General features: G+C 38.1%; 52 protein-coding genes. 47 read left to right on the forward strand and 5 right to left on the reverse strand.

Annotated elements, in window-relative coordinates; all coding sequences use genetic code 11:
- The first annotated feature begins 83 nt into the window (after positions 1-83).
- Entirely contained in the window at positions 84-557 is a 474-nt protein-coding gene (locus tag HF876_RS02760; RefSeq protein WP_169358529.1) for a phosphate-starvation-inducible protein PsiE, read from the forward strand.
- A 314-nt stretch (positions 558-871) separates the two neighbouring features.
- Here the strand turns inward: HF876_RS02760 and HF876_RS02765 are convergent, their stop codons facing one another.
- Positions 872-2,581 carry a transglutaminase domain-containing protein gene (locus HF876_RS02765; protein ID WP_169358530.1) on the reverse strand — a complete coding sequence of 570 codons (1,710 nt, stop codon included), beginning with the start codon at positions 2,579-2,581 and terminating at the stop codon, positions 872-874.
- Between the two features lie 766 nt (positions 2,582-3,347).
- On the opposite strand from HF876_RS02765, the gene HF876_RS02770 reads away from it, so the two are divergent.
- The 12 genes from HF876_RS02770 to HF876_RS02825 all read left to right on the forward strand — a co-directional run bounded on the left by HF876_RS02770 (position 3,348) and on the right by HF876_RS02825 (position 19,496).
- Positions 3,348-4,805 (forward strand): DASS family sodium-coupled anion symporter, encoded by a 1,458-nt coding sequence (locus HF876_RS02770; RefSeq protein ID WP_169358531.1) that lies wholly within the window; start codon positions 3,348-3,350, stop codon positions 4,803-4,805.
- 402 nt (positions 4,806-5,207) lie between these two features.
- A complete protein-coding gene (locus HF876_RS02775; protein ID WP_169358532.1) occupies positions 5,208-8,003 on the forward strand; it encodes a 2-oxoglutarate dehydrogenase E1 component in 2,796 nt (931 codons plus the stop codon).
- 28 nt (positions 8,004-8,031) lie between these two features.
- Entirely contained in the window at positions 8,032-9,255 is a 1,224-nt protein-coding gene (gene odhB / locus HF876_RS02780; protein WP_169358533.1) for a 2-oxoglutarate dehydrogenase complex dihydrolipoyllysine-residue succinyltransferase, read from the forward strand.
- 173 nt (positions 9,256-9,428) lie between these two features.
- Positions 9,429-10,178, forward strand: coding sequence for a class I SAM-dependent methyltransferase (locus tag HF876_RS02785; protein ID WP_169358534.1), 750 nt, complete (start codon positions 9,429-9,431; stop codon positions 10,176-10,178).
- A gap of 328 nt (positions 10,179-10,506) precedes the next feature.
- Positions 10,507-12,063, forward strand: a complete 1,557-nt coding sequence (locus tag HF876_RS02790) for a glycoside hydrolase family 68 protein (RefSeq protein ID WP_169358535.1) — start codon at positions 10,507-10,509, stop codon at positions 12,061-12,063.
- 122 nt (positions 12,064-12,185) lie between these two features.
- Positions 12,186-14,108, forward strand: coding sequence for a glycoside hydrolase family 68 protein (locus HF876_RS02795; protein ID WP_169358536.1), 1,923 nt, complete (start codon positions 12,186-12,188; stop codon positions 14,106-14,108).
- Between the two features lie 100 nt (positions 14,109-14,208).
- Positions 14,209-14,358, forward strand: a complete 150-nt coding sequence (locus HF876_RS02800) for a hypothetical protein (RefSeq protein WP_169358537.1) — start codon at positions 14,209-14,211, stop codon at positions 14,356-14,358.
- A gap of 186 nt (positions 14,359-14,544) precedes the next feature.
- Positions 14,545-15,813: an ammonium transporter gene (locus HF876_RS02805; protein ID WP_169358538.1), complete on the forward strand. Its 1,269-nt coding sequence runs from the start codon at positions 14,545-14,547 to the stop codon at positions 15,811-15,813.
- A 65-nt stretch (positions 15,814-15,878) separates the two neighbouring features.
- On the forward strand, positions 15,879-16,829 hold the full coding sequence (locus HF876_RS02810) for a DUF294 nucleotidyltransferase-like domain-containing protein (RefSeq protein WP_169358539.1): 951 nt from the start codon (positions 15,879-15,881) through the stop codon (positions 16,827-16,829).
- A 16-nt stretch (positions 16,830-16,845) separates the two neighbouring features.
- Positions 16,846-17,568 carry an exonuclease domain-containing protein gene (locus tag HF876_RS02815; RefSeq protein WP_169358540.1) on the forward strand — a complete coding sequence of 241 codons (723 nt, stop codon included), beginning with the start codon at positions 16,846-16,848 and terminating at the stop codon, positions 17,566-17,568.
- Between the two features lie 121 nt (positions 17,569-17,689).
- Positions 17,690-18,556, forward strand: coding sequence for an alpha/beta fold hydrolase (locus HF876_RS02820; RefSeq protein ID WP_169358541.1), 867 nt, complete (start codon positions 17,690-17,692; stop codon positions 18,554-18,556).
- A 1-nt stretch (position 18,557) separates the two neighbouring features.
- Complete coding sequence (locus HF876_RS02825) at positions 18,558-19,496, forward strand: Gfo/Idh/MocA family protein (RefSeq protein ID WP_169358542.1); 939 nt, start codon at positions 18,558-18,560, stop codon at positions 19,494-19,496.
- Between the two features lie 297 nt (positions 19,497-19,793).
- On the opposite strand, the gene HF876_RS02830 is transcribed toward HF876_RS02825, so the two are convergent.
- From HF876_RS02830 to HF876_RS02840, 3 genes are all read right to left on the reverse strand, one after another.
- Entirely contained in the window at positions 19,794-20,984 is a 1,191-nt protein-coding gene (locus tag HF876_RS02830) for a M14 family metallopeptidase (RefSeq protein ID WP_169358543.1), read from the reverse strand.
- A gap of 106 nt (positions 20,985-21,090) precedes the next feature.
- On the reverse strand, positions 21,091-21,573 hold the full coding sequence (gene rraA / locus HF876_RS02835; RefSeq protein WP_169358544.1) for a ribonuclease E activity regulator RraA: 483 nt from the start codon (positions 21,571-21,573) through the stop codon (positions 21,091-21,093).
- Positions 21,574-21,707: 134 nt separating this feature from the next.
- Positions 21,708-23,402, reverse strand: a complete 1,695-nt coding sequence (locus HF876_RS02840) for an Rqc2 family fibronectin-binding protein (protein ID WP_169358545.1) — start codon at positions 23,400-23,402, stop codon at positions 21,708-21,710.
- 379 nt (positions 23,403-23,781) lie between these two features.
- Here HF876_RS02840 and gmk point away from each other — a divergent pair, with 379 nt between their 5' ends.
- The 13 genes from gmk to spoVM all read left to right on the forward strand — a co-directional run bounded on the left by gmk (position 23,782) and on the right by spoVM (position 36,306).
- Positions 23,782-24,402 (forward strand): guanylate kinase, encoded by a 621-nt coding sequence (gene gmk, locus HF876_RS02845; protein WP_169358546.1) that lies wholly within the window; start codon positions 23,782-23,784, stop codon positions 24,400-24,402.
- A 1-nt stretch (position 24,403) separates the two neighbouring features.
- The gene (gene rpoZ / locus HF876_RS02850) at positions 24,404-24,628 is read left to right on the forward strand and encodes a DNA-directed RNA polymerase subunit omega (protein ID WP_169358547.1); all 225 of its coding nucleotides are present in this window, start codon (positions 24,404-24,406) and stop codon (positions 24,626-24,628) included.
- Between the two features lie 157 nt (positions 24,629-24,785).
- Complete coding sequence (gene coaBC / locus HF876_RS02855; protein WP_169358548.1) at positions 24,786-25,994, forward strand: bifunctional phosphopantothenoylcysteine decarboxylase/phosphopantothenate--cysteine ligase CoaBC; 1,209 nt, start codon at positions 24,786-24,788, stop codon at positions 25,992-25,994.
- Positions 25,991-28,402, forward strand: a complete 2,412-nt coding sequence (gene priA / locus HF876_RS02860; RefSeq protein WP_169358549.1) for a primosomal protein N' — start codon at positions 25,991-25,993, stop codon at positions 28,400-28,402. The genes coaBC and priA overlap by 4 nt, the downstream gene beginning before the upstream one ends.
- A gap of 25 nt (positions 28,403-28,427) precedes the next feature.
- Positions 28,428-28,919, forward strand: coding sequence for a peptide deformylase (def, locus tag HF876_RS02865; RefSeq protein ID WP_169358550.1), 492 nt, complete (start codon positions 28,428-28,430; stop codon positions 28,917-28,919).
- Positions 28,916-29,857, forward strand: coding sequence for a methionyl-tRNA formyltransferase (gene fmt / locus HF876_RS02870; protein ID WP_169358551.1), 942 nt, complete (start codon positions 28,916-28,918; stop codon positions 29,855-29,857). Before def ends, fmt begins: the two co-directional genes overlap by 4 nt.
- The gene (rsmB, locus tag HF876_RS02875; protein WP_169358552.1) at positions 29,854-31,206 is read left to right on the forward strand and encodes a 16S rRNA (cytosine(967)-C(5))-methyltransferase RsmB; all 1,353 of its coding nucleotides are present in this window, start codon (positions 29,854-29,856) and stop codon (positions 31,204-31,206) included. The genes fmt and rsmB overlap by 4 nt, the downstream gene beginning before the upstream one ends.
- A gap of 38 nt (positions 31,207-31,244) precedes the next feature.
- Positions 31,245-31,982: a Stp1/IreP family PP2C-type Ser/Thr phosphatase gene (locus HF876_RS02880; RefSeq protein WP_169358553.1), complete on the forward strand. Its 738-nt coding sequence runs from the start codon at positions 31,245-31,247 to the stop codon at positions 31,980-31,982.
- 2 nt (positions 31,983-31,984) lie between these two features.
- Positions 31,985-33,979 (forward strand): Stk1 family PASTA domain-containing Ser/Thr kinase, encoded by a 1,995-nt coding sequence (pknB, locus tag HF876_RS02885; RefSeq protein WP_169358554.1) that lies wholly within the window; start codon positions 31,985-31,987, stop codon positions 33,977-33,979.
- 11 nt (positions 33,980-33,990) lie between these two features.
- A complete protein-coding gene (rsgA, locus tag HF876_RS02890; RefSeq protein WP_169358555.1) occupies positions 33,991-34,872 on the forward strand; it encodes a ribosome small subunit-dependent GTPase A in 882 nt (293 codons plus the stop codon).
- A gap of 3 nt (positions 34,873-34,875) precedes the next feature.
- Positions 34,876-35,544 (forward strand): ribulose-phosphate 3-epimerase, encoded by a 669-nt coding sequence (gene rpe / locus HF876_RS02895; protein ID WP_169358556.1) that lies wholly within the window; start codon positions 34,876-34,878, stop codon positions 35,542-35,544.
- Positions 35,541-36,197 (forward strand): thiamine diphosphokinase, encoded by a 657-nt coding sequence (locus HF876_RS02900; RefSeq protein WP_169358557.1) that lies wholly within the window; start codon positions 35,541-35,543, stop codon positions 36,195-36,197. The genes rpe and HF876_RS02900 overlap by 4 nt, the downstream gene beginning before the upstream one ends.
- 16 nt (positions 36,198-36,213) lie before the next feature.
- Entirely contained in the window at positions 36,214-36,306 is a 93-nt protein-coding gene (spoVM, locus tag HF876_RS18840; RefSeq protein ID WP_169358558.1) for a stage V sporulation protein SpoVM, read from the forward strand.
- A gap of 61 nt (positions 36,307-36,367) precedes the next feature.
- On the opposite strand, the gene rpmB is transcribed toward spoVM, so the two are convergent.
- On the reverse strand, positions 36,368-36,556 hold the full coding sequence (rpmB, locus tag HF876_RS02910) for a 50S ribosomal protein L28 (protein ID WP_142605779.1): 189 nt from the start codon (positions 36,554-36,556) through the stop codon (positions 36,368-36,370).
- Positions 36,557-37,146: 590 nt separating this feature from the next.
- On the opposite strand from rpmB, the gene HF876_RS02915 reads away from it, so the two are divergent.
- The 21 genes from HF876_RS02915 to lepB all read left to right on the forward strand — a co-directional run bounded on the left by HF876_RS02915 (position 37,147) and on the right by lepB (position 57,605).
- Positions 37,147-37,509 carry an Asp23/Gls24 family envelope stress response protein gene (locus HF876_RS02915; protein ID WP_169358559.1) on the forward strand — a complete coding sequence of 121 codons (363 nt, stop codon included), beginning with the start codon at positions 37,147-37,149 and terminating at the stop codon, positions 37,507-37,509.
- A 16-nt stretch (positions 37,510-37,525) separates the two neighbouring features.
- A complete protein-coding gene (locus tag HF876_RS02920; RefSeq protein WP_169358560.1) occupies positions 37,526-39,178 on the forward strand; it encodes a DAK2 domain-containing protein in 1,653 nt (550 codons plus the stop codon).
- Positions 39,179-39,328: 150 nt separating this feature from the next.
- The gene (gene sdaAB, locus HF876_RS02925) at positions 39,329-39,991 is read left to right on the forward strand and encodes an L-serine ammonia-lyase, iron-sulfur-dependent subunit beta (protein WP_169358561.1); all 663 of its coding nucleotides are present in this window, start codon (positions 39,329-39,331) and stop codon (positions 39,989-39,991) included.
- A gap of 11 nt (positions 39,992-40,002) precedes the next feature.
- Positions 40,003-40,902: an L-serine ammonia-lyase, iron-sulfur-dependent, subunit alpha gene (gene sdaAA / locus HF876_RS02930; protein ID WP_169358562.1), complete on the forward strand. Its 900-nt coding sequence runs from the start codon at positions 40,003-40,005 to the stop codon at positions 40,900-40,902.
- On the forward strand, positions 40,892-42,940 hold the full coding sequence (gene recG / locus HF876_RS02935) for an ATP-dependent DNA helicase RecG (protein WP_169358563.1): 2,049 nt from the start codon (positions 40,892-40,894) through the stop codon (positions 42,938-42,940). Before sdaAA ends, recG begins: the two co-directional genes overlap by 11 nt.
- A 96-nt stretch (positions 42,941-43,036) precedes the next feature.
- Positions 43,037-43,603 (forward strand): transcription factor FapR, encoded by a 567-nt coding sequence (fapR, locus tag HF876_RS02940; protein WP_169358564.1) that lies wholly within the window; start codon positions 43,037-43,039, stop codon positions 43,601-43,603.
- A 14-nt stretch (positions 43,604-43,617) separates the two neighbouring features.
- The gene (plsX, locus tag HF876_RS02945) at positions 43,618-44,613 is read left to right on the forward strand and encodes a phosphate acyltransferase PlsX (protein ID WP_169358565.1); all 996 of its coding nucleotides are present in this window, start codon (positions 43,618-43,620) and stop codon (positions 44,611-44,613) included.
- On the forward strand, positions 44,606-45,556 hold the full coding sequence (fabD, locus tag HF876_RS02950) for an ACP S-malonyltransferase (RefSeq protein ID WP_169358566.1): 951 nt from the start codon (positions 44,606-44,608) through the stop codon (positions 45,554-45,556). The genes plsX and fabD overlap by 8 nt, the downstream gene beginning before the upstream one ends.
- Complete coding sequence (gene fabG / locus HF876_RS02955) at positions 45,549-46,295, forward strand: 3-oxoacyl-[acyl-carrier-protein] reductase (protein WP_169358567.1); 747 nt, start codon at positions 45,549-45,551, stop codon at positions 46,293-46,295. The genes fabD and fabG overlap by 8 nt, the downstream gene beginning before the upstream one ends.
- 113 nt (positions 46,296-46,408) lie before the next feature.
- Entirely contained in the window at positions 46,409-46,645 is a 237-nt protein-coding gene (gene acpP / locus HF876_RS02960) for an acyl carrier protein (RefSeq protein ID WP_169358568.1), read from the forward strand.
- Between the two features lie 180 nt (positions 46,646-46,825).
- Entirely contained in the window at positions 46,826-47,584 is a 759-nt protein-coding gene (gene rnc / locus HF876_RS02965; RefSeq protein ID WP_169358569.1) for a ribonuclease III, read from the forward strand.
- A 3-nt stretch (positions 47,585-47,587) separates the two neighbouring features.
- Positions 47,588-51,142 (forward strand): chromosome segregation protein SMC, encoded by a 3,555-nt coding sequence (gene smc / locus HF876_RS02970; RefSeq protein ID WP_169358570.1) that lies wholly within the window; start codon positions 47,588-47,590, stop codon positions 51,140-51,142.
- A gap of 15 nt (positions 51,143-51,157) precedes the next feature.
- Positions 51,158-52,177: a signal recognition particle-docking protein FtsY gene (ftsY, locus tag HF876_RS02975; RefSeq protein ID WP_169358571.1), complete on the forward strand. Its 1,020-nt coding sequence runs from the start codon at positions 51,158-51,160 to the stop codon at positions 52,175-52,177.
- Between the two features lie 70 nt (positions 52,178-52,247).
- Entirely contained in the window at positions 52,248-52,574 is a 327-nt protein-coding gene (locus HF876_RS02980) for a putative DNA-binding protein (RefSeq protein WP_169358572.1), read from the forward strand.
- A 13-nt stretch (positions 52,575-52,587) separates the two neighbouring features.
- Positions 52,588-53,943, forward strand: coding sequence for a signal recognition particle protein (gene ffh / locus HF876_RS02985; protein ID WP_169358573.1), 1,356 nt, complete (start codon positions 52,588-52,590; stop codon positions 53,941-53,943).
- A 102-nt stretch (positions 53,944-54,045) separates the two neighbouring features.
- Entirely contained in the window at positions 54,046-54,318 is a 273-nt protein-coding gene (gene rpsP, locus HF876_RS02990) for a 30S ribosomal protein S16 (RefSeq protein WP_053590001.1), read from the forward strand.
- A 14-nt stretch (positions 54,319-54,332) separates the two neighbouring features.
- Positions 54,333-54,563, forward strand: coding sequence for a KH domain-containing protein (locus HF876_RS02995; RefSeq protein WP_169358574.1), 231 nt, complete (start codon positions 54,333-54,335; stop codon positions 54,561-54,563).
- Positions 54,564-54,673: 110 nt separating this feature from the next.
- Positions 54,674-55,189: a ribosome maturation factor RimM gene (rimM, locus tag HF876_RS03000; protein WP_169358575.1), complete on the forward strand. Its 516-nt coding sequence runs from the start codon at positions 54,674-54,676 to the stop codon at positions 55,187-55,189.
- A complete protein-coding gene (trmD, locus tag HF876_RS03005; protein WP_169358709.1) occupies positions 55,189-55,917 on the forward strand; it encodes a tRNA (guanosine(37)-N1)-methyltransferase TrmD in 729 nt (242 codons plus the stop codon). The genes rimM and trmD overlap by 1 nt, the downstream gene beginning before the upstream one ends.
- Before the next feature lie 127 nt (positions 55,918-56,044).
- Positions 56,045-56,389: a 50S ribosomal protein L19 gene (gene rplS / locus HF876_RS03010; protein ID WP_169358710.1), complete on the forward strand. Its 345-nt coding sequence runs from the start codon at positions 56,045-56,047 to the stop codon at positions 56,387-56,389.
- Between the two features lie 655 nt (positions 56,390-57,044).
- On the forward strand, positions 57,045-57,605 hold the full coding sequence (gene lepB, locus HF876_RS03015; protein WP_169358576.1) for a signal peptidase I: 561 nt from the start codon (positions 57,045-57,047) through the stop codon (positions 57,603-57,605).
- The last annotated feature ends 66 nt before the right edge of the window (positions 57,606-57,671 follow it).

A 57,671-nucleotide genomic window follows, 5' to 3' on the forward strand; every position in this document is an offset into this window, starting at 1 on the left:
TCCAACAGATCCTCCAGCTGTCCGGATCAACTGGAAATTCTATCGGAAAGAGCTCTTATTACTAATATACGAGGGGGAATTGAATGGTTAAATTTACAGCTGTGTTATCGATCATCCCAAAAGCCTTGCAAATGTTTTTAAACCTCTGCTTAGTCTTCTTGGCCTTTATACTGGCCTTTTTGTTAGTGAAGGAGCTGACTATTTTTATAAAGGTGCTGCTCACAGTAGGTCCGAGCGATTATAAAATGTTCCTTGCTAATATCCTCATATTCTTTTTGTATTTTGAATTCATCACTATGATCGTGAAGTACTTCAAAGAAGACTACCACTTTCCGCTTAGATATTTTTTATATGTAGGTATCACAGCAATGATCCGTCTAATCATCGTAGAGCATGACCATCCAATTGATACTCTTTTTTACTCACTCGTTATTCTAATTTTAATTGTTGGTTATTTTATTATGAATATTACACCACTTGAAAGACCTAGTAACCCATGGTTTATAAAAGGAAGGGAAAGAGAAAATCCATCAAACTTGGGAGAAACGAATGCATGAAAAATACAAAATACCTATTTAAGTCGTGAAATTATTCCTAAAAAAATAAATAAAACCTCTATAAATGTTGCAAAGAGGATGGTTGTGAATAAACCACAACCATCCTCTTTATTTATATATAGAAAAGCGTAAGCCCCTGTGCTTGCGCCGACAGGCAAATGGAAAAAGCGAGGAGGCAGCCTCACAGCCACCGGAGCTTTTATCCATTTGGCCCCGAGGGGCAAGGGGCTGAAGCTAGCCAAATAGAAAAGCGTAAGCCCCTGTGTTTGCCCCGACAGGCAAATGAAAAAAGCGAGGAGGCAGCTCCGCTCATACTAATATACTAAACCAATGCGAGTATGCGTTTTTTGGAAAAACTCTTCATCAGGGTCAAAATAATCTTCACTAAAACTAGCTATAAATTCCTTGTTGTCATTTAGGTAGCCTGCACCCCATGTAGGATCCATTGTGACCCACCGATCATCGACCTTAGCCTCTACCCATGCATGTCGATCTGTCGTGTATCCTTCTACAAATCGGGCTTCGATATTGCTTGCACGTAAGAGTGCAATCGTAAGGTAGGCGTAGTCCTGACATACCCCAGTTTGAGAATTTAAAGTTTTTAAGGCACTGTCATCCCATTTGAAGTCGTCATTTTGGAATTTAACTACGTCATAAGAGATGGTGCTAGCTACAAAGTCATAAATAGCTTTTGACTTTTCTAATTCGGAAGTTTTTCCTTTTGTAAGGCTGTTTGCTAGGTCACTAATTTGCGGTGCATCAGATTCAATGCCTCTTGAAGGAAGAATATCTCGTTTATCCTGTTCAGCTGAAGAAATTATATCGAACTTAGCAACCTCATAATATCTAAAGAAATCATTTTTAGTTTCAGTAATCTCAGGGACGCTAATAGATACTTCATATTCTCCAGGGCCAAATCTTAAATGAAAATAATCGTTAAATGTAAAGTCTTGGATGGGAATGACCTCTAGAGCATGATCTTCACCTTTTTGAGTTTGCACATAGAGATGGGTAGTTTGTTTTGATAGTGAAGCTTCTGGATCTATAAAACCCTTAATGTGAAACGTGTGTCCTGTTGTCTTTTCTCCACTGACAGGCTCAACCAGATTTATCCCGCGTTCAGCATATAGGGAAGAATAAGAAATTGGTTCCAATATCTCTAACGATGTATTTTCTATAAGCAAATCAGTTGCAGTCTTGTAAAAGTTATCTTTCTCTAAATCGGGAATCATAACTTCTAGCTTATGCAAGCCTTCGCCAAACAAAAGTGGAATATTGGCAGTAAATTGACCTTTTTTTATTGGAATAACATTACTCCACGTTTGACCGTCTTTTGATAGCCGAACCATAATATCCTCGTATAATCCACCATTCTGTAAGTTCCCTTGCAATGTATAAATACCGTCTTCTTCTACATAGCCGACCTCTGTATTAAGGGTCAGTCCGGCTTCTAAACCAATAGGTGTATAGGCAACATCTCTAATTCTATTTGGGTTTACATTTAGAACTTCAAAGTTTGCTGTATCATAGTAATGGTTTTCTCGTTCTGTGCTCGGTATCTGTACTTTAATCTTATACGTTCCCTCACCGTTAAAAAAATGAATGATTTTTTTAAATTTACCATCACTAATTGGAACAAAATAGTCCTGTTCCTGAATATAACTATTTTCTTTTTCTGTTTGGACATTAATCCATATGTAGTTAGATTTTAGTTCGTCAGTCTTCTTTATCTCACCTGCAATAGTAACTTCACCGTTAGCAGAAAACTTCTCATATTTTGGTTCATAAAAGGTGAGCCCTAGTTCACTTGCATAAGAGGAAGTGAGATCCAGCGGAGTAAGGTTTAAGCTTTTATTTTTTTCCTGAACTAAAATTTCATAAGGATCAGCTTCAACTTTTTCTATTGGAACAGGAATGTTAGGTTCTGTTGGTATTGGATTATTCAATGTTTCGGAATCATTACCACATGCAGAGAGAAGACTTAAAAAACACAATATAGGGAATCCACGTTTAAATAACTCCATTGAAAATCCTCCTTTTTATCCGCATAAAACTCTTCTATTTATTCTCTCATAAATTTGGAAAAATAGTGGATTATTTTTTACATGTATTGATATCAGTAGCAGGTGTATCCAGTAGGAGACGTGAGCTGTATAACCGATGACAGCGCGAACGCTTAATACAAGGGATAACTTAGAAATTTACGCATCCAACTGCCAGCTGCTTACTAAATTTAAAATAAAATTAAATTATATACAAATAATAAAAAATGACAAAATTATGAACAATCGATTAATAATTTATGAATTAATAGTGAAAAAAAGAATAATAGTATAACAAAAAAATACAAAAGAGTTATACTTACGTTATTGTGAAATTATTCACAATTAATAATATTAAACCTATTCTTTTAAATGAAACAGTATCAAAACTCCTGCAATTTATGAAACTTTACTTGGGAATTTCAGGTATAAAAAGTTTTTTTTATTACAAGATAATTTAGAAACTTGTATGAACAAATTATTAAGGTCCTAAAAGTGAAGTCCAAGTAAGAGAGTAGTTAAGAGAAAGAGGCGATTTCCAAAACTTAAAAGTTAAAATATCGTGTATGACAATAGAAGAAGATGGAATGATTAATAAGGATAAATTAGGACAAAATACAGCAGATAAGTATACAGAGGTGCTTTAAGTTCACCTATTATTTTATCCACAAGTATGTTTAATCGCAAAGTAAAGATTCATTCTTAGTTAGTCTATTTGTAAATTTATAGAAGTAGAGGAGAAGAAAAGATGAAAAAAAATAAAATGTTATTTGTTCTTCTGGCTTTTGCAGTATTTCTTATCATTATTTTGTTACCAAATCCTGAAGGACTTCCTGTTGCTGGGCAGAGAGCTCTGGCAATACTTGCGTTAGCAGTAATTCTGTGGGTTACAGAGGCTGTATCGTTTCCTGTAAGTGCCTCCATAATAATTGTGCTAATTTCCGTATTTATAGGTCTTGCTCCAACTATTGATGATCCTACAGTAGATTACACGACATCAGGTGCATTAAAGCTTGCGTTAGGTGGGTTTAGTTCTTCTGCAGTCGGATTAGTAGCCGGTGCTACATTTATCGCAGCAGCGATGGAGCTTACGGGATTACACAAAAGGTTAGCCCTTTTCATCATGTCCAAGGTTGGTACAAAAACAAAGAGCTTAGTTTTTGGGACAATTGTTGTAAGTATTGTATTAGCTCTATTTGTTCCTAGTGCTACAGCTCGGGCGGGTACAATTCTTCCTATTCTTTTAGGAATAGTAGCTGCTTTTAATTTACCTAAAACAAGTAGGCTTTCCGCTTTATTAATAGTTACGGCAGTGCAGTCTATATCTATTTGGAATGTTGGTATTAAAACAGCTGCAGCCCAAAACATGGTTGCTCTTGGATTTATTGAAGAAACTTTTGGCATTAATATTACCTGGGGGCAATGGTTTATATATGCTGGTCCCTGGTCCATACTGATGTCTGTCTTACTATTTTTTCTAATGAATAAGCTTATCAAACCAGAGCTATCGGAATTAGAAAACGGTGACGTAGTTATTAAAGATCAATTAAGAGATTTGGGTCCTATAACAGGGAAAGAAAAAAGATTAATTATTATTTCGGTCGCATTACTAATTCTTTGGGCAACAGAAGGTATACTTCACCCACTAGATTCAACGACAGTGACTTTTATAGCGGTCATGGTTATGCTCTTACCTGGAATTGGTATTTTTTCTTGGAAAGAAGTGCAAAATAAGATTCCATGGGGAACTCTTGTAGTATTTGGAGTTGGGATATCAATGGGTACAGTGCTTTTACAAACGCAAGGAGCTGCTTGGTTATCGCAAAATACTTTAGAAGCAGTCGGTTTGACAGAAATGCCTCTTATTTTTATTATCATGGTTCTTTCGTTATTTAATATTTTGATTCACTTAGGATTTGCAAGTGCTACGAGCTTGGCTTCCGCTTTTATACCTATTGTTATCGCTTTAGTGGTCTCCATGCAGCCAACTTCTTTTAACGGTCCTGGTCTTGTATTAATCCAACAGTTTGTTGTTTGCTTCGGTTTCTTGCTACCTGTAAGCGCACCCCAAAATATGCTTGCATATGGTACCGGTGCCTTCACAACAAAGGACCTTTTGAAATCTGGTCTTCCAATAACTATAGTAGGATACTTATTAATCATTGTCTTCAGCATGACTTATTGGCAATGGGTTGGTCTTCTTTAAGACAAGTGGGATTAGTTATAAAAATAGGCTATGTTGAAGGGTAGGGTTGATTTATGATACAAAGAAATCTTAAATCAGAGAGTAGAATTGATTTCAGCCCCAGCCGGACGCTTTCCTCGGGGTGAGCGATAAGCCATCACCCATCGCTTACGCGCGTGGTTGTGATGTCTTATCTGTCTCCCTCATCCCGTAGGAGTCGCCGTCTGGTGCTCCAATCAATAAATGGAAAAGCTTTAGCATCTATAAATCTAATCAGTTTACTCGCATAAACAAAGCTAAAAAACTGTCACCAATAGCCATTTGAAATTTCCTTGTGTATGTTTACAGTCACTATAAAAAAGAATTGTTAGTCAAAATCAACCATAACTTTAACAAAGCTTAAAAATATAAGGATGTGTAATAATGAATAACAATTATCCATGGAATCAATTTCAAGGACCCAATTTAGCATATCTGTTAGAGCAATACGATTTATATGTACAATCACCTGATCACGTAGAAGAGGAAATAGCAGCATTGTTTCAACAATATGGTTCACCAGTTGATTCTTTGAGTCAAAGTGAGACTAAATCGATATCAGGTAATATAAACAACAACTTAGATAAAATTCTTCGAGCTATTCGGCTCGCAGATGCTATTCGTATACATGGACACCAAAATGCTAACATTTACCCCCTTAACAATGGGAAACAGGACCCGTCGAAAATTAGTATGGAGTTCTATGGCCTCTCTGAACAGGACTTGGTAGATGTACCGGCAGCTCTTATAATTAATAATCCTCCTAAAGACATACGTAATGGACTTGAGGCTATCAATTATCTAAGGTCTGTTTACACGGAAAGTATTGCTTTTGAAATTACACATATCACAGACTCCAAGGAGAGACAATGGCTTCAAGATAAAATTGAAGGAAATGCTTTAAATCAAAGCCATTCATTAGAAGAAAAGAAAGAGTTACTAGAACGTTTAACTAAAATTGAAGGATTTGAAAAGTTTATTCATCGTACGTTTGTAGGAGCTAAGCGCTTTTCTATAGAAGGGCTTGATGCATTAGTTGTTTTAATCGATGAATTAGTTAATCAGGCTGGGATAACAAAAACTAAACAGGTGAATATCGGAATGGCCCACCGTGGCCGATTAAACGTTTTGACGCATGTATTAAATAAACCGTATGAGATGATGTTTGCTGAGTTCGCTCATGTACCGTCTAAGGCATTCTTACCTAAGGACGGATCTTTAGAGATTGCAGAAGGCTGGTTTGGTGATGTGAAATATCATAAAGGGGCTACCTATCGTTCAAATAATGGCGTCACAGTACAGCTGGCCTATAATCCATCCCATCTTGAGGTAGTGAGTCCTGTAGTGACTGGTCAAACTAGAGCAGCACAAGAGGTAAAAGACATACCTGGTTATCCAAAGCAAGATAAGAATGCAGCATTTGCAATTTTAGTTCATGGAGATGCCGCTTTTCCAGGGCAAGGTGTGGTAACAGAGGTGTTAAACTACAGCCGAGTGCGTGGTTTTCAAACAGGTGGATCCATTCATATTATCGCTAACAATATGATTGGATTCACTACAGAGCAATTCGACTCTCGTTCTACGAATTATTCCTCGGATCCTGCAAAGGGATTTGAGGTACCAGTCATCCACGTAAATGCTGACAAGCCGGAAGCTGTGTTAGAAGTAGCAAGGCTTGCTTTTGAGTATCGTCGACAATTTAGTAAGGATATAGTTATTGATCTTATTGGCTACCGTCGATATGGTCATAATGAAATGGACGAACCATCCATTACTAATCCATTGATGTATCATATTGTCCATAAACACCCAACTGTAAGGCAAATTTATGGTGACCAACTTGTAGAAGAAAAGGTACTTAACCAGTCCCAAGTTGAGATGTTAGATGAGACAATATTAAAGGAAATGCAGGAGGCATATGACAGGGTCAAAGAACTTCCGCAGACAACTGCAAACGAGGTAGTGATTCCGCAGGTTGTATTAGACGGATATCCTGATATACCGACTGGTGTTGAGGAAGAAAAGTTAAGCAAGGCTAACGCAGAACTTTTAACCTGGGCCAAGGAGTTCACTCCATTCAAAAAATTAGAGAAGATACTTAGACGTAGGGAAGAGCCTTTTACCGGAAGCGGAAAGATAGACTGGGGACACGCCGAAACACTTGCGTTTGCAACTATTTTGCAAGATGGACATTCGATCCGCTTAAGTGGACAGGATGCCCAACGCGGGACGTTCTCTCACAGACATTTAGTACTACATGATGAGAAAACAGGAGAAGAACTTATACCAATGCATTTTATTAGCGATTCTGCTGCCTCTTTTGTTGTTCATAACAGCCCATTAACAGAAGCTGCTATTTTAGGCTATGAATTCGGATATACACTAGAGGATAAGAATACGTTAACGATTTGGGAAGCACAGTATGGGGATTTTGCTAACATGGCACAGGTAATGTTTGATAACTTTATCAGTTCTGCTCGAGCGAAGTGGGGATTGAAGTCAGGTCTAGTAATGCTGCTTCCACACGGGGCCGAGGGGCAGGGCCCAGAGCACACAAGTGCTAGATTAGAGAGGTACCTACAGCTTTCAGCAGAAAATAACTGGACTGTAGCTAACCTTTCAAGCGCAGCAAATTACTTCCATATATTACGCAGACAAGCAGAATCTTTGAATGAAGAATTTGTGCGTCCGCTACTAATCGTCTCTCCTAAATCACTTTTACGGAATCCTTTGGTTGGTGCTGATGTCTCTGAATTGGTGGATGGTAAATTCCAAGCGGTGATTGAACAACCGAATCTTGGTGGCCAACCAGACGAGGTAAAGAAAATTGTTTTTGCTAGTGGGAAAATGGCAATTGATTTAGCGGAAAAAGTAAAAAGCGGCACTGATTTTAATTATTTGCATATCATTCGTGTGGAACAGCTTTATCCATTCCCTAAGGATGAAATCTTGGATATATTAGGACGTTACCCAAACGTAGAGTTATTGACATGGGCTCAAGAAGAACCTCAAAATATGGGTTCTTGGAATTATGCTCTCCCGTATTTATTAGAGATGGCAGATGGAAGAAGCATTGCTTATACAGGACGAGTGCATCGCTCAAGTCCGGCTGAAGGCGACGCAGATACTTATAAAGTAGAACAAGGAAGAATTATTGAAGAAGCATTAAAAAGTTTGTGAGCAATAGAACTAAAAGGAGGAAGTTTAAGTGGCAGAAATTATAGTTCCGGAATTGGCAGAGTCTATTACAGAAGGCACGATTGCCCAGTGGTTAAAAAAACCAGGTGATACCATTGAAAAAGGCGAGTTTATAGTTGAGCTCGAAACAGATAAAGTAAACGTTGAAGTTATATCCGAGGAAGCGGGAGTAGTGAGTGAGCTGTTATTTGGTGAAGGAGATACAGTTCAGGTAGGAGAGGTTATTGCCATCGTCGGTGCAGGATCTGGAACTTCTGCTGCCCAACCTCAGGCAGAGGAAGTAAAGGTTGAGGAAAAGGCTCCAGATATACCAAAGACAGACAATGCACCAATTACAAAGGTTGAAACTACCTCAGACACAAGTAGACCTATTGCTAGCCCTGCCGCGCGTAAGATGGCAAGGGAAAAAGGTATTGATTTAAATGAAGTGTCTCCTGTTGATCCAATGGGGCGTGTTCGTGTTCAAGATGTATCAGCCCATGGCTCAAAACAAATAGCAGAGCCAGCTAAAATTGTCTCTGCTCCAACAGATGATGGTCGTACGACTCGCGAAAAAATGTCTCGTAGACGACAAACAATCGCATCACGTTTATTAGAGGTTAAACAAAGCACTGCAATGTTAACGACGTTTAATGAGATAGATATGACGAATGTGATGGCTTTGCGTTCTCGTAAAAAAGATAAATTTTTCGAAGACAACCAGGTACGTCTAGGTTTCATGTCGTTCTTCACTAAGGCAGTCGTAGCTGCTTTGAAAAAATATCCTTATGTTAATTCACAGCTGGATGGAGAATACATTGTTAAAAATAACTTCTTTGATATTGGTATTGCTGTATCAACAGAAGGGGGTCTAGTAGTGCCAATCGTTCGTGATGCGGATCGCAAAAACTTTGCAGAAATTGAAGGGGATATTGGAGAACTGGCTAAAAAGGCACGTGATAACAAGCTAGCACTTTCGGATATGACGGGTGGTTCCTTCACAATTACAAACGGGGGCGTATTTGGTTCCTTAATGTCTACCCCGATATTAAATGGAACACAAGTTGGTATCCTTGGAATGCATACCATTCAAAAACGACCGATAGCGGTTGGAAGTGAAATTCAAATAAGACCTATGATGTATGTAGCTCTTTCTTATGATCACCGTGTAATAGACGGAAAAGATTCAGTAGGCTTTCTGAAAATGGTAAAAGAATTGCTCGAAAATCCAGAGGATCTTATGCTGGAATCTTAAGAGAGTTCAGGCGGAGTATTAATATTTACATTTTAAGTTTGTTAGAGGCTTACTGGATTATTCCAGTAAGCCTTTTTTTATTCTTAATTATTTTCTGGGAAATACTATTAGCGGGAACTCTTTTATGTAAGTCGAATTACTAGTTATTACATTAGAATGGGAGTGGCGTTATTATGGTAAAAAATATGACTTCTGAAGATTCTATTAAGAGGTGGGACAAGTTTGCTGAAAAATATGCAGCCAATCATCTGGAGCATGGAGATCCACATAAAGAGGTATATTTAAATCCAACCTTGTTTAGTCTTATGGGAAATTTAAACAACAAAAAAGTACTAGATGCTGGTTGTGGAGAAGGGTATTTAAGTAGACTGATGGAGAAGGCAGGAGCAGCTGTAACAGCTATTGACTATTCATCAAAGATGATTGAAATAGCAAAAAGTAGAACAACATCAGAACTCAATATAGAATTTAAACAATCTAACTGTGAAAATTTACATTTTATAATGGAAGGAACTTATGACGTAGTTGTTTCTAATATGGTGATCCAGGATTTAGAAGGTTATCAGCAAGCATTTAATGAGATTTATCGTGTTCTTCGAGAGGGTGGGATTTTTGTCTTTTCTATTTTACATCCTTGTTTTCAAACTCCAGAAAGTGGATGGGAGAAAGGGGATGACGGTAAAAAATTATATTGGAAAGTAGATAACTATTTTTATGAGGGAGCCTATGAGCAAAGAGGGATGGACCAGGTAATCTTCTATCACCGCACATTAACAAGCTATGTAAAAGCCATCTGTGAAGCTGGATTTTTAATAGAAGAGATAGTAGAGCCTACCCCATCTGAGGAAATGTTGAAGAAGTACCCATCATTTCGTGAGGATTTTAGAAGTCCCGACTTCATTGTTTTTCGACTGAAAAAGTGATGTTAATTAAGTAGAATAGATTTTTCAAAGCTAAGCTAGAACAGTTTAACGAGTTGTGTAGTGGGGAGACTGTCGCTGGACATAGTGATAACTAATAATCCTTCTAAATTATTTTTTTCTTATATTAAATTTATCTAAACTAATGATTAAACCTAATTTATATACCTTAAAAAAGGGCAATCTCTCATGAGATTGCCCTTTTTTCGTGGTAATCACCTATAAAAACTAGATACACAATTTTCTTACGGTTTAATAATTTTACTCAAACCTTTCTTTTGGCTCTACATATGATAGCAATGTACGAAAATCTATTAAAGGTGTGTAAGTTATGACAAAAGAAAATGATGAAAAACATTTTAATAGACTTGGGGAACATGAACATCGCTCAAATAAAAATAGGTATAAACTAACTTCGCAACAATTTCCTGTTAGAAGCTCGAGAACAGAATCCGCAAATATAATGCCGAGTGCTTCTGTTAATCGGAACTCTCCTTCTGGAGCCACTGGAAATAACAATGTTCGTTATCGAACTTTTAATGGCAAACAAATTAGTCAGTTTTGTAACTATAACCCTAGAAGAGATTTCGGACGTTGCCTTGAATATAACCGCGACGCGATTCCATCTGTTTGGACAAGGAGCCAAGTAGAACAAATTCGAATTAATTCTACTAATGTTGCACCGCTAATTGAAGCCCCATTCCCTCGTATATCAGCCGATTTATGGATATGGGATATGTGGCCGTTAATAGAAAAAGACGGTTCAATCGCAGTGTTACCTGGTGGTTGGCGAGTGTTATTTGCTTTATCTGTCCCTCGTAGTGTTCTACCAGGAAAAAGACATGATGTTGCAAGAATCAGTTACTTTTATTCGAGAAACGGACTTGACTGGATCCAGGGAGGTTACGTATTCGAAGAAGGTACAGCTATAGGGTCTAGACAGTGGGCAGGCTCAGCAATGCTTGATGAAGATGGTCGTATTTATTACTTCTATACAGCTACTGGTAGAAGAGGAGAAGCTCAAATCACTTACGAGCAGCGAATTGCATTATCGAGCAGTGATTATATTTCTAACTTAGATGGTGTGCAATTAGTAAACTTTGCCCCTCATCAAGTAATCCTAGAACCAGACGGTATTCTCTACCAGACAGAAGAACAATCTAGTGGAGGAATAATTTATGCCTTCCGTGATCCCTTCTTCTTCAAAGACCCTGCGACAGGGTGTGAATATTTATTGTTTGAAGGAAATATAGCCGGTACGTCAGCAGATGTAGACTGTGGACCTGGAGTTCCAGCAGACGCTGCAGAATATACAGGCAATATAGGAATAGCATTACTTCGTAATAACAGCTTTTCCAGTTGGGAACTACTCCCTGCACTTTTAGAAGCAGGATGTACGAACCAACAAACAGAACGTCCTCACATTGTAGTAAGTGACGGACTATACTATCTGTTTACAGATACGCATGCTTCAACATTTGCTCCGGGGTTGGTTGGTCCAGACGGGTTGTATGGATTTGTAGCAGGTTCCCTACGTGGGAATTATATGCCGCTAAATGGAAGTGGACTTGTAGTGTCTAATCCTCCTTCCGAACCTTTCCAGGCATATTCCTGGCTCGTTTTACCCGATTTTTCAGTCTTGAGCTTTATAGATAATTTTGATTTGCAAGGTATTCCAATTGAAGAAGTTGGTTTTTTACCAGAACAATTTCAATTTGAACATTTTGGTGGGACATTAGCTCAAACATTACAGCTAGGTGTAAGTGGCAGAAATACGGAGATTATAGATGTTTATGAGTATGGACTAATGATGGTATCAGAAACAGAAAGTCCTAAATGCAGAGCATGTAATGATGATTATTCTTCTGAGAATCATCACAGACGTTAAGTAAGAAGAATTATAAATAACATTTGATTATATGAGTGGTAAATTTTTTAAATTAGATTAAATTAGATTTTCGTACAAACCATTCATTTGATTGAATTGAAAATAAGAAAAGGTGAAAATATATGTCAAAAAAAAGAGATATGGGTCAGAGAGTTCCAATCGCTGGGTCAGGTAATGAAATGCTATCTCCAATAACTGGAGGTTCATCAAATAGAAATTTCCCAAGTGCTGCAACTAATTCTGGAACTACTCAGTACAGATCATTTAACAACAATGATATTAAAAGATTTTGTGATTACAACCCACAAAGAGATTTTAAAAGATGCTTAAACCAAAGCATTGACGCAGTTCCTTCGGCTTGGACGAGGGCGCAAGCAGAGCAAATTAGAATTACTGCTTCTAATAGCGCTCCTGTTATACAAGAACCATTCCCACGAATTTCAGATGATTTGTGGATATGGGATATGTGGCCACTTCAAGAAAAAGATGGTTCTATAGCTGTACTTCCGGGTGGATGGAGAGTTCTGTTTGCCTTATCAGCACCTAGAAGCGTATTACCAGATAACAGACATGACGTAGCGAGAATCGCATACTTCTATTCTAGAGATGGCTTAAATTGGATACAAGGTGGACTAGTTTTTGAAGAGGGTACTGCATTTGGATCAAGACAATGGGCAGGATCTGCAATCATCGATGGAGGAAGAATCTATTACTTCTATACAGCCTCCGGTAGACGTGGTGAAGCTCAAGTAACTTTTGAACAACGCATTGCATTAACAAGCAGTAACTTTAGATCCAATTTAGATGGTGTCGAGCTAGTTAACTTCGCGCCACATGAAATAATTTTAGAGCCAGACGGAGTGCTTTATCAAACGCAAGAACAATCTGAATCGGGTGGAAGTAGTATTATTTACGCATTCCGTGATCCTTGGTTCTTTAAAGATCCAGCAACAGGCTGCGAGTATTTATTGTTTGAAGGTAATATCGCGGGAAACAACTTAGACATTGATTGTGGACCTGGAGTGCCAGAGGAAGCAAGGCTTTACACTGGAAATATTGGAATTGCCCTACTACGAAACAATGAGTACACTTCTTGGCAATTACTACCGGCTCTCTTAGAGGCGGGCTGTACAAATCAGCAGACGGAACGTCCACACCTTATTGTAAGGAACGGTTTATACTATTTATTTACAGATAGTCATAGATTTACGTTTGCTCCTGGTTTAACTAATGGACCTGGACCAGATGGTTTATATGGTTTTGTGGCAGGGTCATTAAGAGGAAATTATCAACCATTAAACTCTGGAGGCTTAGTTATAGCAAACCCAGTTTCTGAACCGAACCAGGCTTATTCTTGGTTAGTGTTACCGGATTTCTCTGTACTAAGCTTCATCGATACTTTCGATTTACAGGGAATAACGACAGATGAGCTTACTAATTTACCTGAATCTTTCCGAAGAGCACATTTTGGTGGAACTCTTGCGCCTACTCTTCAATTAAGAGTTTCAGGTAGAACAACAGAAATTGTAGCTGAATACGAGTACGGCTTGGTTATGGTATCTGAAACGGAAAGTCCGAAGTGTTGCCGAAATGGTGCCGAAAACGGTAATGGTGGAAACGAACACGATCATGATTGCCACTGTAAAGATCATGGTGATTATAATTGTAACCATCATCGTAATAGAGGCAAAGACAATTACGATTGTCAATGTAACCATCAACACGGGAAAGACAGAGATAATGAGGATTGCAACCATGATAGAAGTGATGAGTGTGATTATGATAATTACGATTCTAATGGGCAATGTTATAGATGTGGAAAAAAACATAGTAACCCGTCCTATCCAAGAAGTCATAAGTCTTGGAAGGAAGATAACCATTGGAAGGATTCCAAGCATAAACACAAGGATGACTGCGACTCAGTAGATGATTGTGCATGCAAGGACAAGAATCATCAGCATAATGATTATGATTGCATCAGCTTCCCTAAGCCAGATAGAAAAAGATTTTACAATGATCCCAACTGTGGATGTAGAAACAGGTAAAAAAATTAAATATAAAATTTAATCTTCAGTCCGGCTCCTTTATGGAGTCGGATTTTTTTATATGAGACATCTTTCTAAAACTAATAGATGGAGAGAAGGTATGAATTCTTGCATCATCTGCCCGATAGAAAATGGCCAAAGCGAACATAAGAGAATGGGATTGCTAGAAGACATCAAGCTGGTACAAGTTACTCTAAATACATGTAAGCTATTCATAATTCCAAAAAGTACAAAGTATGAAGAAATGTAGCTAACAAGCCTGTTATTGCCGATAAACACAATTATGTAATGAAAGTTAACATAAAATAAAATAAATTCAGAAAAATGTATTGACATTCAATTTGTATTAAGTAAAATAAGGATATAAATAAATGATGTTATATTTCCTAACATTTAATGTTAAGGGATGTAACATAAAGAAATAGGAGGGGTCAAAATGGAAGATGTAATGTATTTGATGAACAGCTTATGGACCATGGTTGCTGCAATTTTAGTTATTTTTATGATTGGTGGATTTATACTTTTAGAGGCTGGTTCAACAAGAATGAAGAATGCTGGGCACGTTGCCGGTAAAACCATTTTTACTTTTGGGTTGGCATCATTAGTATTTTGGGCAGTAGGATATGGTTTTATATTTGGAGGGAATGCTAACTTCTTCGTAGGAATGACAGACTTCTTCTATGCTGGTGGAGGAGAGGATGGAGCAAGTGTTTCTCCTACCGTGTTTTTTGTTTTCCAATTAGCATTTGCTGGTATTGCAATAACGATTGCTCTTGGCGGGTTTGCCGAACGTGCTAAACTGTCTGCTTACGTAATTTTCACTATTCTTTTCGGCATAATCGTTTATCCAGTAATCGCTCATTGGGTGTGGGGAGGCGGTTGGTTAGCTGAACATGGAAAACAAGATTTTGCAGGGTCTACAGTAGTTCATTTAACTGGTGCAGCAGCAGCTCTAGCGGCAACGATGATACTAAAACCTAGAATAGGGAAATTTAACAAAGATGGTTCTTCTAATAACTTAGCGGGTCATAACCAAGTTTATACTGCATTAGGTGTACTGATTTTGTGGGTTGGTTGGTTTGGTTTTAACGCGGGTAGTACGGTTTCCGTTGATGCAGCATTCTTTGGGTATGTAGCATTAAATACTGCTTTAGCAGCAGGAGCAGGAGCGGTTGCGGCAACATTTATCTCCTGGGTAGCTTTAGGGAAATCAGATATTCCTACTATTTTAAATGGAGCATTAGCAGGTTTAGTTGCTATTACGGCATCGTGTGCATTTGTAGACGTATGGGCGTCAGTTGTGATTGGTTTAATAGCTGGGGTACTTGTATTTTATAGTGCACGATTCTTTGAAAAGAGAAAAATTGATGATCCAATTTATGCACTTTCTGTTCATGGAACTGCTGGTATTTGGGGTACTTTATCTACCGGCTTCTTTGCTACAACCGAGCTTGCGACGACAGGGAAACCTGGTTTGTTTTATGGTGGTGGCGTAGATCAGCTGTTAGTTCAATTAATGGGAGTTGCAGCTTGCGGAGCATTCGCTTTCGCCGTATCATATGCTATTCTGTTTATAATGAAGAAAGTCATGGGTGGTATCCGAGTGACAGAAGAAGAGGAAATAATGGGTCTGGATATGAGTGAGCACGGGAATTATGGCTATCCAGAACAAATGGTTTTAGAGGAAGCGAAAGGTACTAACTAAAACAAATAAATAAACGTCAAAAAGCCTCTGCTTCAGAGGCTTTTTGTATAAAAGGGAGTGTGGTCATGGAAACCTATGAATTCTTAAGAGAATGGAAGGACCAAAATATCATGTCCTATTTGAAAGATACCATCTCTCTCAATGATTTTCATGATCAAGTCATGCAACATGTGATGCATATTGCTAAAAGTAAACTAAAAGAGGAACCGCCCTGTAACTTCACATGGTTTATAACGGGCAGTGGAGGCAGAAGAGAGCAAGGCTTAATCAGTGATCAGGACCATGGAATTATATATGAAAAGTCGGACAAAGAATATGAGGAATATTTTAAAGTGCTGGGAGAGGAGCTAGCATTCGGGTTGCATGCTGTAGGGTATCCATATTGTCAAGGGAACGTTATGAGTTCTAACCCATTATGGTGCAAGTCTGCGGGGCACTGGAAAAGTCAGCTTGAGGAATGGATGAGAGAAGAAAGCTGGGAGGCTATTAGACATCTTCAGATTTTTTTTGATGCTCGTACTTTGTGTGGAGATCAATGCTATATTAATGAATTAAAACTTTTTATCTATCAATTTCAGCTAGGTCATTCTTCTTTATTAAGACGGTTTTCTGCCAATATTGAACATGTCAAAAATGTTATAGGACCAGTGGGGCAGATTTTAGTGGAGCAGCATGGTAAATATCAGGGATGTGTCAACTTGAAATATGCCGCCTTTTTGCCGTATGTAAATGCAGTGCGTCTATTATCCATAAAGGAAGGCATCTATGAGACTTCTACGTTAAGTAGGATTGTTCAATTAAAGCATTCAAGTAAATACGATAAAATGCTACAAAACTGTGAGAAAAATTTCTTGGATTTATTAAAGTATCGGATTTCTTTAATTCAAATAGAGAATTATACGGACACTCATTACTTAAGGATTCATAATTTGTCTAAGGAAGAGCGCAAGGAGATTAAGCGAATACTGAAGGATGGAAAAAGGCTTCATGAAGAAGTAATTGCTTTAACTAGTTAAAAAAAGGGTGTTGGCGATGGCATTTGAACCATTTATGCAAATATTAAGAGGGCTACAAGGAAAACGTAACAATGTTGGAATTGGTGATATTCAAAATGCTCAGCAAATGGCCTATTTACGTAACTTGGAAAAGGAAATGAATCAACAATATGTACTTGATGTTCCGCTTATGGATTTAAAGGTAGTAGTTTTTGACATCGAAACGACGGGGTTTTCTCCTGAAAAAGGAGATACCATTATTTCTCTAGGGGCAATTAAGATGCGAGGAGAGCAAATAATCGAGGATGATGTGTTTTATTCGCTCATCCACACGAATCAAAAAATACCTGATGCTATTGTTCAATTGACAGGAATTACAAATGAACAGGTAAGCAATGCCATGCCGCTTTCGGATGTATTCATCAAATTCCTTCAATTCAAACAAGATTGCACATTAGTAGCACATCATGCTACTCATGAACGAAATTTTATGGAGCACGCAAGTTCAACCTTGTTTCGTAAGCCTTTTAAGCATCGGATTGTAGATACTTCTTTCCTTTTAAAGGTGATAGAGCCTAATTTAAATTTTGTGACGCTGGAAGACATATGTGTTCATAACGAAATTCCTATTATTGGACGACATCATGCTCTAGGAGATGCCAAAATGACAGCTAAGCTATGGAGTATTTATGTTAAAAAAGCCAAAGAAATCGGCTGCGAAACGTTAAGTGACGTCTATCACCGTCTCGCCAGACTCTAAAAGTGTAGTGGTATAAAAATAAGCCTGACAGACTATTAACTGTCAGGCTTATTTTTATTATATGAGAAAAGGATATCTACATAGGTAAATCGAATATATAGTTGTGGGGGTGGATTGTTTAGTGGAAAATATACTATTATCGGATGGTTGTAATACGATTAATTACTATGAAGTCGGTGATCGACGAAATCCCTTAATTGTTTGTTTACATGGCCTAGCTGGAAATGCACCATATACATTTGATCAGCTTTCTATATTATTGGAGAAGGATTTTCATCTTATTATGATCGATCAACCTGGTCATGGTCTTACAAGTCCACTAAGGAAGGAAAGTGACTATTTATTCTCATCACTGGCTCAGTGGCTTCAAAAAATAATTAGACAAGTAACTGATAAGTCTTTTTATATACTGGGACATTCCTGGGGAGCTGATATTGCACTGCACTACAGTAAGGTTTTCCCGGAGAGTATATTAGGTGTAATATTGTTGGATGGAGGATATACCTTTCCTGTCAATCAACCAGAGATGACATTTGAAGTTGCACTTTCCGGTTGGAATACATATATGGATCAATCTACTTTAGTAGAATGGGAAACAGTTTTAAAAGAATATAAGGAATACACAAGCAAATGGGATAACCGAAAAGAAAAATATGTTCGAACGCTATTTTATGAGGAGAACAACCTTTTCACTTTAATTCCCTCTAAGTTTACAATTCTTTCTATTATTAAAGCCTTTTTCTCTGAGCCTTTCACAAGTGCCTACCCATACATTCGAGTGCCACTTTTACTTTTGCATGCAACTTTGCCGAGAACTCTTGATAATGCCCGAAGTCTAGGATTTAAGCAGCTAGAAGAGTCAATAAGTGAAGTGGCAATAATAGCTATGGAGAACGCCGGACATATGATTCAATGGGATCAGCCAGAACAAACAGCACTCGAAATTAAAAAATGGGTTATACAACAAAAAATGAAGAGGAGTTATTAGGATGACAAAGACTACTTTTGCACTAATCGGAACGGGGATAGTTGGAGAACGTATCATTAACCAAATAAAAACTAATCCTAATTGTGAAATTTTATCTGTTTTTGATGAAAATAAAAAAAGGCTGAGAGAAGTTGCTGAAAGGTATACGCTACCGGAAGCCTCAACGCTAGAAGAACTACTAGAAACAAAGCCTGATTGGATTTATATAGGAACACCCCCAGTTAGCCACGCACCGATTACAGAAAAGGCAGCAGCCTATGGATTAAATATTCTTTCTGAAAAGCCACTAGCACACGATGCGCAAGATGGAGAAAGAATGGTTAAAGCCGTGACCAAGGCAAACGTACATACAGCAATGCATTTTCCTTTAATGTACAGTCCAGTTATACATAGTCTACAACAATCGATTTCAGATGGTTCGTTAGGGGATATCCTTAAAATTGAGCTACATACATACTTCCCTCATTGGCCTAGAAAGTGGCAACAAAATGCATGGATCGCATCTCGTGCGCAAGGTGGTTTTATAAGAGAGGTATTTCCACATTATTTACAACTCTTATATCGTTTATTTGGGAATTTCACGATAACAGCACATCATACGACATATCCTCAGGATGCAGAGCTTTGCGAACTTGGTGTCTCTGCCTTGGCAAAAACGGATAGTGATATTCCTATTGTTTTGAATGGCTTATCAGGGATAGGGCAGGAAGAACGACTAGAGTTTAAAGTATTTGGAACGAAAAAGGTTATCACGATTAGAAACTGGTCCGAGTTATGGGAAAGTGAATTGGATAAAGAGGCAGTACAAATCACTCCAACTACAGTGCCGGATGGATTAATTGAAGCATGTCATCAATGGAGGGGCGGTGAAAAGTCTACATTAGTTTCCTTTGAAGAGGGTTTGCAGGTACAGGGATGGATTGATGAATTATTAAAGTGATAGCAAAATTGCTATTTCTATGGAAGCAGATGCACATCCTCTAAGAAATAACAAAACTTGTACGTCTTTAATTATTATTGTTTCCACTCTAGTCGGATGCTACTGCTATTTACGATAAAGAGCTACTTTATTGTTTTAAGAGTTTAGGACGTAACTATTAAATTAAAAAACCGTGAAATCTGCAACAAGATTTCACGATTTTATTTCTTTGAAAAGACACTGATTTCTTGTAGTACGTCTCTCCATTACTACATGTTGTTTTAAGGAGAGTTATGTCCAATCCTCTTATGTTGCTCCTCACAAATACAATGCTGCAAGAAAAATGCCTAATGCATCTTCATAAATTTCATCAAATTGGGTTAGTGGTAGGGGGTTCGTACCAATGCCTAGCTCGATAGTAAAACCAGGCCTTCTCCAGTCTTGGATAAACCAGTCTTTATAGCCAGCATAGCTATTGGTAGTTTCTATTGGAATGTAGCCGCTCGCTTCACCGAATTGTATGGCTAGAACTTCATTTTCGGGAGGCTGAAGATTTTCAAATCCCCAGTAAATGACTTGACCCTGTGTATGAAAAGGGAGTACTCGAGCGAAATCTCTTCTTCTCGTTAAATCTGCCATTGCGATAGCTTCGGGCTGTGTTAATGGAGCTTCCCCGCCATAATCTCTTGGTCCTGGAGATTTAGGATTCCGATCTCTTTCTAGCTCCCATAACGCAGGAAATTGATCATTTAAATCTACACCGTTTATATTGGCCTTCCAACCTGAGAAGTTAGTACTTCCCTTATTCCATTCAATCACATTACTTCGATAAGGCTCGTCGGATGGTGGACCATTAATTACTAAATCCACTCCGTCTGGATTAACCATCGGCACTATGGAAAGAAAAGTTTGTTCGTACAAAGGTGTAGTTTGAATTCCTCTAATGGTGTTCCCATTAGTCAGTGAAAGTAAATAGTCATCTAAGAAGGTCATGATGATAGGAGTTGTAATCCATTCGTTGGCATGAAAGGAACCATCAAAATGGACTCGCTTGTTTCCATTCCCAACTACTATTTCCTGGAGGTCTTTGCCCATAACAGAGCTGCCAATAGAAGAAATTTTTAAAAATGGATACACGGTTTGAAGGCGTCGAATATCAATGACTAAGGAATTGTAATCATAATTTCTTTTACCGGTGACTACTCTCCAAGTAATTCGCAAAGGGATTTTAATCGTTTGTCCGACTTGTAATGAGGTTGGGGTAATATTGGGGTTAGCTAAAAGAATGCCCTCTACTGATATTTTTCTACTCTGTGCAATAGCCCAAAGTGATTCTCCTCTTCTAATTTGATAAGCTAATCCTACATACCCTGGTATTTGAATTTGTTGTCCAATGAAAAGGTTTTGGGGGGATATATTCTGGTTGGAATCGAGAATTAGTTGTAGGGGAATATCAAACAACTGACTAAAGTAATAGAGGGAATCTCCTTGTCTTACAAATACATCCATGCACTTCCTCCACTTCTTTCGGTTCATCTTAAAATTATATGTAAAAGAAAAGGAAAGATATGACTTCAAAAGAAAAACGTGCGAAATTTATTTCGCACGCAAACCTTTAGTCTACCAATTTTCTTTTTGCTATTACTATTCCGTCTTCGTCTGCATATAAATAATCTCCTGGATGCCAATCGATGCCTAAGAAAAACAGTGGTATATCCACTTCACCTGTTCCTTCTTTTTTACTTTTTAAAGGATTACTTCCGAGGGCTAGAATGGCTATGTTAAGCCCAGCTAGTTCCTTTGAATCTCTCACGCATCCATTAATCACGATCCCGGAAAGGTTTCTACTTTCGGCTATTCCAGCTAAACGGTCTCCCATTAGGGCGCACTTTTTAGATCCTCCACCGTCCACGACTAGAACGCTTCCCACTGGAATGTCTTCTAATGCTTGATTTATTAAAATATTATCTTCAAAAACTTTAACAGTACAAATGGGACCAGAAAAGCTAGTTTTTTTACCGTAGGATTTAAATTCAGAACCTAGGACTTGGATCTCGCCTGAATATTCATCACATAAATCTGCTGTGCTAAATGTCATTCATATAACCTCCTGGTTTTAAAAAATATATTTCTACCAATTTACTACTTATTTGAAATATTTGCAAAAATTTAAAAGGAATAGTTTTCAAGACAAAAAAGCGACTGATAGAGTTATCCTACCAGTCACTTTGTTTATTTTTTCATATGTCTAATTTTTTCTTCATCTGGTGTAACGAACAAAGTAGTTTGTTCGAAGTAAATGACAAAGCCAGGCTTCGATCCATTTGGTTTTTTCACTTGTTTGACTACTGTATAGTCAACCGGCACCGAAGAAGATTCACGGGCTTTACTAAAATAAGCTGCCAGGTTTGCTGCTTCTGATAGGGCTGTTTCAGATGGGTTATCTGAATGTATAACAACATGAGAACCAGGTATATCCTTCGTATGCAGCCAAGTATCCGTTTTCTTTGCTAGCTTAAATGTCACATAATCATTTTGCTTGTTGTTCTTACCAACTGAAATTTCTGTGCCGTCAGAGGCAATATACTTTTCAGGTGTTGGTTTTACAGGCTTTTTCTTCTTTTTCGAAGCGCGCATTTTCAGCAAGCCTTGCTCCATTAACTCTTCTCGAATCTCCTCGATGTCAGTAGGAGATGCCTGCATAACTTGTTGTTGCAATAGCTCAAAATAAGCGATGTCATCTTGGGTTATTTCTAGCTGCTGTTCAATCTTTAATAAGGCAGTTTTTGCTTTTGTATAGCGGTTGTAGTAACTTTGAGCGTTTTGGGTAGCTGTCTTTCTATCATTTAATGGAATGACAACCGTTTTTTCATTTTCATCATAATAGTTAACTAATTCCACTTCTGACAAACCTTTATCAATTGCGTAAGCATTTGCCATTAGCAATTCTCCGTACAATTGGAATGTATCTAGCTTTTCAGCCTGTTCGAAATCCTTTTTCAATTTCTTCATTTTTAACTTTAGCTTATTTAGTTCATTTTGTAGCCATCGTTCTAAATCGCCAGCTTGCTGCTTCACTCGATCACGTTCAGCTTTGGCAAAATAAACACGGTCTAACAAGCTGCCTAAATTTTGTTCGTCAAACTTAGTGCCATCTAAATGATTTAAAGCATTAGGTGAATAATAAGTTTTACCGTTTATCTCTACGATTTGCTTTGAGGTACCACCTTGCATAAATTCACTTATATAGGATTTATAAACATCCAGCTTTTCAGTAGTATTAGTAATTTCGTTCATGCGATATATCAATTCCTTCGCATGAAGTGGAGAAAACCCTGAAATCTTCTCTACTATTTCTTTAGGGTCGGATGCATTCAAAATCACATTTGTTAAATCCTCGGAATATACTAGTGGGTTCAGCTTGTTCTGTGTAGGTGGTGCAATATAGGGCTGACCAGGCAAAATGGTTCGATAGCTATTCATCGAAGGAGATAAGTGTTTAATGCTTTCTAGGATCAAGTTTCTGCTAGGGTCTACTAATAACAGGTTACTATGACGGCCCATTATTTCCATATGGACCTCGCGGGTAATATCGTCCCCGATTTCATTTTTGCTTAGTACTTCTAGTATAATAATTCGATCCGTTTCATGTTGGCGAACCTCAGTAATGATTCCGCCCTCTAGATGCTTGCGAAGTACCATACAAAACAGTGGTGGAGTAGCTGGGTTATCGATTGATTCATGAGTAAGTTGTATTCGAGAATAAGAAGGATGTACAGAAAACAATAGTTTAAAGTTTTTCCCTTGAGCTCGTATTTGCATAAGTATTTCTTGTGCATTTGGTTGGTGTATTTTAGAAATACGACCTGTTACAATTTGTTGTAATTCAGTTTTCATCGAAATGGTAAATAATCCATCAAAAGCCATAATAATTCCTCTTTCAAAACAGTTTTTTATATTCATTTAAAATTGATTAAACTATGTTAGTTTGGTAAAAATGCAGAGAATATGATTTTTTTACAATTGGAATAAGAAGAGTGGACTAAAAAACTACCTGCATAGGCGAGTTTATCCTCTCACCGATTAGTCTCTCTATCATGAGAACTCAATTATAGCTTAAACTTGTATATCTTTAAGCAAAACTATCTCAAATGTTAAAATCTAAAAATTGTTAATATAGCTAAAGTAATAAACAAGTCCTTGCTTTTCTTTTAATCTTATCATTTTATAGAGGACTTGTGTTATAATCAGTAAAGTATGTATTAAAGTTAGTATTCGGAGATAGCATGTAATTGAAGGAGAAGTTATGCGAAGAGAAAAAGGGATATTAATCGTTTTATCAGGTCCATCCGGAGTGGGTAAAGGAACTGTAAGAAAAGAGTTGTTCTCTGAACCGGGAACGAACTATGAGTACTCCATATCCATGACTACAAGGCTCCCACGCGAGGGTGAAGTAGATGGTGTGGATTATTTCTTTAAAAAGAAGGAAGAGTTTGAAGCCTTGATCGAGCAAGGTAAATTGTTAGAGTATGCATCTTATGTAGGAAACTACTACGGTACTCCAATTGACTATGTGAATGAAACGTTAGACTCCGGTCGAGACGTTTTTTTAGAAATTGAAGTTCAAGGAGCTGCTTTAGTACGCGAAAAAGCTCCAAATGCCTTATTTATTTTCCTTGCGCCTCCTAGTTTAAGCGAGCTCGAGCAACGATTGATAGGTAGAGGGACGGAGACAGAGGATGTCATCAATTCCCGTATACTAGCTGCTAGGCAGGAACTAGAAATGATGCACTTATATGATTATGTTGTAGAAAATGATGAAGTTACAAAAGCTTGCGCAAAGATTAATGCAATTGTAGCAGCGGAGCATTGCCGCCGTGAACGTGTGGAAAAAAGATATTTAGCCATGTTGGAAGGGGAATTTTAAAATGTTATATCCATCAGTAGATTCATTAAAAAACCAAATCGATTCAAAGTATTCATTAGTAAGCGTTGCTTCTAAAAGAGCACGCCAGTTACAAGAAGAAGGCGGAGAGCGCCTAGGTATTTACGTTTCAGCGAAGCAAGTTGGTAAAGCACTTGAGGAAGTAGCTGCTGGAGAGCTTAAAATCGAATCCACTAACGAAAATGCTGTATACGAGGATGAAGTATAAGTAACTCTATTTAGCTTGCGTTAGACATCAGCTAAAATAGTTAAATGCCTCAACGGATACCTTAGGAGTAAACGCCAAGGCGAATCGGATGAAAAGACACCTCCCAAAGAATGTATCTGTTCTTTGGGAGGTTGTTGTTTAGAGAGGGGATTAATAAATGATAACTTCTAAGAAAATTCTTGTTTGTGTGACAGGCGGGATTGCAGTTTATAAAGCAGTTGCGCTAGTAAGTAAGCTAACGCAGGCTGGCGCAGAAGTGAAGGTAATGATGACACCATCCGCTATGGAATTTGTGACACCATTAAGTTTTCAAGCGATGTCAAGAAATGATGTATACTATGACACGTTTGATGAAAAAAATTCGCAGGTTATTGCACACATAGATTTAGCAGATTGGGCGGATTTGGTGCTCGTTGCTCCTGCAACAGCTAATACTATTGCCAAGCTTGCTAATGGGATAGCGGATAATATGGTTACCACTACTCTTTTAGCAACAACGGCAGATGTCTGGATTGCGCCTGCTATGAATGTACATATGTACGACCATCCAGCAGTAAAACGAAATATTGAACAGCTTTCAAAAGACGGATATTCATTTATCGAGCCATCTGAAGGCTTTTTAGCATGTGGTTATGTTGGAAAGGGAAGATTGGAAGAACCAGAAAAAATTGTACAGTTAGTCGAAACACATTTTTCTCCGAAAGACTTACCTCTAAAAGGGAAAAAGGTAGTCGTAACTGCAGGTCCTACAAGAGAAAAGCTAGATCCTGTTCGATTTTTAACTAATTTTTCAAGCGGTAAAATGGGATATGCTATGGCAGAGGCTGCTTCTAAGTTAGGAGCAGAGACTATTCTCATTTCAGGTCCAGTTGCAATAGATGCTCCTCAAAATGTAAAGCTTGTAAACGTCGAGAGCACAGAGGATATGTTTCTTGCAGTCCTTGATCATTTTGAAACAGCCTCTATAGTAGTGAAAACAGCAGCAGTAGCTGATTATAAGGCGAAAGAAATACACCCTCAAAAGATGAAGAAAAAAGAGGGGGAAGTTACAATCGCTTTGGAAAAAACTACGGACATATTATCAGAGTTGGGAAAACGTAAAAAAAGTCAAATATTAGTTGGCTTTGCAGCTGAAACTAATGATGTGGTGCATTATGCTAAAGGTAAGTTAAAAAAGAAAAATGCAGATTATATAATAGCTAATGATGTGACAGAAGAGGGTTCTGGTTTTGGGACAGAAACGAATGCCGTAACTCTTGTTGGAAAGAATGATATCGATATTCACTTTCCACAAACCAGTAAGAAGGAGCTAGCCCTTCAGTTATTTCGCATGATAATCGAGCTAGAGAAAGATGAAACTCTATGATTGTAGAGGTTATTGTTGATGTAGCCGCATATCCGATTGACCGCCCGTTTGATTATGTAGTACCTGAACATTTGGAAGATTTAGTAGAACGAGGTAGCCGGGTTCATGTTCCTTTCGGTAATCGAAAAGTGCAAGGGTTTATTACCAATATCAAAGGAGAAACAGATATAGATCGAACAAAACTTAAGGAAGTTCTATCGATTATAGATGTTGAGCCGGTTATTACGGAAGAATTGCTAGAGTTGTCTAAATGGATGACAAAGAAAACTCTCTGCTATGAAATTGACGCTCTTCAAGTAATGCTTCCAGCTGCCTTACGAGCATCCTATAAAAAAAATATTAAGATAGTTGACTCTACCCAATTAGAAGAAGAGATTCTAGCGCTTTTTGGAAAGAAAGAAGTTCTTCCTTATGAAGCTTTTGAAAAAGCAGGAATGCTACGTGTGATGAAAAGGCATTTAACAGAAGGTAGTCTATTGCTCGAAAATATTATTAAGCAGCAAACAAGAGTTAAAACAGTTACTAAATATACGCTAGTTGAAGATAAAGAATTTATAATAGATCAACTAAATAAACTCACCAAACAAGCAGTAAAACAAAAAGAATTGATTGAGTGGCTTCTAGCACAAGAACAAAACTCTTTCACTATGCAAGAAATAATTCAGACTGCCGCTGTTAGTAATGCTACTGTTCATGCACTTATTAATAAAAAGATATTAGTGAAAGAGCAAGAAGAGGTGTATCGGGAGGTTACTTCACTTGACTATCAAGATCGTGATAACCGAGTACAGCTAACTAATGAACAGACGGCCGCATTATCTAAAATTACAAATGCTCAAAATAATAGAGAAAACACTACCTTTTTATTGCACGGTATAACGGGCAGCGGTAAAACAGAAATCTATCTTCATGCAATAGAAAAATCTATAGCAGAAGGAAAACAAGCAATAATGCTGGTACCTGAGATTTCATTGACACCCCAAATGACACGACGTTTCAAGCTGCGCTTCGGGGACCAGGTGGCAGTAATGCATAGTGGCCTATCAACCGGCGAGAAGTTTGATGAGTGGCGTAAAATTTGGCGTGGTGAAGTAATGGTTGTTGTTGGAGCTAGATCAGCAGTATTTGCTCCATTTAAGGATTTAGGTGTCATTATTTTAGATGAGGAACATGAGTCCTCCTATAAGCAAGAGGATACACCGCGCTACCATGCCAGAGATGTTGCAATTTGGAGAAGTGAGTATCATAAATGCCCGGTTATTTTAGGCAGTGCCACCCCCTCATTAGAATCCTATGCACGTGCATCAAAAGGGGTATACACTTTACTAACTTTAACAATGAGGGCAAAAGAGCAAGCTTTACCAACCGTCAATATAGTGGATATGCGTGCAGAGCTAAAAAGTGGGAACCGTTCTATGTTTAGTGTTCCTTTAGCAGATGCCATTCGAGAAAAACTAGAAAAGAAAGAACAAATTGTCCTCTTTTTAAATAAGAGAGGTTTCTCTTCTTTTGTTCTTTGTAGAGATTGTGGAACAGTTGTAGAATGCGACCAGTGTGATATTTCTTTAACGTATCACCGAGAAGGCGAACGATTAAAATGTCATTATTGCGGACATGAGGAGCCAGTGCCTCATCAGTGTCCGGAATGTCAGAGTGAACATATCCGTTTTTTTGGCACAGGTACGCAAAAGGTAGAAGAGGAAATTACTAAATTATTTCCTTATGCCAGAGTTTTACGAATGGATGTTGATACTACTAGAACTAAGGGATCGCATGAACGCATTCTGAAACAGTTTGGAGATGGCGAGGCAGACATTCTATTAGGAACACAGATGATAGCAAAAGGACTGGACTTTCCTAATATTACACTGGTAGGTGTCTTGAATGCCGATACTACTCTCCACCTTGCGGATTTTAGAGCTGCTGAAAAAACATTTCAGCTAATGACACAGGTAAGTGGTCGAGCAGGAAGACACGATAAGGAAGGTATTGTATTCATCCAAACGTATACCCCTGAGCACTATGCGATAGAGTACTCTAAGGACCAACTGTACGAGCCCTTCTATCATAATGAAATGATTATGCGTAAGCAATATGAATATCCACCATTCTATTACGTGACATTAGTGCAAGTTACGCATGAAAATGTTCTTCTTGCAGCAGAATATGCGAAGCTTGCTACCGATTGGTTACGAGGTAATCTATCGAGCTCGAGTATGGTAATAGGGCCGACTGCAAGCGCAATTAGCAAGATACAAAATAGATATCGCTACCAATGTTTGATAAAATACAAACAAGAACCACTATTAATAGAAAAACTACAGCAACTGATTAAAATTTACCGTACGGAGTGGATAAAAAAAGGGGTTATACTTACAGTAGACTTAGATCCCTCCACAATTTTATAGGCTGTTTGAAAAGAGGAATTTAGAAATGGCAATTCGATCAATCGTTACACACCCTAATGAATTATTAACCCAAAAATGTAAAGAAGTTCATGCATTTGATGAGAAACTCGGTAAGCTACTAGACGATATGTATGACACAATGATTGCTTCAGATGGTATCGGTCTTGCTGCGCCCCAGGTTGGAGAAGCCATCCAAGTGGCGATTGTAGACTTAGGAGAAGGTCAAGAGGTAATTGAAATGATTAATCCCGAAGTAGTCGAAATAGGTGGATCAGAAGTGGAAGTGGAAGGATGCCTAAGTTTTCCTGACATTTATGGAGAGGTTGAGCGTCCATTTTATGTGAAGGTAGAGGCTCAAGATCGTGATGGCTCTTTATATGAGTTAGAGGCAGAGGACTACGAAGCAAGAGCAATTTTACATGAAATTGATCATTTACACGGTATTTTATTTACCTCTAAAATAATTCGTTATGTTGATATGGAAGAGTTGGAGAATGAACAGGAGGATGAGCTATGACTTCTATCGTATTCATGGGCACACCTGCTTTCTCAGCACCAATCTTACGCATGCTAGTTGAGGAAGGCTACGAGATTAGTGCTGTTGTGACTCAGCCTGATCGACCAGTAGGTAGAAAAAAAGTGTTAACTCCTCCTCCGGTAAAGGAAGAGGCTTTAGAGCTTGGATTACCAATCATTCAGCCAAACAAGCTAAAGGGATCTGAGGAACTCAATCAAATCCTTAACCTGGCGCCAGATTTGATTGTCACTGCTGCCTTTGGTCAAATTTTACCGAAAGAATTACTAGAAGCACCTAAATACGGTTGTATCAATGTGCATGCATCCTTACTTCCAGCCTATCGTGGAGGAGCCCCAATACACCAAGCAATTATAGATGGACAAGAAAAAACAGGTGTCACTATTATGTATATGGAGGAAAAACTCGATGCAGGGGATATCATTTCTCAGCGTGAAATTCCTATTACACATCTAGATGATACTGGAATTCTGTTTAACAAACTAAGTGAAGTAGGAACTCTCCTTTTAAAGGAAACATTGCCATTAATCATTACGGGCAGAAATGAACGAATTGTCCAAGATGAGTCTCTAGTTACCTATGCAAGAAATATTTCACGCGAACAGGAAAGAGTAGATTGGACTAAGTCTGCAATAGAAATTCACAATCAAATCCGTGGTCTTCATCCGTGGCCTGTAGCATATACCACATTAGATGGACAAACAGTGAAGCTTTGGAAAGCAGATACGATTGATACAGATACAATGGAATTACCAGGGACAGTCGTAAAAATTGAAACAGATTATTTTGTTGTTCAAACTGGTTTGGGAGAAGCTATCCGAATTGATGAGATACAGCCGGCTGGGAAGAAAAAAATGTCTGCAAATGACTATTTGCGAGGCGTAGGTTCTAAATTGCGAATAGGAGACAAATTTGAATGACAAAAAAGAATGAAAAAATATGGACAGGTAATGTAAGAGATGCAGCATTAACTATACTAATGGCTGTTGAAAAACAACAAGCTTATAGTAACTTGTTGCTACATCAAACAATTGAAAAGTATGACATTGAACCAAAAGATCGAGCATTATTAACCGAGTTAACTTATGGAACGCTTCAACATAAAATGACATTAGATTACTACCTTCAGCCCTTTATAAAAGGTAAGCTGGATGACTGGGTTAGACAACTTCTTCGATTGTCCTTATATCAAATACACTATTTATCGAGAATTCCAGACCATGCAGCTGTAAATGAAGCGGTTAACATTGCTAAGCGAAGAGGACATAAGGGAATTTCCGGTGTAATTAATGGTATTTTACGCTCGATCCTTCGAGAAGGCGTCCGTTCCACGGAAGAGATTCAAGACAAGGTAGAGAGACTTTCTATCGAGACTAGTCACCCAATGTGGATGGTGAAACGATTTATTTCCGAATATGGTTTTGAAACAACTGAGCAAATGCTTAAAGAAAATAACGAGCCTCCTGTGACTACTTTACGTGTTAATTTATTCAAGCGAACAGTAGAACAAGTTATGCATTTAATGACTCAAGAAGGATATGTCGTGGCAAAGAGCGAAGTTATTCCAGAGTGTATTTATTTGTTCAATGGCCAAGCAGCTAAAACGACAGCTTTTCAAAAAGGTTTTGTTACCATTCAAGACGAAAGCTCTATGATCCCGGCCTATGCTCTTCAAGCAGAACCAGGAATGACCGTATTAGACATGTGCTCTGCACCAGGCGGAAAAACGACACATATAGCTGAAAAAATGAAAAATACTGGAAAGCTTGTAGCGATGGATATTCACCAGCATAAATTGAAATTAGTAAAAGAAAATGCTGAAAGACTAGGCTTTAGTTTTATTGAAACAGTTGAAAAAGATGCACGCCAAGCGTCAGAGTTATTTCCAGAGCAAACGTTTGACCGTATTTTAGTTGATGCTCCTTGTAGTGGTCTAGGGGTCATGAAAAGAAAGCCTGACATTAAATATACGAAAAGTGAAAAGGATTTCGATTCACTGAAGCCGATACAACTAAAACTATTAGACGAAGCATATACACTTTTAAAGCCAAATGGTTTAATAGTTTATAGTACGTGTACAGTGGACCGTGAGGAAAATGAAGGTACGGCCAAGTTATTTATGGAAAAACATCCAGATATGGAACTAAAAAGTTTTCCAGACGTTGTAAAGAATATAAAGCAACAAGAAGAGGATGGTATGTTACAGCTGTTTCCTCAAGACCTGAGAAGTGATGGATTTTTTGTGGCAGTTTTTCAAAAAAAGAGCTGATTGCAACGGGCTCTATCTATGAAGAGGTGAAGGGATAAATGAGGTTCGTTGTTAAAACTGATGTAGGCTTGAAAAGAACCATTAATGAGGATCGTGTAGGTGTATTTAAACGTGAGGATGGTCGTATTTTAGCTGTTGTAGCGGACGGAATGGGTGGTCATAATGCTGGAGATGTAGCTAGTGAGATGGCTATTACTGAGTTCGAAAAGTATTTTCATGCTTACAATCCTTCTGTTGTTCCAGCAAAAGATTGGTTAATGTACACGTTTCAAACCATTAACCAACTAATCGCCCAACATTCATCCTCTAATACAGGGTGTGAGGGTATGGGAACAACTTTAATTGCAGGTTTGTTTGAAAACAGCAAAGGGATTATAGCTCATATTGGGGACAGTCGCGTTTATCAAATTACACAAAACTTGGTTCGGCAAATTACAAGAGACCATTCTTTTGTAAATGTCTTACTCGACTCTGGGGAGATAAATGAAGAACAAGCAAAAACACACCCTATGAAGAATGCAATTATGAAAGCAGTCGGAACCGAACGAACTATTCACCCTGATTTTTTTGAAGTAGAATTTGCAGCGAATTCATATTTTCTTTTTTGCACAGATGGTTTAAGTAACAAAATAAGTGAATCCTATATACAGCACTTACTATACTCAAAGAAATCTCTTTACGAAATGGGAGATGAATTAGTAGAGGAAGCTAATAAGTCAGGCGGAGAAGATAATATATCCCTGATCTTGTTAACAAATAAGGATGAGGAGGTGTAAGGATGTTAATCGGCAAAAGAATTAGCGGCAGGTATAAGTTGCTAGAGATGATTGGTGGAGGCGGCATGTCCAACGTATATTTGGGACATGATATGATCTTAGACAGAGACGTCGCAATTAAGGTTTTGCGATATGATTTTTCTAATGAAGAAGAACTGCGTCGTCGCTTTCAGCGAGAAGCACTTTCTGCCACAAGCCTTACTCACCCTAATATAGTTAATATCTACGACGTAGGAGAAGATGAAGATATTCACTATATAGTTATGGAACATGTTAAAGGTGAAACATTAAAACAATACATACAGCATAATGCCCCGGTTTCGCCCGTTAAAACAATTACGATTATGAAGCAGCTAACTTCGGCTATTTCTAATGCACACAATAATCATATTATTCATCGGGATATAAAACCACAAAATATTTTATTGGATGAACAAGAAAATGTGAAAATAACTGATTTCGGCATAGCGATGGCTTTAAGTGCGACTTCCTATACACAAACTAACTCCGTTTTAGGAACCGTGCATTATTTGTCTCCAGAACAAGCCCGTGGCGGTACTGCTACTAGGGAATCGGATATTTATGCGCTAGGAATTGTGTTGTTTGAGTTATTGACTGGACAGCTTCCTTTTTCAGGAGAGTCAGCTGTATCCATTGCATTGAAGCATTTACAGGCGGAAACTCCATCGGTTAGAGCTATCAATCCAGTCATCCCACAAAGCCTAGAAAATGTTGTCCTAAAGGCAACTGCAAAAGATCCTAGAAACAGGTACCGTTCTGCAGAGGAAATGGAAAGAGACTTATCAACTGCCATGTCACCAGAAAGGTCCAATGAACCAAAATTTGTTGTTCCTGTAGACGATGGAGCTACGAAGGTTCTTCCGGTTATTAAAGAGCCTGTTTCTTTTGAAGATGTTGCAGAAACTAAAAAATTACAAACGGAGGATAAGCCTCCTGAACAAACAAAACCAAAGAAGAAAAGAAGTAAATGGAAAATAATAACAGGGATAATAGCTGGCCTGATCTTGCTAGCATTAATCATCATCGTAGCTTTCCCTGGGTTGTTTAAACCGGACAAGATAGAAGTTCCTCCTGTAGCTGGCTTAGCAGTCGAGGATGCTATAAAGCTACTTGAGTCAGAAGGCTTTATCATTGGAGAACAAATTTTAGAATTTGATGATGAGGTCGAAAAAGATCATGTCATAGGTACAACACCAGAAGAAGGAAAAATGCGTGACGTAGAAACTGAGGTAGATATAATTGTATCCCAAGGGAAGGAAACTTCTGTAATGGGTGACTACGAAAATCAGGATATCACCCAGGTTATAGCTTTGCTTGAAAAACAAGGCTTTAAAATTGAGGAAGATAAAATCTACTCTTCTACAACGGCGGGTACCATTTTAAAGCAGGAGCCTGAAGCTGGACAAGAAATAATTCCAGAAGAAACAGTTGTCCGTTTTCAAGTAAGTCTTGGGCCAGAAATGATTACTTTGAGAGACTTAAGGGAATACAATGAAAAGAATTTAAACGAATATGCAACAAACTCTGGATTAAAGGTCGTTAAAACAAAAGAAGTAAACCACGATACAATTCCTAAAGGAGCAGTTGTAGAACAATCTCCTGGGCCAAACTCGAAAGTGGCAAAGGGAAGTACGGTTCAGGTAGTGATTTCTTCGGGGCCAAAAGCTAAGCCAACTAAGACGTTTGTAAGAATTGTGCCAATTCCTTATTTGGAGCAAGAACTTGATGGTGAAGGGGAAGAAGGAGAAGATGAGGAAAATCCTGAACAGGAAGTTGTTCCTCAAATAATTCAAATTTACATTCAAGACAAAACGCATAAATTTACTGACCCTCCAGTTGAAGAGTTTGAAATTACATCGGCAGTAGAGAAAAAGATTTCACTAGAAATTGTGGAAGGCGAGGCTGGCGGATATCTTATTAAAAGAAATCAAGAGGTACTCGAACAGAAAACAATAAAATATGAAGATATAGATTAGGGAGGCATAGGATGCCAAATGGTCAAATAAGAAAAGCACTTAGTGGTTTCTATTATGTATATGATAATGGTAAAGTGATTCAATGTAGAGGGAGAGGGGTCTTTAGAAATAGAGGCGAATCTCCTCTAGTTGGTGATTTTGTTGACTATACAGTCGAGGGAGAGAATGATGGTACTATAACTGTCATCCACGAAAGAAAAAATAACTTAGTTCGTCCACCGATATCGAATATTGATCAGGCCATTTTAGTTTTTTCTATTAAAGAACCAGACTTCAATACGATATTATTAGACCGTTTTCTAGTAGTGCTAGAATCCTTTTACATTGAGCCAATCATATGCTTGACGAAAAGTGATTTGATGGATACTAAGATGGAACAAACAATGAAGGATTATATCAACGATTATGAAAATATTGGTTATGAAATATTAATGACCTACAAGGATGATCCAGATTTTAACGATAAAATAACCCCTATTTTAAAAGGGAAAACTACTGTACTAGCAGGACAATCAGGGGTAGGGAAATCTACTTTATTAAATACAATTCTCCCTTCCTTAGATTTAAAAACAGGAGTCATATCGGATGCTTTAGGACGTGGGAAGCATACAACCAGACATGTAGAACTAATCGAGGTTTGTGATGGGCTTCTAGCTGATACCCCTGGTTTTAGTTCTTTTGAATTTGATTTAATGGAAAAAGAAGAGCTCTCTAGTTGCTTTCCTGACTTTGTAAAACGACAGGACGAATGTAAGTACCGTGGGTGCCTACATGTTAATGAGCCAAAATGCGCTGTAAAAAAAGCAGTAGAGCTTGGAGAAATTAAAGAATACCGATACAAACATTATTTACAATTTTATGAAGAAATAGTAGATAGAAAGCCGAGGTACTAACTTATGGTAAAGATTGCACCTTCTATTTTAGCAGCAAATTTTGCAAAACTTGGAGAAGAAGTATTAGAGGTAGAAAAAGCTGGAGCTGAGCTTATTCATATAGATGTGATGGATGGTCATTTTGTTCCAAACATAACGATGGGACCGATTGTCGTAGAGGCTTTGCGACCACTTACGAGCCTTCCATTGGATGTACATCTTATGATTGAAAATGCAGATCAATATATTGAGGCATTTGCTAAAGCTGGAGCTGATTATATAACAGTTCACGTAGAGGCTTCACCACATCTTCACCGTACAATTCAGCTGATTCGTTCATTTGGAGTGAAGCCAGGAGTTGTGTTAAATCCACATACACCTGTCGAATCAATTATGCATGTATTAGAGGATGTTGATATGGTTTTATTTATGACTGTCAACCCTGGATTTGGTGGTCAGAAATTTATACATTCGGTTATTCCTAAAGTAAAACAACTTTCTCAAATTATACAGGAAAGAAATCTTTCTATTGAAATTGAGATTGATGGAGGAGTCAACGAGGAGACAATTATTCCTTGTGTGGAAGCAGGAGCAACTATTTTAGTCGCTGGATCCGCTGTTTATAATGCACCTGACAAAGGGAAGGCACTTCAAAGAATAAAAGCTGCAGGATTGAGTGTGGCTTCAAAATGAAGCGTGTCTTCATCTGCGCAGGTGGTCCTGTAGAGGAGGTTGTTGATCTTAGACAGCTTCCTTTTTTACAAGAGGAAACAATCTTTATTGGGGCTGATAGAGGTGCCTATCATTTGCTGAATGCTGATATTATTCCAACTGAGATTATTGGAGATTTTGATTCTATTAGTTATAAAGAGTTGGATACACTACGTAAACACGTGACACATGTATCTATAATGCCTTCTGAGAAGGATGAGACTGATACGCGTTTGGCTTTATTAGAAGCAATGAAATATAAACCAAACGAAGTTATTTTAACCGGTGTAAGTGGTTCTCGTTTGGATCACTATCAAGCAGCTCTTCATGATGTATACCACTTTCAACGATTGCATCCTGAAGTCTCCTTTTATATCCAGAACAATAAAAATAAGCTTCAATTTCTACTTCCTGGAACACATAAAATAGATCAACAAGAAGAATATAAATATATATCTTTTTATCCTTTTGGTGAAGGACTGGAAGACGTTACACTAGACGGATTTTTGTATAATGTGGAAGAAGAACCAATAAGTTATGGCCATGCAAAGTTTACTAGTAATGAACAAGTAGAGCGAACAAGTACTATCTCCTTTAAGTCAGGCATATGTTTAATGATAAGAAGCAGTGACTAAAAGGGAGGAAATTCGTGTGAAGGTCTACACATTTAAATTACCTAAATCTGTTAGTAGTTTAATGAAGGTTTGTATTCGTCTTTTTAAAAAGGATGAGGAAAAAAAATAGTTTTAAAAAGAAATAATGCCAGGTCGACAATTTGTCGGCCTGGCATTAATTATGAGAGCGATTATACGCGCTCAATTTTTCCTGATTTTAAAGCTCTAGCAGAAACCCATACGCGTTTAGGTTTACCGTCTACAAGAATACGGACCTTTTGAAGGTTTGCCCCCCATGTACGCTTAGTGGCGTTCATTGCGTGAGAACGAGCATTACCAGAACGAGCTTTACGCCCAGTGATTGCACATACTTTTGGCATTATAATTTCCTCCTTTAAAAAAGAAGCTGAAAGATTTTCAGTTCGATATTTCACATACTTTAATAATTTACCACAGACTCTTTTGATAAGCAAGTATATCAAGAAAAAAACCTTTACACTATAAAATAACAGTTTAGGTTCAGTAGTTACTTGCAGTGTCGGGGTTTACATAGTTACTATAGTAACAGATGGCGTTTATACTGGAAAAATATTTTACTAAAAAATAACTTCCTAAATGAATTTAAGAAACTAAGAGGTTTCAGGTTACTTGAAAATAAGATAAAAAAGCAGGAAAAGAAATTGCTGATTTTCACTTTCTGCTTGATGAGCAATATGGATGCCCGTCATTAGCATACTCGAAAGTAATTCTGAATTATTTTTTTTCAAGTCATAGAGCACCTTATTGCTATAATTACAGGTTGTATAGAAAATAACGTATAATGTATAAATCAAACCATCTTTTTTTTGAAAAGGAAGCGCTAAATAAAAACCACTTTTGCAAAAAGTAGACGAATAGAAACGTGTCTTTTATAATTTTAAAGGGTGTAGTACAATAAGGGATAGTCAAAAAGGACTTGGGAGGTTTCAACATGTCAATAGAATTAACAAATGAATTTGGGCACATTGATATATCACAAGATACTATTGCTCAAATTGCAGGCGGAGCAGCGATTGAATGCTATGGAATTGTTGGTATGGCATCAAAGCATCAAATCAGAGATGGTTTAACAGATATATTAAGAAAAGAGAACTTTACAAAAGGTGTAATTGTTAGACAGGAAAAAGATGATTTACATATCGATATGTATATAGTTGTAAGTTACGGAACAAAAATTTCTGAGATCGCTTATCAAGTCCAGTCTAAAGTTAAATACACGCTAAATAAATCTCTTGGTATGTCGGTGAAATCCGTAAATGTTTACGTACAAGGAGTTCGCGTGGCAAACGTGTGATTAAGGAGAGAAAACAATGAAATCAATCAATGGTAATCAATTTGCGGATATGGTCAAGATGGGAGCACATCATCTTTTCCAAAACGCTGACTATGTCGACGCATTAAACGTATTCCCTGTACCCGATGGTGATACAGGCACAAACATGAATCTTTCAATGACTTCAGGGGCTAAAGAGACAGCTGCTCATACTAGTGAGCATATTGGCAAAACAGCTCAAGCATTGTCCAAAGGTTTGCTAATGGGTGCTCGAGGAAACTCTGGAGTTATTTTATCGCAACTTTTTAGAGGCTTTGGAAAGTCGATTGAGCAGCATGCAACCTTAGATGCAAAACAATTTTCCCAAGCTTTACAGTATGGAGTAGAAACAGCTTACAAAGCTGTTATGAAACCAGTTGAAGGCACTATTTTAACTGTAGCAAAAGATTCAGCTAAAAAAGCAGTGGAAGCTAGTGAAACAATTACAGATATATCAGAACTAATGGCAGTTGTTGTAGAAGAGTCTAAACTATCACTAAACAGAACTCCAGATCTATTACCTGTTTTGAAAGAAGTAGGCGTAGTTGATAGTGGCGGACAAGGCTTAGTATTTGTTTATGAAGGTTTCCTTGCAAGCTTAAAGGGAGAAGCTCTTCCTGAGAGAACAATTAGTTCCTCTATGGACGATTTGGTTAGTGCTGAGCATCATAAAAGTGTTCAAGGATATATGGATACTGCTGACATTGAATTTGGTTTCTGTACAGAGTTCATGGTCCGTTTTGAAGAGGGCAAGAAAGCCTTTATCGAAAATGACTTCCGTAATGATTTAAGCGAATATGGTGACTCACTTTTAGTTATCTCGGATGATGAGATTGCTAAAATTCATATCCATTCTGAAACACCAGGTGAAGTCTTAACTTATGGTCAACAATATGGGGACTTAATTAAAATTAAAATTGAAAATATGCGTCAACAGCATACAGATATCGTAGGTGAAGGCCATTCTTCTAATACTGCTAAGAAAGCAGAAGTTCATCCTTATGCAGTAGTAACAGTTGCAATGGGAACAGGTGTCGCTGAATTATTGAAGAGTCTTGGAGCTTCAGCAGTGATAGAAGGTGGTCAGACAATGAATCCTTCTACTGAAGACATTGTAAAGGCGATTGAGTCTGTAGGAGCTGAGCGTGTACTAATCCTTCCTAATAACAAAAACATCGTAATGGCTGCTGAACAAGCTGCAGAGGTTCTAGGGATTGAGGCTGCGGTTGTGCCTACAAAAACAATTCCTCAAGGAATGGCAGCGATTTTAGCGTTTAACGCTCAAGCGACTGTTCAAGAAAACCAAAAGAATATGACCGATGCTTTTGCTCACGTTAAAACTGGTCAAGTTACTTTTGCTGTACGTGATACGTCAATTGACGGTGTAGAGATTAAAAAAGATGATTTTATGTCTTTAGCTGAAGGGAAAATTATACTTTCACAGCCATCTAGAGTGGAAGCTGCAACAAAGCTAGCAACAGAATTGATTGACGAGGATTCTGAAATTGTGACAGTTATTTACGGAGAAGATGTCACGGAAGAGGAAGCTGGGAAATTTGCTTCGTTTATTGAAGAGACCTTCGAAGATGTGGAAGTAGAGCTTTATAATGGTAAACAACCATTGTACCCATATATTTTATCAGTAGAATAAAACTAGTAATACTCCGCGTGGGAGAAATCCCACGCTTTTTTTTTAGCAAGAAATTTCAGAGTTCTTTATAATCCTTTCGTACAATACTTTTGTTTAAAGTTCCCTAAAAGTGTAAAATAGAAATATCAACATGAAAGTGAGGTCTGTCAAATGAAATTTAAGTCTGTTTTTGACATTATTGGACCCGTTATGATTGGACCGTCCTCTTCCCATACTGCTGGAGCAGCACGAATAGGAAGGGTAGCAAGAGATTTATTTGGAAAGCAACCTACTTGGGCAAAAATCCATCTTTATGGCTCTTTTGCCGAAACATATAAAGGCCATGGTACAGATGTGGCGATCATCGGTGGCTTATTGGACTATGATACCTTTGATGAGCGTATTAAAACGTCGTTTAGTGAAGCAGAAAAGGTCGGTCTATCCTATGAGTTTATACCTGAGACAGGACATACTGAGCATCCGAATACAGCTAGAATTGTATTAGGAGACGACGAACGTGAAATGTCGGTGGTTGGTATTTCTATTGGTGGCGGGAAAACAGAAATAACAGAGCTAAATGGTTTTCCGTTAAGATTGTCAGGCAACTTGGCAGCGATATTAGTTGTTCACAATGACCGTTCGGGATGTATTGCAAGCGTTGCCAATTGTTTAGCTAAGCACAATATTAATATCGGTCATATGGAGGTTTCTCGAAAAGAGAAAGGAAATATGGCATTGATGGTAATTGAAGTGGATCAAAATGTGAGTAAAGATATTTTAGATGAAATTACAACTCTACCTAACATAACGAAGGTTACGAGAATTGTAGATTAAGGAGGGTTATGATGGAAGTCTTATTTCGCAATGTGCGAGAATTAGTAGAAAAAGCTGAAAAAGAAAATAAGCTTATATCTGAGATTATGATAGAACAAGAAATTCTTATAACAGAACGCACTCGTGAAGAAATCATGTCACAAATGGATCGTAATCTGACAGTTATGGAAGAAGCAGTAGAAAAGGGACTAAAGGGAGTTCGTTCTACTTCTGGATTAACTGGTGGAGACGCTGTTCTTTTGCAAGCTTATATGAAAAAGGGGAATTCCCTTTCTGGAGAACTGATGCTAGATGCTGTAAGTAAAGCTGTAGCTACGAATGAAGTAAATGCGGCGATGGGAACTATTTGTGCTACACCTACAGCGGGCTCGGCAGGAGTAGTCCCAGGAACTCTATTTGCGGTAAAAAACAAGCTGAACCCGACTCGTGAGCAAATGATCAGATATTTATTTACAGCAGGGGCATTTGGATTTGTTGTAGCGAACAACGCTTCTATATCTGGCGCTGCAGGAGGCTGCCAGGCAGAAGTTGGATCAGCGGCTGGTATGGCTGCCGCGGCGATAGTAGAGATGGCTGGAGGGACTCCTGCCCAAAGCTCTGAGGCATTTGCTATAACTTTAAAAAATATGCTTGGATTAGTATGCGATCCAGTTGCAGGGCTAGTAGAAGTACCATGTGTGAAAAGAAATGCGATGGGAGCCTCTAATTCCTTAGTGGCAGCAGATATGGCACTCGCGGGGGTAACAAGTCGTATTCCTTGTGATGAAGTAATCGATGCTATGTATAAAATAGGCCAAACGATGCCAACAGCATTAAAAGAAACTGCTCAAGGAGGCTTAGCTGCTACACCAACAGGAAAATGGCTAGAAGCTAAAATCTTTGGTGGGGCTGTGGTCAGCAGTGGAAAATAAGAGAAGCAGTTTAGTTACTTCTCTAAAGGGTGTAGGTGCAGGAACAGCTAAAGCCTTAGAGGAACTAGGAATAGTTACACTAGATGATTTAGTAATGACCTTTCCTTATAGGCATGAGGATTTTCGATTAAAAAACCTAGCAGAAACTGCCCATAATGAGAGAGTAACTGTAGAAGGAAGGGTCGAAAGTGAACCTTCTCTTCTTTTTTTAGGAAAAAATAAATCCAGACTGCAGGTTCGATTGTTGGCAGGCCAGCATTTGATCAAGGCTGTTTTTTTCAATCAAGCTTATTTGAAATCTAAAATAACTCCAGGTTCTGTCATTACTGTTACTGGTAAATGGGATAGAGGACGACAAGTTATTAATGTTTCGACGTTCTCAGTAGGACCAAAGACAGACCAACAGGATTTTGAACCTGTCTATTCGTTAAAAGGCTCCATAAGCCAGAAAGTTTTTAGAAGATTTATGCGGCAGGCGTTAGATGAGTTAAAAGGGGATATCATGGATCCTTTGCCGGAGTCTATCCGCTCGATGTATAAATTGCCTGAAATGGTGGAGGCTCTCGAGGGAATTCACTTCCCGCTGGATGCTGAACATTCCAAAAATGCTAGAAGACGGTTTGTTTACGAGGAATTACTTAACTTCCAGTTGAAAATGCAGGCCATTAAAAAGGTACGCAAAGAACAAAATGTTGGAAATGGCGTTTCCTTTGATAATGAACGAGTGAAAAAGCTAATTGAATCCTTACCTTATGAGTTGACTGATGCACAAAAGAGAGTAGTTAATGAGATTTGTCGTGACTTGAAAGCACCTAATCGAATGAACAGACTTTTGCAGGGAGATGTAGGCTCAGGGAAAACTGTAGTTGCTGCAATCTGTTTATATGCCGTCATAACGGCAGGTTATCAAGGTGCTTTGATGGCTCCGACGGAAATTTTGGCGGAGCAACATGCAGCTTCCTTAGATGAGTGGCTCTCACCTATTGGTGTAAGAATAGCGCTATTAACTGGCTCTACTAGGCAAAAGGCAAGAAGAATCGTGCTAGAAAATTTAGCAGCGGGTAATATTGATTTACTCATAGGTACACATGCGTTGATTCAACCTGATGTTTCATTTAAAAATCTTGGTTTAGTTATTATTGACGAACAACATCGTTTTGGTGTGGCTCAAAGAAGAGTTTTAAAAGAAAAAGGAGAAAATCCAGATGTACTTTTTATGACAGCGACACCTATTCCGCGCACCTTAGCCATAACAGCTTTTGGGGAAATGGATGTTTCTGTCATTGATCAGATGCCGGCAGGAAGAAAATCCATTGATACTCATTGGATGAAGGAAGATCAGCTTCCTAAACTTATAGGTCGTCTTAAGAAAGAGTTGGCTAATGGCAGACAAGCCTACATCATTTGCCCTCTAATTGAGGAGTCCGAGAAACTAGACGTCCAAAATGCGGTGGATGTTTATAATATGATGTCTTATGAGCTCGGAAAAGATTACTCGGTTGGCTTGATGCACGGACGGCTTCATCCTGACGAAAAAGATGAAGTGATGAGGAATTTTACTGAGGGGCATATTCAAGTATTAGTCTCGACAACGGTAGTTGAGGTCGGAGTAAACGTTCCTAATGCATCCTTTATGATTATATTTGATGCAGAGCGCTTTGGACTAGCGCAGCTACACCAACTACGTGGTAGGGTTGGGCGTGGAGAACACCAATCGTACTGTATCCTTCTTGCTGATCCTAAGACAGAAGAAGGGAAGGAACGAATGATGTCCATGACGGAGACGAATGATGGTTTTGTCTTGGCGGAGAAAGATTTAGAGCTACGAGGACCTGGTGACTTCTTTGGGAAAAAACAAAGTGGATTACCTGAGTTTAAAATAGCAGATTTAGTTCATGATTATCGTGCATTAAATACAGCGAAAATAGATGCCGAGCGTTTATTGGAATCTGAGCACTTTTGGAATTCCGATGAAATGGAAGGTCTACGGAATGCCTTGGTTGACTCTAAAGCACTAGATGGGGAAAGAATTGATTAAAAAGAATGCAAGGATGAACTAAATCATTTCTTGCATTCTTTTTTTATTGTTTATATACTGATATTAGTACCAAGTGCTAAAATGGTGGTGAATAGCTTGAAATATACGAAAAAAGAAAGACAAAGGCTTTTACTAGAAACGCTAGATAAAAACCCTTTTATAACAGACGAAAACCTGGCGGCAACTTTTCATGTAAGCGTGCAAACCATACGATTAGATCGAATGGAGTTATCCATCCCAGAATTGCGTGAGAGGATTAAATCAGTTGCAGCTCATAATTTTGAAGAAGAGGTAAAGTCTCTCCCAATTGATGAGGTTATTGGAGAAATTATAGATATAGATTTAGACAAACAGGCAATATCACTATTAGATATTAAGCAGGACCATGTGTTTGCAAGGAACGGTATTGCACGGGGACATCATCTTTTTGCACAAGCAAACTCATTGGCTGTAGCTGTTATTAATGATGAACTGGCCTTAACTAGAAAATCTAATATTACATTTGTGAAGCCTGTAAAAGCCGGTGATCGTGTTATTGCAAAAGCAGTTGTCCTATCTAATGACACTGAGAAGAAAAATACAGTTATTCAAGTGACAAGTAAGGTAGAAAATGAGACTGTTTTTGTTGGAGAATTCAATATGTATAGAGAAACTATGAAGTAAAAAGGTGTGTAAAAATGAAAATATCGATAGATGCAATGGGCGGAGACAACGCCCCTCATGAAATAGTAAAGGGAGCCTATGAGGCTCTAGAAGCTTTTGACGATTTGAACATTATCTTATATGGTGATGAAAGTAAATTAGAATCACTTGTAACTAAGCATGACCGCTTGACCGTAGTTCATACCGATGAAGTGATTGAAGGAACTGATGAGCCTGTTAGAGCTATTCGTAGAAAGAAAAATTCCTCGATGGTTAAAATGGCTGAATCGGTGAAAAATGGTGAGGCAGATGCATGTGTTTCTGCGGGTAACACAGGGGCTCTAATGGCAGCGGGACTTTTTGTAGTTGGTAGGATAGATCAAGTAGATCGTCCAGCGCTTGCTCCCACCCTCCCAACAATAGACGGGAAAGGGTTTGTAATGCTTGACCTTGGTGCAAATTCAGATGCCAAACCGGAACATTTACAGCAATTTGCTGTAATGGGAAGTGTGTATGCAGAAAAAGTGCGTGGTATTCAAAACCCTCGAGTTGGCCTACTGAATATAGGAACCGAAGACAAAAAAGGAAATGAGCTTACTAAAGCCGCGTTTTTACTGTTGAAAGAGACACCTGTGAATTTTATAGGAAATGTTGAATCTAGAGATCTTTTAAATGGCGTAGCTGATGTAGTAGTAACAGATGGGTTTACAGGCAATATGGTATTAAAAACGATTGAAGGTACGGCCGCGGCGATGTTTACCTTGCTGAAAGAAGCTTTTAATACATCGACAAAAACAAAAATATCAGCGTTGCTAGTAAAAGATCAGTTAAAAGGTATTAAAAATAAATTGGATTACTCTGAGTACGGTGGAGCTGGGCTATTTGGATTAAAGGCTCCAGTTATTAAAGCACATGGTTCCTCTAATAGCAGAGCGATTTTTCATGCGATCAGACAAGCACGGACAATGGTAGAAAATAATGTTTCTGAGATTATTTACACTACATTACGAAAGGAATCTTCCGATGACTAAAATTGCTTTTATATTTCCTGGACAGGGGTCTCAATCAGTAGGGATGGGGCAACAGCTAATAGAAAACAACAGTGAAAGTAAAAAGATTTATGAATCAGCAGATCAAAAATTAGGTTTTTCTTTATCAGATATTATGTTGAATGGACCGGCTGAGGAGTTGACTAAAACCTACCATGCACAGCCTGCTTTACTTACAACCAGTACAATGATTGCAAAATTATTAATCGAGGCTGGAATTACTCCAGATTATACAGCTGGGCATAGCCTGGGAGAATATTCTGCTTTAGTTGCCTCTGGGGCAATTAGTTTTGAGGATGCGGTATTATTAGTTCATAGACGTGGTCTTTTCATGAATGAAGCTGTACCGGCAGGAGAAGGAACAATGGCAGCCATATTAGGATTAGATGCTACTTCTTTAGCTGAGGTAACTCAAAAGGTTACGCAAGCTGGTGACATTGTGCAAATTGCTAATCTTAATTGTCCTGGTCAAATTGTTATTTCTGGTACAGCAGAAGGAGTCAAAAAAGCTTCTGAACAAGCGAAAGAAGCAGGGGCTAAAAGAGCAATTCCTTTAACTGTGAGTGGTCCCTTCCATTCTGAATTAATGAGACCTGCTGCACATAAATTAGATGAGGCAATCAATTCTATTAAACTTTCAACTGCAAAACCTCCAGTAATTTCTAATGTTACGGCGCTTCCTGTAGAGGATGCAGCGGACGTGAAGTCCCTATTGGTCGAACAATTATATTCGCCCGTTCGTTGGGAAGAATCGATTCAACAAATGCTTGATCTTGGTGTCAACGTCTTTATTGAATGTGGTCCAGGTAAAGTGCTGAGTGGCTTAGTTAAAAAAATAGATCGATCTGTTACAACTTATTGTGTATATGACGAGGCTTCCTTCCAGCAAGCCATTACGGAAATAGGAGAGGTTATCAATGGGTAAATTAGAAGGCAAATCTGCAATTGTAACAGGTGCTTCTCGTGGAATCGGTAAGGATATAGCTATTTACTTAGCAAACGAGGGAGCTAAGGTAGTAGTCAATTATAGTGGCAGCAAAGAGAAAGCAGAAGCCGTTGTAGAAGAAATAAAAGCGCGCGGAGGAATTGCCTTTGCAGCTCAAGCTAATATTGACCAAGCCGATGATGTTCAACGTTTAGTTAAGCAAACTTTAGAAGTCTTCGGATCTATTGATATTTTAGTTAACAACGCTGGTATCACACGTGATAATCTAATTATGCGCATGAAGGAACAGGAATGGGACGATGTATTGAATACGAACCTAAAAGGGGTATTTCTCTGCACAAAAGCTGTTACGAGACAAATGATGAAACAACGAAATGGTCGTATTATTAATATAACTTCTATTGTTGGAGTTTCTGGAAATGCTGGACAGGCTAATTATGTTGCGGCTAAGGCTGGTGTCATTGGTCTAACGAAATCTTCTGCAAAAGAATTAGCGAGTCGTAATATAACTGTTAACTCGGTTGCACCTGGATTTATAACTACTGATATGACAGATGCTCTTCCTGAAGAAGTTAAAAGTCAAATGTTGAGCCAAATTCCTTTAGCGAAGTTTGGGAATCCAGAAGACATAGCAAAAGCAGTAGCATTTTTGGCATCAGAGGATGCTAATTATATTACTGGGCAAACGCTTCATGTTAATGGCGGTATGTATATGTAATGACCATCTGTAACTTAATAAGCACGATCTGATGTAAGTATTTATATTTCATGTGAATTAGCCTTTCATAGACTAAAAGTTTTTTGTATAATCATTGAGGGGAGGTGACAAATTTGTCAACAGTTTTAGAACGTGTAACTAAAGTGATCGTTGATCGTCTAGGTGTAGACGAGAGCGAAGTAAAATTAGAAGCATCTTTCCGTGATGATTTAGGTGCTGACTCACTAGATGTAGTGGAGTTAGTGATGGAGCTTGAAGATGAGTTCGATATGGAAATTTCGGATGAGGATGCGGAGAATATTTCTACTGTGGGTAACGCAGTTAGCTATATTGAAAGCAAGCAAGGCTAATATTAAATAGTCACCTTTATATATATATTCTTTATATAAAGGTGAATTAAGTTAAATAGCAACAGAGACGTTTTTACTATTCGTATGAATAATTAAAAGCGTCTCTATTTCTTTTTGCACATTGCTATAGAAACAGGTAAACTTAAACAGATAGATGTTAAGTAAGAAAGGCAGATCAGGATGAAAGTAAATAGAAAAAGCAACCACCCTAAAAAAACAGGGTTCCCAGAGAGTGTTAAACAACAGTTTCAAAAATTTCAAAGTCATTTTGAAATCGAGTTCAATAATCCAACATTATTGTATCAAGCCTTTACCCATTCATCTTATGTGAATGAGCATCGACGTAAATTTTTCACCGATAATGAGCGTTTAGAGTTTCTAGGAGATGCCGTATTAGAATTATCTGTTTCTCAATACTTATTCCAGCAATACGAGGTTATGAGTGAGGGGCAGCTTACAAAGCTTCGAGCAGCGATTGTTTGTGAGCCTTCTTTAGTTGTGTTTGCAAACGAATTAGGATTTGGTAAGTATGTGCTCCTTGGAAAAGGAGAAGAGTTAACTGGCGGACGTGAAAGACCGGCACTTTTAGCGGACGTATTCGAAGCATTTATCGGTGCATTATATTTGGATCAAGGATTAGAGGTAGTCGTTTCCTTTTTGGAAAAGATTGTCTTCCCTAAAATCGAAGTCGGTGCTTTTTCGCATGTGATGGATTATAAAAGCCAACTACAAGAAGTCATTCAACAAAAAAACAATGGTGCACTTAGCTATGAAATTGTAGAAGAAAAGGGTCCGGCACATAACCGTACCTTTGTTTCGCGTGTTATTTTAAATACAACGGAACTTGGCGTCGGAATAGGACGTTCTAAAAAAGAAGCAGAGCAACAAGCAGCTAGACTAGCGATACTCGCAATAAAGGATCAAGAACAGGGGGAATAATCGTTGTTCCTTAAGAGATTAGAAATTATAGGATTTAAATCATTTGCAGATCGAGTTGGGATAGATTTTGTCCCAGGAGTAACTGCAGTGGTAGGTCCGAATGGTAGTGGGAAGAGTAATGTTACAGATGCAATCAGATGGGTGCTAGGTGAGCAATCTGCCAAATCACTCCGTGGAACAAAGATGGAAGATGTTATCTTTGCAGGGAGCGATTCAAGAAAGGCGTTAAACTTTGCAGAGGTTACTTTAATATTAGACAATTCTGATCGTCGTGTTCCATTAGATTTTACTGAAATAAGTGTTACGAGAAGGGTTTACCGATCAGGAGATAGTGAATATCTTCTAAACAAGCAAACGTGTAGATTGAAAGATATTATAGATTTATTTATGGATTCCGGTCTTGGAAAAGAAGCGTTCTCTATTATTTCACAGGGACGTGTTGATGAAATACTAAATAGCAGACCTGAAGATAGAAGAACGATATTTGAGGAGACCGCCGGCGTCCTTAAGTATAAACAACGTAAGAAAAAAGCAGAATTTAAGCTGATAGAAACGGATGATAACTTAAATCGAGTGCTTGATATTCTCCATGAACTAGATGGTCGAATGGAGCCACTCAAAATTCAATCATCTCTTGCTACAGATTATTTAGAGATGTCTACAGAACTAAAGGATATTGAAATAGCAGTGATTGCTCACGACTTGAATCTTTTTGTACAAGAAAGTAAAGAGCTACATAATCAGCTTCAACAAATAGAAGAGCAAAAAACGGCGCTTTTGACAAAGATTAGTAATGCAGAGTCAGATATTTTATCTATAAGAAGAACCATTAGCTCCACAGATGAAAAGCTAGACAAGGAACAGACTGAGTTACTTGAGGTAAGTTCTGAATTAGAACGTCTTGAGGGAAGAAAACTGTTGCTTGCTGAGAAAAAACAAAATGCTAGTCAGCAAATATCGCAGCTAAGAAGAGCTTTGGAAGAAGAAAAGACGAGACTTCAAGTACTTGAAAAACAGCTAGAAGAAAATATTTCTTCTAGCTCTAAAAAGAAACTGTCTTTAAAAGAACTTCGAGCAAAAAAATTACAAATCGATCATGTTCTTAGTAGGTCAGCTTCAGAGGTTGAAGAGGAAATCGAAACTTTGAAGGGCACTTACATTGATTTGTTAAATGAAGAAGCAACAATGAAAAATGAAATGAAGCATATGGAACAGCAGCTTCAATTTGAACTAGTGTCTTCTGAGAAAATTATTGAAGATTATCGGGAGATCAAAGACGAGTTAGAAAAGCTTACAAATCGAAAAAAAGAGATAGAGAAGCAGCTGGAAGCATGTCAGAAAGATTTGGCACAAAAGGTGCAGGACTTTAAAACAAAGCGAGAATCATCGGAGCATTTAGAAGCCTCTTATGAAGAACAGCAAACGTTGCTTCAAAAAGCCTATCAAATGAAGCATCAAATGCAGGCTAGAAAGGATTCTTTAACAGAGCTCGAATCCGAGTTTTCAGGGTATTTCCAGGGAGTTAAGGAAGTATTAGTTGCTCGTGATAAAAAAGAGCTCAAAGGGATTCATGGCGCAGTAGCTGAACTAATCCAAATTCCATCTAACTATATGAATGCAATTGACACAGCTATTGGCCAGCAGTCTCAGCATATTATTACTGATACTAGTCAGGATGCACGGATGGCTATTGATTGGCTGAAAAAGAAAAGAGTTGGAAGAGCTACCTTCCTTCCACTTCAGGTTATGAAGTCGCGTAAATTGAACGAGCAGACGCTGGCTCCAATCAAGGAGCATCCATCTTTTGTGAATACGGCAGATATGCTTGTCAATTACAATACAGACTATAAAATAATCATTGAAAGTTTACTAGGTAATATTATTATTGCAAAAGATTTAAAGGGCGCAAACGAAATGGCGGCACGTCTTCAATTTAGATACCGTTTCGTAACACTTGACGGTGATGTTGTAAATGCAGGAGGCTCCTTGACAGGGGGGTCTGTAAAACAACAGTCATCTGTCTTTACACGAAAAGCTGAGTTAGAGCAATTAAATGATAAGCTTGTAGAACTAGAACAATCCGTACTTCAAGCAGAAAAATCAGTTGCTCATAAAAAACAGCAAGTTCAACAGATTAAAATTGCATTAGAGGAAGCGCGTCTCTCTGGGGAAGCTTTGCGAGAAGAAGAGCATAAACTATTGTCAGAAGACAGAGAATGTGGAGCTATAATTTCTCGTTTAACCAATCGCTTGCTTGAATTTGATGAGGTTCAAACTGAAAAGAATAACCTGCATGAGAATCTAGTTCGTAAAAAAGAACAAACAGCTAAGCGTAGTGCGGAGATTAATGAATCGTTAGCTTCCATTCAAAAAACGATCGATCAACTGCAACTGTTAAAGCAGCAGTCTATGCAAGAAAAAGATAAAGTACAAAATGAACTTGGCGAACTGCTGTCCTCTATTGCTGTAGTAAATGAGCAAGTGACGCAACAAGAGAAAGAAAAGAAACAGCTGGAACAGGATATTCAATATTGTGTTCAAAAAGTTGGTACTTTAGAAAAAGAGATCAGCTGGTTTGAGAATGATGACCAAACAGGTCCATCTCCAGAACAAATTGACCAAATGATTGCCACTAACAAACAGAAAAAAGATTATTTACAGGGGCAAATAACGAAGGACAAAGAGAAAAGAATTGGACTTTCTCAAAGAGTAAACGAATCTGAAGGCCAATTAAAGATGCTACAGCAACATTTAAGTATCTTTTCTAACGACGAGCGTGCATTAGAACTAAGGTTGAGCAAGCTGGAGGTGGAAACTAATTCACTTCAAACACATCTAGAAGAGACGTATGAAATGTCCCTGGATGAAGCAAAGCGAGACTATCCTTTTGACATGGATGAGGAGCTTGCTCGCAAAAAAGTAAAACTATTAAAACGTTCTATAGAAGAGCTTGGACCTATTAACTTAGGGTCTATACAGGAATACGAGCAAGTCAGCGAACGTCACTCGTTCTTAACAGAACAAAGAGAGGATTTGCTTTCTGCTCAAGATACATTGCATGAGGTTATTAAAGAGATGGACGAAGAAATGACTATACGCTTTGAATCTACGTTTAATGACATTCAAAGAAACTTTAAGGTAGTGTTTAGACAGTTATTTGGTGGCGGACAGGCAGACTTAATTTTAACTGATCCTACCTCCATGTTGGATACGGGGATAGATATAGTGGCACAGCCTCCAGGCAAAAAGCTACAGAATCTTTCTTTATTGTCGGGTGGAGAACGAGCACTAACTGCTATTGCCTTGTTATTTTCAATTCTACATACTCGTCCTGTACCTTTTTGTATCCTGGATGAAGTGGAAGCTGCTTTAGACGAGGCAAACGTTACGCGTTATAGCGACTATTTAAAGAAATTTAGTCATGATACGCAGTTTATCGTCATTACCCACCGTAAGGGTACGATGGAGGGGGCAGATGTACTGTATGGTATCACTATGCAGGAATCTGGGATTTCCAAGCTTGTATCTGTAAAATTAGAAGAAGAATTAGTCACTTAAACAGGAGGTTCTACTGTGAGCTTTTTTAAAAAAATGAAAGAAAAAATGTTGGGCTCTACACCAGAGGCTGAAGAAACAGTTTCGATTACCAATAAATTTAAAGAAGGACTATCGAAAACACGCAATCAATTTACTTCTAAAGTAAATGATTTAGTAGCAAAATATCGTAAGGTAGATGAGGATTTCTTTGAGGAACTTGAAGAAATTTTGCTTCAAGCAGATGTTGGATTTGAAACCGTAGTGGAGTTAATGGACAAATTGCGTTTTGAGGTTCAGCGTAAAAATATTAAAGATACTGCCGGAATCCAATCTGTTATTTCTGAAAAACTTGTTGAGATATATGAGGCTGGTGATGAGGATCTAACAGAGCTTCACATCGAAGAAGAAGGACTAACAGTTATCTTATTTGTCGGTGTTAATGGAGTTGGTAAAACAACTACTATCGGTAAACTTGCACATCGTCTAAATGGAGAAGGAAAAAAAGTAATGCTTGCTGCTGGGGACACTTTCCGAGCAGGTGCTATTGATCAACTTCAAGTGTGGGGCGATCGTGTAGGTGCAGAGGTTATAAAACAGGCAGAAGGTTCGGATCCGGCTGCTGTTATGTATGATGCTATTCGTGCTGCCAAAAACAGAAAAGCTGATGTGCTTATTTGTGATACAGCAGGTCGTTTGCAAAATAAAGTAAACCTGATGAATGAGTTGGAAAAAATTCACCGAGTTATTACTAGAGAAGTGCCTAATGCTCCGCATGAAGTATTGTTAGCATTAGACGCCACTACAGGACAAAATGCGCTTGTTCAGGCACAGACATTTAAAGAAGTGACCAATGTTACTGGAATTGTGTTAACAAAGCTTGACGGTACTGCAAAAGGCGGTATAGTCCTTGCTATCCGCAATAAGCTACATATACCAGTTAAATTTGTTGGTCTCGGAGAGCAAATGGATGACCTACAGCCATTTGATGCAGAAAAATATGTTTATGGATTATTTGCTGAAGGGTTAGAACTAGAAGAAACATCAGAAGACAAGTAATTTTACTTGACAGTTAAAGCTAGTCTTTATAAACTATTAGATGAACCATTCATGGTAAGGAGAGATGGGAATGATTGAAAAAACGACTCGTATGAATTTTCTCTTCGATTTTTACCAGGCTTTATTGACAGATAAACAACGAAGCTATATGCAGCTTTATTATTTAGATGATTTATCACTCGGCGAAATTGCAGAGGAATATAATATATCCAGACAGGCTGTTTATGACAATATACGTCGCACTGAAATGATGCTGGAAGAGTATGAAGAAAAGTTAAATCTTTTTTCCAAATTCGAAAAGAGACAAGAAACGACTAAACAGCTTATGCAAATAGCAAATGAACAATCATCAGAAGAACTGACTCAACTCATTGAGCAATTAAAAGAATGGGATTAGGAGGCGAGCTTGCATGGCATTTGAAGGTTTAGCTGAGCGTCTCCAAGGGACGATTCAGAAAATCAAAGGTAAAGGCAAAATTTCTGAGGCTGATGTTAAAGAAATGATGCGTGAAGTTCGTTATGCACTACTGGAAGCAGACGTTAACTTAAAAGTGGTAAAAGAATTTGTTAAAAACGTCTCTGAACGGGCTGTTGGGCAAGAAGTGATGAAAAGCTTAACTCCAGGTCAGCAGGTCATTAAAATCGTAAAAGATGAATTGACCCAGCTAATGGGAGGCGAGCAGAGCCAGATCGCATTCTCTTCAAGACCCCCTACTGTTATTATGATGGTCGGATTACAGGGTGCTGGTAAAACCACCACTACTGGTAAACTTGCAAATGTACTTCGAAAAAAGTATAACAAGAAGCCTTTGTTAATTGCTGCGGATATTTATCGTCCGGCAGCAGTGAAACAGCTTGAAACGATTGGAAAACAACTCTCCTTACCAGTATTCCAAATGGGTACGGACATTTCTCCTGTGGAAATAGTGAAGCAGGGTCTTGAGCATGCAAAGGAAGAACATTATGATGTAGTGATTGTCGATACAGCAGGGCGTTTACACATTGATGAAACTTTGATGCAAGAGCTTAAAGATATTCGTGCATTAAAAGAGCCTGACGAAGTGTTCTTGGTTGTAGATGCAATGACAGGGCAGGATGCGGTCAATGTAGCTAACAATTTTAATGACTCTATTGGTATAACAGGGGTCGTACTTACGAAATTAGATGGTGATACACGCGGTGGGGCAGCCCTTTCCATCCGTTCCATTACTCAAAAACCTATTAAATTTGTAGGTATGGGTGAAAAAATGGATGCTTTAGAGACTTTCCATCCAGAACGCATGGCATCCCGTATTTTAGGCATGGGAGACATGATGTCCTTAATCGAAAAGGCTCAAGCTAATGTTGACGAAGAAAAAGCGAAGGAACTGGAAGAAAAGTTCCGTACGCAATCTTTTACGTTCGATGATTTCCTGGAGCAGCTAAGCCAAGTGAAGCAAATGGGACCTCTTGACGAGATTTTAAAAATGCTTCCAGGAGCAAATAAAATTAAGGGATTGGAAAATGCGAAAGTTGATGAGAAGCAAATGGATCGTGTCGAAGCCATTATTTATTCAATGACTACGCAGGAGAAAACTAACCCTGAAATTATTAACGGAGCTCGAAAAAAGAGAATTGCTAAAGGATCAGGAACATCTATTCAAGACATTAATAGACTTCTAAAGCAATTTGAAGAGATGAAAAAGATGATGAAGCAAATGACAAATATGCAACAAAAAGGAAAGAAAAAGATGAAAATGCCAGGATTTGATTCTCTTTTTAAGTAATTTTCCTTAAAAAAATAAGGTGTTAAGAAAAAACACTTTACAAACATTTAAAACCTTGATAATATACTATCTTGTGTGAAACTATTCGGAGGTGCAATAAAAATGGCAGTTAAAATTCGTTTAAAACGTATGGGAGCTAAAAAATCTCCTTTCTATCGTATTGTAGTAGCAGACTCTCGCTCACCACGTGACGGTCGTCAAATTGAAACAGTAGGTACTTACAACCCACTTACTAAACCAGCAGAAGTTAAAATTAACGAAGAATTAGCGTTAAAATGGCTTCAAGATGGTGCGAAACCATCTGATACAGTACGTAACTTGTTCTCTGAACAAGGAATCATGGAAAAATTCCATAACGCAAAACTCGGCAAATAATCGGAGGGGACATTGTGAAGCAGCTGATCGAAGCAATCGTTAAACCATTAGTTGATTATCCAGACAAAGTTCAGGTGGTAAAGGACGAAAGTGCAAACCGTATAGTTTACAAACTTTCTGTTCATCCTGAAGATATGGGAAAAGTAATTGGCAAACAAGGCCGAGTAGCTAAATCTATTCGTACAATTGTTTACTCAGCAGCAGGCAGTCACCAAAAGAAAACATATGTCGATATATTAGATTAACTTCACTTGTGAAGCTAATACCTCAGGGAAGAAATTCTAAAGAGGTAAATGTAATATGAGAAGAGGGAGAACACTTTGTTCTTCCTTTTTTGATAGGAGGAATTTATTCAATGGAATGGTACAATGTTGGAAAAATCGTCAATACCCACGGAATTTGGGGAGAGGTTCGTGTCATTTCTACTACTGACTTTCCAGATGAGCGTTATCAGGTAGGAAATGAGCTTGGTCTTTTTAAAAAAGATGGATCTAAACCAATCATCGTTAAAATTACAAGCTACCGTAAGCATAAAAATTTTGATTTATTAACTTTTGACGGTTATACCTTACTGAAAGATGTAGAAGGCTTTCGTGATGCAACGTTAAAAGTATCTGAGAAGTATCTAACAGAGTTAGAAGAAAATGAATACTACTATCATGAAATTATTGGCTGTACGATTGTTTCTACCGAGGGTGAGACAATTGGAACCGTTACTGAAATACTTCAAACTGGAGCAAATGACGTATGGACTGTGCAGCCGGTCAAAGGGAAGACACACTATATTCCATATATTGAGGATGTAGTGAAAAAAATAGATGTGAATAAAAAAGAAATCACTATTGAGGTACTGGAAGGTTTATTGTCATGATGAAAATTCATATTCTTTCGCTTTTTCCAGAGATGTTCACGGGAGTGTTCAACTCATCTATTTTGAAAAAAGCGCAGGATAAAAATGAGGTATCGATTGATGTAGTAAACTTCCGAGACTATTCTGGTAACAAGCATCATCAGGTTGATGATTATCCCTATGGTGGTGGGGCAGGGATGGTATTAAAGCCAGAACCTATTTTTAACGCCATTGAGGCTCTTCCTCCAAGCTCTAGTGGGAACAGACGGATTATATTGCTCTGCCCCCAAGGAGAACGCTTTAATCAGCAAAAAGCAGAGGAATTAGCGAAGGAAGAGGAGCTTGTTTTTATCTGTGGTCATTACGAGGGCTACGATGAGCGAATTAGGGAGCATTTAGTTACAGACGAAATTTCAATTGGAGATTTTGTTTTAACCGGTGGAGAATTAGCTGCTATGACTGTAGTAGATAGTGTTGTGAGATTACTCCCCAATGTTCTTGGCAAGGCTGCTTCCCATGAGCAAGATTCTTTTTCTACGGGCTTGCTAGAGCATCCACATTATACTCGACCAGTAGAATATCGCGGCTACAAGGTTCCAGATGTGTTGCTGTCTGGAAACCATGCAGCTATCGACCAATGGAGAAGAGAGCAGTCTCTAAAACGAACGTTCGAAAGAAGGAAAGACCTTCTAGAAAATGCAGAACTAACAGATACTGAAAAAAGAATGCTTCAATTAAAAGAGTTATAATTTATAATTGCATATAGCCAGTCAATATGATATATTTTACTATGTACTTTTATGTGAAGTACTGATTTTGGGTGTTCCGCTGCAACAGCTATGTGTGTAAGAGCATTCTATATAAGGAGAGAAAATGATGCAAAACATTATTTCAGAAATCACAAAAGATCAATTACGTACAGATCTTCCTACATTCCGCCCAGGTGACACAGTTCGTGTACACGTTAAGGTTGTTGAGGGAACTCGCGAACGTATCCAAATGTACGAAGGTGTTGTAATTAAACGTCGTGGAGGCGGAATTAGCGAAACTTTTACAGTTCGTAAAATCTCTTCCGGTGTTGGTGTAGAACGTACTTTCCCAGTACACACACCAAAAATTGCTAACCTAGAAGTTATTCGTCGTGGTAAAGTTCGTCGTGCTAAATTGTACTACCTACGTGAACTACGCGGTAAAGCTGCTCGTATTAAAGAGCGTCGCTAATAGTGTAAGTAAGGCAAAGTTGCCTGATGTGAATGTTGCAGGAAAAAGTGATCTCACTTTTGCTGCAACATTTTTTTCTTTGTGGATAATTATTGTATTTAAGAGAAGTATATAGATTATCTATTTTTAAAGTAGTTGTTAAGATAACCCGTCAGTGTTTTCGAAGTGAGGTAACTAGCAGAACGTATCGGCCAAGAGTAGCAATTAAATACATATACTAATTGGGAAGCGTATAGAAAGTGATCCTTGAGATTGATTGGGTTTTTTATAAGATTATGAAATTGGGATTGGGTACAGTTTTTCGGCTTTATTTTATGCGAGTAAATTTATAAGCAATTTATCGATGCATCAAAGATGTTCCTATTTTTTGATTGGAGCCCAGACGGCGACTCCTGCGGGATGGCTGATCGCTCACCCGGAGGAAAGCGTCCGGCTGGGGCGAAAATCAATTCTACTCTCTGATTTAAGATTTCTTTGCATCATAAATCAACCCTACCCTTAAACATAGCCTTTTTATAAAAGGATTTATGAAATCATCTCCAATGATCATTTTATTTTAGATATTTTCTCTATATATACTGAATTTAGACGATTTTATTTTGCCACTCTTACATTTTCCTTGTACAATATAAGAGTATATAAAGGGGGCAAGTGAATGGGACAAGCACAAAAAGAAAAGAATGAGTTATGGGAATGGTCGAAAGCTTTATTAATAGCTTTTGGACTTGCAGCATTAATTCGACTCTTTTTATTTACCCCTATAATTGTGGACGGAGAATCTATGATGCCGACCTTAGAAAATGGGGATAGTATGTTAGTGAATAAAATTGGTTACGTGGTCGGTGAACCAAAACGATTTGATATCGTAGTTTTTCATGCTCCTGAGCAGAAAAACTATATAAAACGTGTAATAGGGCTTCCTGGCGATCATGTCGAGTATAAAAACGACCAGCTCTACATTAACGGAAAAGAAGTTGCTGAGCCTTACTTAGAACAAAAAAAGAGCGAGTTAACAGAAGGAACATTAACTGGGGACTTTACGCTTGAAAGTATCACTGGAGACAAAAAAATCCCAGAAGGATATGTTTTCGTTATGGGAGACAACCGCTTATACAGTAAAGACAGCCGAATGATCGGTTTAATTGAAATCGATGAAATTATAGGGAAAACAAATTTAGTATTTTGGCCAATTGGTGAGGCTGGTTTTGTAAAATAACCAAAGTAGTGCGTAAGAAGGTGATTCTTCTTCCCGGCTATTAGAAAATAGCTAGTGCTTTAAGAA

The sequence above is a fragment of the Psychrobacillus sp. BL-248-WT-3 genome, assembly GCF_012843435.1.
Classification (GTDB): domain Bacteria; phylum Bacillota; class Bacilli; order Bacillales_A; family Planococcaceae; genus Psychrobacillus.

What these genes read in the sequence shown, in the direction of transcription:
- HF876_RS02795 (WP_169358536.1), top strand. Translation starts at nt 12,186, where the DNA reads ATGTCAAAAAAAAGAGATATGGGTCAGAGAGTTCCAATCGCTGGGTCA.
- rsmB (WP_169358552.1), top strand. Translation starts at nt 29,854, where the DNA reads ATGACAAAAAAGAATGAAAAAATATGGACAGGTAATGTAAGAGATGCA.
- coaBC (WP_169358548.1), top strand. Translation starts at nt 24,786, where the DNA reads ATGATAACTTCTAAGAAAATTCTTGTTTGTGTGACAGGCGGGATTGCA.
- rimM (WP_169358575.1), top strand. Translation starts at nt 54,674, where the DNA reads ATGGAATGGTACAATGTTGGAAAAATCGTCAATACCCACGGAATTTGG.
- trmD (WP_169358709.1), top strand. Translation starts at nt 55,189, where the DNA reads ATGAAAATTCATATTCTTTCGCTTTTTCCAGAGATGTTCACGGGAGTG.
- rpe (WP_169358556.1), top strand. Translation starts at nt 34,876, where the DNA reads ATGGTAAAGATTGCACCTTCTATTTTAGCAGCAAATTTTGCAAAACTT.
- sdaAA (WP_169358562.1), top strand. Translation starts at nt 40,003, where the DNA reads ATGGAAGTCTTATTTCGCAATGTGCGAGAATTAGTAGAAAAAGCTGAA.
- HF876_RS02825 (WP_169358542.1), top strand. Translation starts at nt 18,558, where the DNA reads ATGACAAAGACTACTTTTGCACTAATCGGAACGGGGATAGTTGGAGAA.
- ffh (WP_169358573.1), top strand. Translation starts at nt 52,588, where the DNA reads ATGGCATTTGAAGGTTTAGCTGAGCGTCTCCAAGGGACGATTCAGAAA.
- HF876_RS02900 (WP_169358557.1), top strand. Translation starts at nt 35,541, where the DNA reads ATGAAGCGTGTCTTCATCTGCGCAGGTGGTCCTGTAGAGGAGGTTGTT.
- rplS (WP_169358710.1), top strand. Translation starts at nt 56,045, where the DNA reads ATGCAAAACATTATTTCAGAAATCACAAAAGATCAATTACGTACAGAT.
- HF876_RS02790 (WP_169358535.1), top strand. Translation starts at nt 10,507, where the DNA reads ATGACAAAAGAAAATGATGAAAAACATTTTAATAGACTTGGGGAACAT.
- HF876_RS02810 (WP_169358539.1), top strand. Translation starts at nt 15,879, where the DNA reads ATGGAAACCTATGAATTCTTAAGAGAATGGAAGGACCAAAATATCATG.
- lepB (WP_169358576.1), top strand. Translation starts at nt 57,045, where the DNA reads ATGGGACAAGCACAAAAAGAAAAGAATGAGTTATGGGAATGGTCGAAA.
- rraA (WP_169358544.1), bottom strand. Translation starts at nt 21,573, where the DNA reads ATGACATTTAGCACAGCAGATTTATGTGATGAATATTCAGGCGAGATC.
- fabG (WP_169358567.1), top strand. Translation starts at nt 45,549, where the DNA reads ATGGGTAAATTAGAAGGCAAATCTGCAATTGTAACAGGTGCTTCTCGT.
- HF876_RS02760 (WP_169358529.1), top strand. Translation starts at nt 84, where the DNA reads ATGGTTAAATTTACAGCTGTGTTATCGATCATCCCAAAAGCCTTGCAA.
- rsgA (WP_169358555.1), top strand. Translation starts at nt 33,991, where the DNA reads ATGCCAAATGGTCAAATAAGAAAAGCACTTAGTGGTTTCTATTATGTA.
- HF876_RS02840 (WP_169358545.1), bottom strand. Translation starts at nt 23,402, where the DNA reads ATGGCTTTTGATGGATTATTTACCATTTCGATGAAAACTGAATTACAA.
- HF876_RS02765 (WP_169358530.1), bottom strand. Translation starts at nt 2,581, where the DNA reads ATGGAGTTATTTAAACGTGGATTCCCTATATTGTGTTTTTTAAGTCTT.
- sdaAB (WP_169358561.1), top strand. Translation starts at nt 39,329, where the DNA reads ATGAAATTTAAGTCTGTTTTTGACATTATTGGACCCGTTATGATTGGA.
- rpmB (WP_142605779.1), bottom strand. Translation starts at nt 36,556, where the DNA reads ATGCCAAAAGTATGTGCAATCACTGGGCGTAAAGCTCGTTCTGGTAAT.
- HF876_RS02815 (WP_169358540.1), top strand. Translation starts at nt 16,846, where the DNA reads ATGGCATTTGAACCATTTATGCAAATATTAAGAGGGCTACAAGGAAAA.
- HF876_RS02980 (WP_169358572.1), top strand. Translation starts at nt 52,248, where the DNA reads ATGATTGAAAAAACGACTCGTATGAATTTTCTCTTCGATTTTTACCAG.
- def (WP_169358550.1), top strand. Translation starts at nt 28,428, where the DNA reads ATGGCAATTCGATCAATCGTTACACACCCTAATGAATTATTAACCCAA.
- HF876_RS02775 (WP_169358532.1), top strand. Translation starts at nt 5,208, where the DNA reads ATGAATAACAATTATCCATGGAATCAATTTCAAGGACCCAATTTAGCA.
- HF876_RS02830 (WP_169358543.1), bottom strand. Translation starts at nt 20,984, where the DNA reads ATGGATGTATTTGTAAGACAAGGAGATTCCCTCTATTACTTTAGTCAG.
- fmt (WP_169358551.1), top strand. Translation starts at nt 28,916, where the DNA reads ATGACTTCTATCGTATTCATGGGCACACCTGCTTTCTCAGCACCAATC.
- rpsP (WP_053590001.1), top strand. Translation starts at nt 54,046, where the DNA reads ATGGCAGTTAAAATTCGTTTAAAACGTATGGGAGCTAAAAAATCTCCT.
- HF876_RS02920 (WP_169358560.1), top strand. Translation starts at nt 37,526, where the DNA reads ATGAAATCAATCAATGGTAATCAATTTGCGGATATGGTCAAGATGGGA.
- plsX (WP_169358565.1), top strand. Translation starts at nt 43,618, where the DNA reads ATGAAAATATCGATAGATGCAATGGGCGGAGACAACGCCCCTCATGAA.
- pknB (WP_169358554.1), top strand. Translation starts at nt 31,985, where the DNA reads ATGTTAATCGGCAAAAGAATTAGCGGCAGGTATAAGTTGCTAGAGATG.
- HF876_RS02805 (WP_169358538.1), top strand. Translation starts at nt 14,545, where the DNA reads ATGGAAGATGTAATGTATTTGATGAACAGCTTATGGACCATGGTTGCT.
- fabD (WP_169358566.1), top strand. Translation starts at nt 44,606, where the DNA reads ATGACTAAAATTGCTTTTATATTTCCTGGACAGGGGTCTCAATCAGTA.
- HF876_RS02785 (WP_169358534.1), top strand. Translation starts at nt 9,429, where the DNA reads ATGGTAAAAAATATGACTTCTGAAGATTCTATTAAGAGGTGGGACAAG.
- HF876_RS02800 (WP_169358537.1), top strand. Translation starts at nt 14,209, where the DNA reads ATGAATTCTTGCATCATCTGCCCGATAGAAAATGGCCAAAGCGAACAT.
- HF876_RS02915 (WP_169358559.1), top strand. Translation starts at nt 37,147, where the DNA reads ATGTCAATAGAATTAACAAATGAATTTGGGCACATTGATATATCACAA.
- priA (WP_169358549.1), top strand. Translation starts at nt 25,991, where the DNA reads ATGATTGTAGAGGTTATTGTTGATGTAGCCGCATATCCGATTGACCGC.
- rnc (WP_169358569.1), top strand. Translation starts at nt 46,826, where the DNA reads ATGAAAGTAAATAGAAAAAGCAACCACCCTAAAAAAACAGGGTTCCCA.
- HF876_RS02770 (WP_169358531.1), top strand. Translation starts at nt 3,348, where the DNA reads ATGAAAAAAAATAAAATGTTATTTGTTCTTCTGGCTTTTGCAGTATTT.
- rpoZ (WP_169358547.1), top strand. Translation starts at nt 24,404, where the DNA reads ATGTTATATCCATCAGTAGATTCATTAAAAAACCAAATCGATTCAAAG.
- HF876_RS02880 (WP_169358553.1), top strand. Translation starts at nt 31,245, where the DNA reads ATGAGGTTCGTTGTTAAAACTGATGTAGGCTTGAAAAGAACCATTAAT.
- gmk (WP_169358546.1), top strand. Translation starts at nt 23,782, where the DNA reads ATGCGAAGAGAAAAAGGGATATTAATCGTTTTATCAGGTCCATCCGGA.